The organism is Kribbella sp. NPDC048915, assembly GCF_040649595.1.
Classification (GTDB): Bacteria; Actinomycetota; Actinomycetes; order Propionibacteriales; family Kribbellaceae; genus Kribbella.
Map to the genome: position 1 here is coordinate 1 of NZ_JBEZFT010000047.1, position 52,888 is coordinate 52,888.

Sequence of the window (52,888 nt, forward strand, 5' to 3'; positions counted from 1 at the left end):
GGGCGTCACGGCGTACAAGGTCGGTGACGACTACGGCTCGATCGCGAACGCCGCGCGCCGGTTCCTCGAGCAGAGCGACGAGCAGGTGATGGGCACCATCCACGAACTGTTCGCCGGTCACCTGCGCGCGATCGTCGGCTCCACCACGGTCGAGGAGATGCTGCACGACCGGGAGACGCTGACCACGAACATCCGCGGGTCGCTGGCCGGCGACATGGAGAAGCTCGGTCTGGTCGTGGACTCGCTGCAGATTCAGGAGATCGACGACGAGTCCGGCTACATCAAGAACCTGGGCCGTCCGCAGGCCGCCGCGGTCGAGGCCGCGGCCCGGATCGCGCAGGCCGAGCGGGACCGCGAGGCGACCGAGCGCGAGCAAGCCGCCGCCGCGCAGAAGGCCGCGGCCGTTCGGGAGAGCTCGATCGCGCAGGCCGGGTACCAGGCGGAGGTCGACCAGGCGAAGTCGAAGGCGTCGCAGGCCGGTCCGCTGGCCGAGGCGCTGGCCCGCCAGGAGGTTGTGGTCGCCGAGACCGAGACCGCGAAGCTGAACGCGTCGCTGGCCGAGAAGCAACTGGAGTCGACGGTGCTGAAGCCGGCCGACGCCGAGGCGTACCGGCAGCGCACGCTGGCGCAGGCCAGCCGGGACGCGCAGATCGCGGCCGCCGAGGCGAACGCCCGTGAGGTGCAGTTGCGCGGTGAGGCGGAGGCGAAGGCCACCGAGCTGACCGGTAAGGCCGAGGCGTCCGCGGTGCAGGCCAAGGCGATGGCCGAGGCCGCCGGTATCAAGGCGCGGGCCGAGGCGCTGGCCACCAACACCGAAGCCGTTGTCGCGCAGCAGCTGGCCGAGGCGTACCCGCAGATCGTGTCCGCGGCGGCGGGCTCGTTCGAAAAGGTCGGCAACATGGTCGTACTGAACGGCGCCCAGGGCATCGAGGACACCTTGGTGAAGACCATCACCATGGGCGGCTCGGGCTTCGCGCTGGCCAAGCAGCTGATCGACTCACTGACCACCAAGAACGGCGAGACCCCGAAGCTGGAGCCGGTCGCCGACGAGCCGGCCTGAGCCGCGGCCGAGTCCGTCCCCGGCCGCGGTGAAGCCTCGACCGGGGCGGACAATTAACTACAGACGCAAACCGTTGAAGGTTGCTGCTTGACGGCTGACACTGAGCAGCATGCCGCCCAGAAGAATCCTCGCAGTACTCGCCGCGCTCCTGCTCGGCGCCGCCACCCTGGTGGCGGTGCCGACGCAAGCGCAGGCCGCGCCGAACTTCAAGGCCCCGTTCCCGTGTGGCCAACGCTGGACCTACAGCCATCACTCCGCCGAGGTCCGCCGCGCGCTCGACTTCGTCCGCGCCGACGGCGGGACCACGAACGGTACGCCGGTACTCGCTTCCGCTGGTGGTACGGCGTACCGCTTCTCGCAGCCGAGTGGCGCCGGCAACTACATAGCCATCGAGCACGGCGGTGGCTGGAAGACCTACTACTTCCACCTGTCCGCCTACTCCGTCGCCAACGGCCAGCAGGTCTCGCAAGGCCAGCAGATCGGGGTCACCGGCAGCACCGGCAACTCGTCCGGTCCGCACATCCACTACGAGCAGCTGCTCAACGGCGTGGGTCAGAACATCGTCATCAACGGGACCGGGCTGGCCTATCCGGGCTCGTACGGCTCCCACTTCCTCACCAGTGACAACGGCTGCTCCGGGCCGGGCAAGAACTACCTGACCTGGGGCACCGGCGTGCGAGTGCGGGCCGATGCGTACCTCAGCTCGCCGATCGTCACCACGCTGCCCGGGCCGACGTCGGTCTGGGTGCTCTGCCAGAAGCAGGGCGACACCGTGAACGCCGAGGGGTACACCAACAACTGGTGGTCGAAGCTCCGCGACCAGAACGGGTTCATCAGCAACATCTACATCCAGGACCCGAACGCCCAGCTACCCGGCGTACCACTCTGCTAGGTGCCTGTGCTAGGTGACTGTCCTAGGTGCATGTGCCGAACCGGTGTGGGATCCCCTTGCAGGGAGGGGGATCCCACACCTCCGCTATGCGGTGTGCAGTGTGAGGCCGTAGGCCTGCAGGATCTCGTTGACCGGCTGGAACCACGTCTCACCGCCGCTGCTGCAGTTGCCCCAGCCGCCGGACGTCACGCCCTGCGCCTGGTCGCCGGTGATGAACGAGCCGCCGGAGTCACCGCCCTCGGCGCACACGCTGGTCTTGGTGGCGCCGTAGAACAGCTGGCCGTTGCCGTAGTTCACGGTCTCGTTCTTGGCGAGGATCGTGCCGCAGTGCCAGTGCGTCGTCGACCCACTGCGGCAGACCGACGAACCGATCGGCGCCTCCCACGACCCGCGGACGAGCTGGTCACTCACCTGTCCCCAGCCGTACACCACGGGGACGGTCCACCAGCCGTAGCCGGTGGCGACCCAGCCGTAGTCGTTGCCCGGGAAGGACCAGCCACGGAACGAGCCCTGGTCGGAGCCGTCCCAGCCGCGCACGATGCCGTTGCGGCCGCAGTGGCCGGCTGTGACGTACCCGCCGTGGACGGAGAAGCCGATCGAGCAGCGGATGTTGCTGACGTAGTACGGGTCGCCGCCGACCGTACCGGCCGCGAAGGTGCGTGGCGCCTGCGCTGCGACCTCCTTGACCGTCACAGCACCCGCCTTGGAGACGCGGGCGACAAACGCGTCCACAGCCTTGGACCGCTTGCCTGACTGGACGTTGACGACCACGCTGCCCGTGCGGGGATCGGTGGCCCAGCCGCTGACCGCAGCCGGCACCGCCTTGCCCGCCAGCTTGTCGACGGCCGCCTTCCGCTGATCCAGCGCCTTGGCCGACACCGGTACGGCCGCCACGTCCGCACCGGTGGCGCGAACGGCCGCCGCCCGTGTGGACCCGACCACTCCCACCACCAGCTTTCGTGTGGCCGCGTCGTACCAGGCACCGCCGAAGGCGGCACCGGCCGCTTTCTGGGCCGCAGGCAACAACTTCGCCGCCGCGGTCTCCGCTGCCAGGCGGTCCCGCATCTGCTGCTCTGTCAGTCCGAAATCGCGTTGCATGGCAGCCGCTTGGCCGGCGACCGCGAGCGGTTCGGACGCTGCTGTTGCCTGCGTGGCTGCGCTCAAGGGCACGGTCAAGGAAGCCGCCGTGATTACGGCGGCCAATAGGACCTTCATGTGGAACTCTCCTCACCTAGGGGCGGTTCGGTGGATGAGAGCGCTCTCAGATCTTGAGAGTGGACTACGTTGTCAGGCGCGTCAAGGGTTCACAGGCCGAGGTACGCCAGAACGGCGAGGACGCGGCGGTGTCCGGAGTCGGTCGGCGGGAGGTCGAGCTTCTGAAAGACGTTGCCGACATGCTTGTGGACAGCGCCGTCGGAGATGACCAGCTTCTCCCCGATCGCGGTGTTGCCGAGGCCTTCGGCCATCAGGGCGAGGACTTCGCGTTCGCGCGGCGTCAGCCGGTCCAGCGGGCTGCTCCGCTTCACCATCAGTTGGCTGACCACTTCCGGGTCCAGCACGGTCCCGCCGGCCGCGACTCGCCGTACTGCCTCCAGGAATTCGTCGACGCGGGACACCCGGTCCTTCAGCAGGTAGCCGATGCCTTCACTGCCGGCTGCGAGCAGTTCGGCGGCGTAGACCTCCTCGACGTACTGCGAGAACACCAGCACCGGCAGCCCCGGCCGGACGCGACGTGCCTCGATCGCAGCCCGCAGGCCCTCGTCGGTGAAGGTCGGCGGCAACCGGACGTCGACCACCGCGATGTCGACCTGATGCTCGTCGATCGCCTTGGCGAACTCGTCGGCGTCGGTGGCGACCGCGGCGACCTCGAAGCCGGAGTTGCCGAGCAACAGACCGAGGCCCTCGGCAAGGATCGGATTGTCCTCGAGGATGATCACCCGCACGGGAGGCTCACCTCGACAGTCGTCGGCCCGCCGATCGGACTCCGCAGCTCCATCTGACCGTCGATCGCCTGCACCCGGTGCAGCATGCCATGCAGACCACTCCCCCGGCCCAGCAGGTCGGACTGCTCACTCACCTGCGCTCCACCGATGCCGTCGTCGGTAATCGTCAGGTACAGCTCAGCACCACGCCGCTCGAGCTGTAGGTCGACATGTCCCGCCGCACTGTGTTTCGTCACGTTGGTGAGGGACTCCGCCACGACAAAGTAGGCAGCGGCCTCTACCGGAGCTGGTACGTCGCCCAGCTCACCGATACGCAGCTCTACCGGCAGCGGACACCGGGCCGCTAGTGCGGAGACCGCCCCGGCGAGGCCGCGGTCAGCCAGGATCGGCGGGTACATGGTGCGGAGTACGCCGCGTAGCTCGGTCATAGCCTGCTCAGCGCCGTCGCGGGCGTCATCCAGCAGCTTGGCCGCCTTCTCCGGGTCCTCTGCCATCGTCTGCTTGGCGATACCGATCCGCATCGCCAGCGACACCAGCTGGGCCTGCGTGCCGTCGTGCAGGTCCCGCTCGATCCGGCGTAGCTCTGCGCCGTGCGAGTCGACAGCACCCGCCCTGCTCTTGGTGAGCTCCTCCACACGCCGCTCCAGCTTGGCCGTCTCCACCTGCTCAGGGCTCGGTGCGAGGAGGTTGAGCGCGGCCTTGGCGTGGCCGCGCGCCAGTGCAGGCGCGACGCGCCCCAGGAACCAGAGGCCGACGCCGATCTGCAGCGGGCCCAGAGTGAGCGCCTCGACCCAGTTGTCGACGTTGAGGCCCATCAGGCTGAAGTTGCCCGGCGAAAGCCACCACAGCGCGATGCTCACCACCGCCGACGGCACACCGGCCACCGCGATCACTGCGACAAGCAGTTCAGGAATCATCGCCAGTGGCATCAGCAGGACGCGCAGACTGCGTTTGAACGACTTGTCCCGGACCAACGTCGCCACGTCGCCGGGCCGGCGAGGCAGTGCGGGCGGCAGCTCGTCGTCCAGCGAGCGGCCGAGCTGCCACGCCGCCTGGCGCCGCTCGCCGTTGGCGAACCGCACCAGCTCAGCGGTGGCACTCGGGACGATCCAGCCGAACAGCACGGCCAGCGGCATCGCGACCAGCAGCAGGACCGCCCGCAGGTAGCGGAGGAACAGGTAGCCGACGGCCGGACCGCCCCGAGCGAGGATGTTGGTGAGCATGACTCCATCCTGCGGCAACCAGGCCGCCGCAGTCGGTACAGCAGGCTCTACCTTTCGCCCTCTAGCACTCTGGAACGCCAGGGAGCTTCGGGTTGGGATCGTCGATGTAGATGTTGGTCATGTAGCCGCCCTGGTCGCGCAGCTTGGACCACCAGTTGTTCGTGTACCCGCCGGCGGTCACCGTGTCGCCCTGGACCTGGCACTCGACGAAGACCTGGGTCGGGCCGGGCAGCGACGTCACGACCGACGCGGACAGCTTCGGCGCCGAGCGGACGTTCACACCGGAGCCCCAGGTGGTGAAGTTGTACTCCGGCGGGTTCGGGTCGCCGCCGTTCACCAACTGCATGTAGTAGTTCCAGTTCCAGTTCGGACCCGGGTCGGTGTGGTCGTTGCCGGGCATCTCGCTGTGGCCCTTGATGTGGTTGCGGTCCTTCGGGATGCCACGCCGGTCGGCGATGTTGCGGGTCAGTGCGGCCGACGAGCGGTACATCGCGTCGGTGAACCACGACGGCTGGTCGACCCAGCCTTCGTGCTCGATGCCGATCGAGTACGGGTTCGCGCTGCGCGCATGCCAGGCGGTGTCCTTCTCGGCCACCATCTGGGTGATCTGACCGTCGCTGGAACGCACCACGTAGTGCGCGCTGACCTGCGCCGACGGGTTCTTGAACCAGCTGATCGTGCCGGCGTACGAGCCCTGGGTCACGTGGATGACGATCGTGCTGATCGCTTCCGTGCGGCCGACCCGGTAGTTGCTGGTGCTGGCCGCGTTCCAGATCGCGCCGGGGTAGTCGACGGCGGTGGTGCCGAGCGGCGCGGCCTTCTCGTACGCACCGCGGTCCGGCGTCACCGGCTTCGGGGCGGTCGAGACGCCGGCGGTCCGCACTCCCCGCGCGATGATCCGGTACACCTCGTCGGTGTAGAGCCGCGCGGTCGGCGCGTCCGCGGAGTGCGAGTACTTCGCGATCACGCCGTACCACTTGCCCAGATCGTCGCGGTCCTTGAGGCCGGCTTGGTCGGCGTACGCGTCGAGCACGGCGGCGGCGCCGAGGATGTTCGACGGCTGGTCCTTGGACAGCTTCGCGACCGGGAGGCCGGTCAGTTTGCCGGCCTCGGCCAGCGTCTGGTTGACGTTGTTCTGGGCGAGGTGCATGACGCCGTACCCGTTCGCCTGGCTCGGCGTGCCGTTGTGGCCGTCAAGGTGCGTCTCGGCGAAGCCGACGCCGACCAGGACCTCACGCGGTACGTCGTACTGCGTGGACGCCGCGGCGAAGGCCGACGCGAGATCCGTCGTGGGTGGTGGTGCGGCCGCGTCACTCGGCAGCGCGGTCAGCGCGAGTGCGCCGACGGTCAGGACAGCGGGTATCAGGGCGGCGGTTTTACCCATGGGGCGGTTCCTTCCCGTATCCGGTCCGCCGAGGGGCGTCGGCGGTCCCGGAAGCCACGCTAAGGGAAGATCTTCCGTTCAATCCAGTGTTCGAGTGAATTTCTTCCCGTCACCGAGAGAAGACAACCCGTCCACGGAGTGCAATCAGCCGCGGGCGGCTCAGGACCGCCGGGTTGGCGCGCGGGTCCTCGTCGTACACGACCAGGTCGGCCGGATCACCGGGGCGGAGCTCGCTCGGCGCGCCGAGCCACTCCCGGGCGGCCCACGATCCCGCGGCGAGCGCCTGCTCCCCCGACAGACCGATCTCGGTCAGCGCCTGGATCTCCTGCGCCACCAGACCGTGCCCGAGGACGCCGCCCGCGTCGGTGCCCGCATAGATCGGTACGCCGGCCTCGAAGGCGTCGCGCAGACGCTGCAGGCGGCGCTCGTACAGGTCTCGCATGTGCGCCGAGTACACCGGGAACTTGGCCGCGGCCTGGTCGGCGTACTGCGGGAAGTTCTCCAGCTGGATCAGCGTCGGTACGACGGCCACCTGACGTTCCGCCAGCTCGCTGAGCAGATCGGGCTCGATGCCGGTGCCGTGCTCGAGGCAGTCGATGCCCGCGGCGAGCAGATCCAGCAGCGCGTGCTCGCCGAACACGTGTGCGGTCACGCGGGCACCGAGCTCGTGTGCGCGGGCGATCGCGGCGTTCAGCGCGTCGGCCGGCCAGCATGGGGTCAGATCGCCCGCGTCCCGGTCGATCCAGTCGCCGACCAGCTTCACCCAGCCGTCACCACGGCGGGCCTCCTGCTCGACGTACGCGACCAGCTCGTCGGGCTCGATCTCCCAGCCGTAGTTGCGCAGGTACCGCTTCGAGCGGGCCAGATGGCGACCGGCGCGGATGATCTTCGGCAGGTCCTCGCGGTCGTCGATCCAGCGGGTGTCGACCGGTGAACCGGCGTCCCGCACCAGCAGCGCACCGGCCTCGCGGTCGGCGATCGCCTGCTGCTCCTGCGTCTCCTCGTCGACACCACCGTGCTGGTCGAGGCCGATGTGGCAGTGCGCGTCGACCAGGCCGGGCACGATCCAGCCACCGGTGTGCACCGTGGTGACATCGGCAGCGGTGGGCCGGTCGACGACCAGCCCACCGCTGAGATGAAGCTCCTGTTGCTCACCGGCCGGCAACACGGTGCCCACGAGCCTGAGTACCGTCATAGGCCGACCGTATCCGGCGAACGGCTATCCGGGCGACCCGCTCGGTGTACAGGTCGGAGTGGTCGTCTCGTCACCGGCGCACGGCGTCGATGTCGGAGTCTCCGTCGGGGTCTCCGTGGGCGTCGAGGTCGGGGTCTCGCTCGGCGTCGTGGTCGGAGTCTTGGTGGGAGTCTTCGTCGGGGTCTTGGTCGGAGTCTTGGTGGGAGTCTTCGTCGGGGTCTTGGTCGGAGTCCTGGTCGGGGTGTCGGACGGCGTGTCGACCGGATCCGGGATCGACGGCGTGTCCTCCGTGACCGGCGGCACGGTCGGCACGGTCGTCGGAACCGCGGTCGGAGTCGGCGTCGGCGTCGCGGTGTCGTCCGGTACGTCCGGGACCTGGCGCGGATCCGTACGGCGCTCGGCGTTGCCGGTCGTCTTCGCGGAGCTGATGTTGCCCGTCGCGTTCGGCACGAGGACCGCGTTCTTGCTGTAGACGCGCATCCACTTCAGCACGGTGGCCACGAAGTCCTTGGAGTGCTGGTAGCGCAACAGTGCCGAGACCAGGTCGCGCGGCCGGCGCAGGTCGTCGCCCTCGGCGCAGAGGACGACGGCCACCGTGGTGACCGCGTCGTACACGTTGTTCGGGTTGCGGAAACCATCACCGTTTCCGTCGGCCCCGAACTCGTCCCAGACCTGCGGGATGATCTGCATCGGGCCGACAGCGCGGTCCCAGGTCTGGTCCGCGTCGAACTTGCCCTTGTCGGTGTCGGTGATCCGGCCGTTGCCGCGGCGGCCGTTCAGCACCGGGCCGAGGATCCGGCCGCGGGTCGTGCCGGCCACGTCGACGCGGCCGCCGCTGGCATGGTCGGACTCCACCTTGCCGATCCCGGCCAGCAGCGGCCAGGTCAGCCCACAGTTCGGCCGGACGACCGCGAGATTCGCGGTGGCCCGGCGATAGGCGGGGAACACCCCGCGCGGGATGCCGTTCACGGCTCCCGGCCGCCCCGGACGCACGACCGACCGGCCGTCGGTCGCCCCCTGCACGGGGACGTCGTCGCGGGCAGGCTTGTCGGATCCGAGCCGGCCGTCCACGCCGGGGCGCTGCGGCACGATCATCGTCAACTCGTCGAACTCACCGCTGTTCAGCCCGGCGCCGGGAGACGGCGCGACCGGACTCCCCGCCGCGAGCGGACCGGAGGCACCGGCTCCCCCCGAGGCGACAGTCACAATGGCCCCGACCATGAGCGGAGCCGTACACAGTGAAGCGATGATTATTTTGACCCGACGGTTACCACTACGGGTTAGGCGCATAGCCCCTTCAACGAACCAAGCGCCAGAAAGTTACATCAAGACGACGCAAAGTTACCCCGCCCAGAAACCCACGGAAAACCACCACCCAGGTAACGACCACCACTACCTGAACGTCACGACCTACTCAGCTTTCGCCCACTCCCGCACCGCCGCGAGAGCACCCACCGCCCCAACACACGACCCCGCCTTCGGGGCGAGGCGGGTCATCACGAGCGCCGGCGGATCACCTCGCTGACCGCGACGCGCCACGTCCGCGTTCTCCCGCCCACCACGTCGTACAGCCGGACGCCGTCCGCCGTGTAGTAGGGCATCCGCGTCGCGCAGCCTGGCACCACGACACCATGGGTTCACCCACCGTGTTGTGGGTTCCCCACCCTTCACCACGGTCCGGAACCCACAACAGCATGGGTTCACCCACGGTGTTGTGAGTGAACCAACGCACGGAAGTGAGCCGAGCGGCGTCCGGCACTCCCAGGGCGCCCCGACCACCGACGCACTGACCCACTCCCCCGCGTCGCGCTACCGACACCACCACACCGTGGGTTCACCCACCGTGTTGTGGGTTCCCCACCCTTCACCACGGTCCGGAACCCACAACACCATGGGTTCACCCACCGTGTTCTGAGTGAACCAACGCACGGAGGTGAGCCGAGCGGCGGCCCGGGCGGGTGCCGGGTGGGCGGCGTCGCGGCGAAGGAGCGGCGGGGGTCAGCCGGCGTTGGTGGAGCTGGGGACCTGGTCCGGGTTGGCCGAGGTGTCACCGTCCGGGTTGGGGGTGCAGGTCGGGTCCGGGGTCGGCGTCAAGGTCGGGCTGCTGGATGGCGCGGGCGTGGTCGTGGCGGTCGGCTCCGTGCAGTCCGGCTGCTGCGTCGGCTCGCCGGTCGGGTCCCCGGTCGGCGTCGTGCTCGGCGTCTCCGAGGGGGTTTCGGACGGCGTCTCGGAGGGTGTCTCCGAAGGCGTCTCGGACGGCGACTCCGACGGGCTTTGCGAAGGCGTCCCCGGCGAGTTCGTCGAGGTCGGGGTCGACGGCGGCGGGCTCAGCGGAGGCCGGGTGGGCTTGGTCGAGCTGGTCGGCTTGCTCGTGGCGCTCGGGGTCGGGCTGGTCGCCTGGGACGTCGGGACAGACGTCGGCGCGGAGGTCGGCGTGGTCGGCGGAGTGGTCGGCGGAGTGGTCGACGGCGTCGTGGGCGGCGTCGTGGGCGGTGTGGTCGGCGAGTCCGGGTCGTCAGCGTTGCCGCTGTCGTCAGGCGTCTCGATCGTGCCGGGCTTGTCGGGGATGGTGACGGTGTCGTTGCTGTACGTCTGCATCCACCGGAGCACCGTCGAGACGTACTCCATCGAGTGGTTGTAGCGCAGCACCGCCGCGACAAGACCCTCCGGGTCGGAGAGGTTCGCCCCGCCGGAGCACAGGTAGTCCCCCGCCGCCCGCGCCGCATCGAACACGTTGTGCGGGTCCTTCACCCCGTCACCGTTGCCGTCGGCACCGAAAACCTTCCAGGTACCGGGGATGAACTGCATCGGCCCGACGGCGCGGTCCCACGAGGTGTTCCCGTCGTACGCGCCCTGGTCGGTGTCGGCGATCGCCGCCATCCCGGGCCCGCCGTTCAGGACCGGGCCGAGGATCTTGCCGCGGGTGTCGCCGTTCGGGTCGACCTTGCCGCCGCTGGCGTGCGCGGACTCGACCTTGCCGATGCCGGCCAGCAGGGGCCAGGTGATGTGGCAGCCCGGCATCGACAGTGCGAGGTCGCGGGCGGCCTTCTGGTACGCCGCGAGCACCGTCCCCGGGATCCCCGAGGTGTCTCCGAACGCGCCCGGGATGGGCTTCACGGTGCCGTCCGTCGTACCGGTGATCGGCACCTGCACCGAGGACCGTTCCTGCGTCGGGAGGCTGCCGTCGACACCCGGCTGGTTCGGGACGTCGTCGGCCAGCTCGTCGAACACCGCGTCCTGACGCGGCGCGGCCAGCGCGTGCGCGTCCACGACGAACGTGTTCGAGGTGACGCCACCAATCACGAACACGGCGACCATCGCGGCCGGCGGGGCGAGGCACAGACAGGTGGCAGTCAGTTTCCCGCGCCACGTGTCCAAATCCTTGAACTGCTGCCTCATCCGAACCGTCCTCGACGCATTCCGCAGTTGGTGTGCTTCTGGGCGTAGGCACGATCTTAGTCGTCAGGGGGTCGGCGACAACCCGTCCCGGTGCGCCCCCACAGCTGCATCGCACCCACACCACAGCCGTACGGCGGCCTCGCCCGGGCGATGTTTCCGCACCCATCGGCGCCTACCCATCTACCACACACGACATCGCCCGCCCACCGCAACCGGTGGACGGGCGATCCTCGTGCCCTTTCGGGAAAACCTGCGCCGAACGGGGTCAGTTCCCGCCGAGCATCTTCTTCAGGTCGTCGGGCAGCTCGAAGTCGCCGCCGTTCTGGCCGCCGAACGCGGCCGGCAGCTCACCCGGCTGCGGCGCCTGCGGCTGCTGGCTGCCCTGCTGCGCGCGCTTGGCCGGGTTGCCGGAGCCGCGCTTCTTGCCCTTCTTCTGCTGCTTGGCCTTCCGGGCGCCGCCGCCCATCCCGCCCATGCCGGGCATGCCCGGCATCCCGGGCATGTTCGGCAGGCCCTTGCCGGACGCCATCGCGGCCATCATCTTGCGCGCCTCGAAGAACCGCTCGACCAGGCCGCTGACGGTGGACACCTCGGTCCCGGAACCCTTCGCGATCCGGGCCCGGCGGGAGCCGTCGATGATCCGCGGATCGGCCCGCTCGGCCGGCGTCATCGAGTGGATGACGGCCTCGATCCGGTCGATCTCGCGCTCGTCGAAGTTCTCCAGCTGGTCCTTGAACTGGTTCGCGCCGGGCAGCATGCCGAAGATCTTGGTCAGCGGACCCATCTTGCGCACCGACTGCATCTGGGCGAGGAAGTCGTCCAGCGTGAAGTCCTTGCCGCCCTTCTTCGCCAGCTTGGCCGCGGTCTTCGCGGCCGCCTCGGCGTCGAAGGTCTGCTCGGCCTTCTCGATCAGGCTGAGCACGTCGCCCATCCCGAGGATGCGGGACGCCATCCGGTCGGGGTGGAAGACGTCGAAGTCCTCGAGCTTCTCGCCGTTGCTGGCGAACATCACCTGCCGGCCGGTGACGTGGCTGATCGACAGCGCGGCACCACCGCGGGCGTCACCGTCGAGCTTGGACAGTACGACGCCGTCGAAGCCGACACCGTCCAGGAAGGCCTGCGCGGTGGTGACCGCGTCCTGACCGATCATGGCGTCGACGACGAACAGGATCTCATCGGGGTTGACCGCGTCGCGGATGTCCGCGGCCTGCTTCATCAGCTCCTCGTCGACACCCAGCCGGCCGGCGGTGTCGACGATGACCACGCTGTGCTGCTTGCTGCGCGCCTCGTCCATCGCCTTGCGGGCGACCTCGACCGGGTCGCCGACGCCGTTGCCGGGCTCAGGCGCGAACACCGGGACGCCGGCCCGCTCACCGACGACCTGCAGCTGAGTGACCGCGTTCGGCCGCTGGAGGTCGGCGGCGACCAGCATCGGGGTCTGGTGGCGGGTCTCCTTCAGCCACTTGGCGAGCTTGCCGGCCAGGGTGGTCTTACCGGCACCCTGCAGACCGGCGAGCATGATCACGGTCGGCGGGCGCTTCGCCATCCGCAGCTCGCGGGTCTCGCCGCCGAGGATGTTGATCAGTTCCTCGTTGACGATCTTGATGACCTGCTGCGCCGGGTTCAGGCCGCCGCGCACCTCGGCGCCGGCGGCGCGCTCCTTGATCGCCGCGATGAACTCCCGGACGACCGGCAGCGCGACATCGGCCTCCAGCAACGCGATCCGGATCTCCCGGGCGGTCGCGTCGATGTCGGCATCGGTCAGCTTGCCCTTGCCCCGCAGGTTCTTGAACGCGGTGGAGAGCCGATCGGAAAGCGTGTCGAACACGTGGAACAGTCCGTTTCGTCGAAGCGATGAACTCCCCGAGTCTACCGGCCCGTCAACCGTGCTCCGCAGCCGCGGGACCCGAGCGGTGAGCGTGACCGGCCGCGCGATCCGGCGGGACTGCGCCGGTCGCGGGATATCGTGCTGGTGGAGGTACGGAGCAGCGGAGGATGACGGATGGGTGACGGGCAGTCTCCGGAGATGATCGAGGCGTTGCGCGTGCTGGAGTCCGCCGACCTGGAGCGGGGTACCCGGGAGGAGCGACTGGCGGCCTTCGCGCGGGTGCGGAGGGAGATCTGGGCGATCGCGGACCGTGCCGGTTCCGACAGCATCGCGATCCGCGCCCTGACCCGGGGACTGGAGTCGTCGGAGCAACTGCTGGCCGAGGGCGCGCCCTGGGACGACCGGCCGGCAGCCGAGCACTGATCCGTGGCCGACAACGAGGGCATGGTCCTGGTCGATCGGTCGTCGCAGACGTACCAGGAGTTCGCTCGCCTCCATCGGATCGCCCAGGAGCTCCACCCCGGCGGGGGCGATCGCTGGAACGAGCACCTGTACGCCCGTACCGACGACGCTTGGGGCGGTCTGACCCGGGACGGCGCAACGAACTGGCGGACGTCGTTCCGCCCGATCCGGTGCACCAGCAGGCGGCCCGTGCGCACCTGATCAACCAGATGGCGGTTGAGGACCCGGGTCACTGTCGGTGCCGGGCAAGGCGACGCGCTCAGATTTCTGCAGGCTCAGGCGCCGGCCGCGCACGCGACACACCATCGCCCGGAACTCGGCGACGGGGCCCGCGGCGCCGGAACGCCGACAGACCGGGGCACACAACGCAGCACCACCGGCCGCACCACCAGCCCGACTGATCGCGGTCGCTGATCCCTGGGGTTTCGCGGTTGACATCTGTGCGGAACTTCCTCAAGCTAACCGGTAATTGAGTTTGTTCTGGTTAGGAGGCTGGGGTGCGGGTTGTGGTGGACGGGCCGTCGAACTTGGGGTTGCGGCCGCCTGTGCCGGGGGCGGTGCCGGGGTGTTACAAGTTGGCGGGGGCGGTGCGGGACCGGGGATTCCTGGAGCGGATCGGGGCGGTCGACGGTGGGTATGTCACGCCACCGCGGTACGACTGGGCCAGTTGGTCGCCGGGCGACGGTGTGTTCAACGCCGCGGCGATGGCGAAGTACTCGGTGCAACTCGCAGACCGTCTGACCGGTTTCATCGAGCGGGGTGACTTCGTCGTACTGCTCGGTGGCGAGTGCAGCAACCTGCTGGGGCCCGCTCTCGCGCTGAAGCGGCTCGGACGGTACGGCGTGGTGTACATCGACGGGCACTCCGACTTCCGGACCGTCGACAACTCGCCGTACGTCGGCGCGGCCGGTGGCGAGGCGCTGGCGCTGGTGACAGGACGCGGTCAGCCCGACCTGACAGATCTCGAAGGACGCGGACCGTACACGCTGGACAGCGACGCCGTACTGCTCGGCATCCGGGCGGACGACGACTACCTCGGCGACGTTGAGAAGGCGGGCATCCCGGTGTGGCCGGCTGCGAAGATCGCCGAGGACCCGGCTGGGGCCGCGGACGGCACGCTGGAGCACCTGGACCACCTGGACGGGTTCTGGGTGCACCTGGACGTGGACATCCTGGACGCCGCGATCATGCCGGCTGTGGACAGCCCGGATCCGGGCGGCATCGACCACGACCAGCTGCGTGCACTGCTGCGCCCACTGCTCGCCGCACCGAAGTGCGCCGGCATCAACATCGGCATCTTCGATCCCGACCTGGACCCGGACGGCCGCTACGCCACCGAGCTCACCGACACGCTCGTCGCAGCACTCAATTGACGTGCCACTGCAGATCCTGGCCGTGCGGCGCCGCAGCACCTAGTACTCGACGCGTGCCTCCCGGCCAGACCTGCAGGTCCACGCGGTACACGTAACCGTCCGAGCCGTGCTCGTGTGTCAGCACCCGGTGTGGCTCCAGGCTGAGGTGTGCGAGCGGCGACGACTCGGTCGCCTGCGCGCCCAGCTCCGTCAACCGGGCCTCGATCGCAGACCTGTCGACGCGGCGCAGGTACTGCCACATGATCGAGTGCCACACGACGGTGACGTGTCCGGGCGAGAGCTCGAGCCCACGCAGGAAGGAGACCGCGTCCTCCCGCCGTACGTCGGCAGGCACCTGGCGCGCGACCTCCAGCGCACCACGCAAGCGCGCCAGCCGGTCAGGCATATCGGGCCAGACGTACGACGTCAGTGTGAGCGCACCGTCTGGCGTCAGCGGGTCGACCGGCGCGATGTCACAGCCGACCCGCTCCGCGATCCGCAGGTCTACCGAAGGCACCTGGCCCGACCAGGCCGGATCGAAAACGACCGGACTGTCGGCGAGACCGTACGACCTGCCGTCGGCGACGTACCGGTACCGATCGGCCCGCAGATTCAGCCCACCGCTCGCCCCGATCTCGTAGACGCGCACCGGCAACGGCACTGCGGCGACCAGTTGCAGCAGACCGCCGTACAGCGCGGCCGAACGACCCACCTCGTTTGTCTGAGGCGGCTGCGTCAACAGCGACCGCACCTCCCCCAGCCGCGACCGTAGTACCTGCTCGAAGGCCTCCCAGCCGAGCACCGGATCCCACGTCCCACCGACACTCGGGTAGAACGCCGCGAGCTCCGGCGCCGCACCGGACAGCACCAGGCCGTGTACGGCGGCCAGCAATCGCAGCCCGATCGCGTCACCGAACGAACGGCCCTCGTACTCGGACAGCAGCTCGGCCGACGCGCCACCGACCTCGTAGTCGTCCACGAGCAGGCGCAGCAGCTCGGCGTACATCGGGGACCCCAGGTCCTCACAGGCGGTCGCTTGTCGCTGCAGTGCCTCTACGACGTCCACGAAGGGAGCCTAGAAGCTCAAGCGATCCAGTATCGACTTGGCCGTGGTCCGAGCGTCCTCGGGCTCCAACGGTGCACCGTGGCGATCAGTCAGGTAGAAGACGTCCACGCACTCGGCGCCGAGCGTGCTGACGTGAGCTGAGCGGATGTCTGCGCCGGTCGCGGCAATCGCCGCTGTGACGTCGTACAGCAGTCCAGGACGGTCATGCGCGCGTACCTGCACCACTGTGGCCGTTTCTGAGGCGTCCGGCAGCAGGTCCACGCGACTGGCCACACGAGACCGCGACGAATCACGTGCAGCCAGCCGTCGCACGACGTCGGTGGAGTCACGCAGCGCCACAGCGAGCCGGTCCCGCAACCGCACCGGGTCCGGAGGCGAGCCAGCCACGGTCCACTGCGAGATGCCGAGCCCGTCGACGGACGTGATCACAGCGGACCGGACGGCCAACCGCTCCACAGCGAGCACTGCGGCCACCGTCGACAGCGTCCCGACCTGGTCGGGTACGGCGACGTTGATGCGCAGGTCTCCGTGGTGATCGGTCACGGTGACGCCCAGCCGCCCCACACCGACCGCCTGGTGCAGCACCGGCACCGGAACGGGTGGCGTGTCGGCCCACATGCTTTCGCCACCGCCGGCCAGCTCACTGCGCACGCGCCGACACAGCTCACCGACCAGTCGCATGCGCCACGGCGACGACGCGGCCGGACCGGCTGCGCGCGCGTCGGCGTACGTCAGGGCCTCCAGCAGGTCCAGTGTCTCGGTGTCGCGCACAATGCCGGCCACCATCTCGACCGTCATCGGGTCCTCGAGATCACGTCGCGTCGCGACTTGGGACAGCATGAGGTGCTGCCGGACCAGCAGGGTGATGGTGTCGGCATCAGCCTCACCGAACCCGAGCCGCCTGGCGACGCGGGCAGCGATACCCGCACCGGTGACGCTGTGGTCGCCGTCGAGCGCCTTGCCCAGGTCGTGCAGTAGTGCGGCCACCAGCAGCAGGTCAGGACGCCGCACGTCGCGGACCATGCTGGAGGCCTCGACACACGTCTCCAGCAAGTGCCTGTCGACCGTGTATCGGTGGATCGCCGACTGCGGCGGACGGAACCGTACTGCGTCCCACTCGGGCAGGAGCCGCGAGATGTAGCCGGCCTGGTCCAGCGCCTCCCACACCTCCAGCAGCCCCTGGCCGGCGCCGAGCAGAGCGCACAGCAGACGCTGCGCCTCCCCTGGCCAAGGCTCCGGCAGGTCCGCGGCCGACGCTGCCAGCCGCGCACAGACAGCAGGAGACAGCACGAGCTCACGGTCCGCCGCGACCGCAGCTGCACGCAGACCGAGTACGGGGTCCCGCTCCGGGCGTGCGTCCGGCATCAGGACGACTTCACCCTCGTGCTGCCCCACACCCTCGTCCAGCGCGAGCAGCAACGGCCCGCCGCTACGGTGCCGACGGCGGGACCGCGGCGGCTTGGTCATCAGGCTCTCGACGCGCCGCCACGACACGTCGCACACGTGCGCCAGCGTCCGTCCTGTCGCGTACACATGTCGCAGCAGCTCGTCCCGGCCGGCCAGGCCGAGCCCGGCGGCCACCTCCCCGGCCAGGTCGGCGACCAGGCGGTCCGTCGCGCGACCGGCCACGTCATGCAGTACGTCGCGGATCTCGAGCAGATCGCGCCGCGCCCGCTCCACCACTGGATGCGGTACGTCGACGAGCCACGAGGCCACGAGCGCACGCAGTACGACGGCGTCGCGCAGACCGCCGTACGCCTCCTTGAGGTCGGGCTCTGCGAGGTGGGCGAGCTCTCCGACCGTGGACGCCCGTTCGCGGCACGCCTGCGCCAGTCCGGGCAGCCGGGACTTCGTAGTACGTCGCCAGTCGGCCATCAGCACCGAGCGCAGCTGCAGCGTCAGGTGCGTGTCCCCCGCGACGTGCCGTGCGTCCAGCAGGCCCAAGGCCACACGATCGTCGGCCGCGGCCGCCTCCCGCGCCTGGGCCAGTGTGCGGACGCTGTGGTCCAGCTTGGTCCTGGAGTCCCACAGCGGGTACCAGATCTGTGCGGCCAGCTCGTCGATGCGCGGATACCCCTCGGCGTGCACAAGCATCACGTCGAGGTCGCTGTACGGCGACAGCTCCTCCCGCCCGTAGCCGCCGACCGCGACCAGCGCGACGCCCTCGGTGGGCACACCGAGGGCGTCGCAGGCCTTTGCCAGCAGCAGCTGCAGCAGCGCGTCCGCCTCTTCGGCACGGGCGCGCCGCTGCTCTGCCCGATCCAGCATCTAGAGTGCGTCTCCGTCCAGTTCACCGGTCCGGACCCGGACGATCGTCTCCACCGGGGTGACCCAGACCTTGCCGTCACCGATCTTGCCGGTCTGCGCGGCCTTCACGATCACGTCGACCACGTCGGAGCTGTCACCGTCCTCGACGACCACCTCGAGCCGCACCTTCGGCACCAGGTCCACCTCGTACTCGGCGCCACGGTAGACCTCGGTGTGGCCCTTCTGCCGGCCGTAGCCGCTCGCCTCGGTGACCGTCATGCCGGTGACGCCGAACGTCTCCAGCGCGGCCCGGACGTCCTCCAGCTTGTGCGGCTTGACCACCGCGGTGATCAGCTTCATGCCTTGACACCTTCCTTCTCGGAAGCCTCGGTGGACCCATTGTCGGTGCCGGCACCGACGGTCGCGGCAGCAGGGGCCGGACGGCCCAGCGCACCGCGCAGACCGGCCGCACTGAGGTAGTCGTACGCCGTCTCGGCGTGCTCGACCTGATCGACACCGGCGACCTCGTCGTCCTCCTTGAGCCGGAAGCCGATGGTCTTGTCGATCACCTTGCCGAGGATGAACGCGATACCGAACGAGTAGATCGCGACGACCACGTTCGCCAGTGCCTGCTTGCCGAGCTGCGAGACACCGCCGCCGTAGAACAGACCGTCGACCGCGGACGGCGCGGCCGCCGAACCGAACAGACCGATCGCGAGCGAACCGAACAGACCGCCGACGAAGTGCACGCCGACGACGTCGAGCGAGTCGTCGTAGCCCAGCTTGTACTTCAGCGACACCGCGAAGGCGCAGATCGCACCGGCGAGCAGACCGACCGCGATCGCGCCGACCGGGGTGACCGCACCACAGGACGGGGTGATCGCGACCAGACCGGCGACGGCACCGGACGCCAGACCCAGCGTGGTGGCCTTGCCGTGCGTGAGCCGCTCCACGATCAGCCAGCCGATCACCGCGGCAGCAGTGGCGACCTGCGTGTTCACGAAGGTGATCGCGGCGGTGGTACCGGCGCTCAGGGCGGAGCCGGCGTTGAAGCCGAACCAGCCGAACCACAGCATGCCGGCGCCGAGCAGCACCAGCGGCAGGCTGTGCGGACGCATCGGGTCCTTCTTCCAGCCGATCCGCTTGCCCAGCACGATCGCCAGCGCCAGCGCCGCAGCACCGGCGTTCAGGTGCACCGCCGTACCGCCGGCGAAGTCGACCGCTCCGAGCTTGTCACCGATCCAGCCGCCGTTGCCCTCGTCCAGGAACCAGACCGAGTGCGCGACCGGGAAGTACACCAGCAGCGTCCAGCCGACCACGAACACGATCCAGCCGCGGAACGTCGCCCGGTCGGCGATCGCACCCGAGATCAGCGCCGGGGTGATGATCGCGAACATCATCTGGAACGCCACGAAGGCGAGCGTGGGCGTCGTACCGCTCACCGCCTCCGGCACCAGCAGACCCTTCAGGCCGACCTCGGAGAAGTTTCCGATCACGTGGCCGGTGTCGCCGCCGAAGGTCAGCGAGTAGCCGACCACCACCCAGAGGATGGTGACGACGGCGATGGTGATGAAACTCATCATCATCATGTTCAGCACGCTCTTCACGCGCACCATGCCGCCGTAGAAGAAAGCCAGGCCAGGGGTCATCAGCATCACCAGGGCGGCACTGGCAAGCACCCAGGCGGTATCGCCGGCGTTGATCTCCATCAACGTCATCCCTTCCATCGAACCGGGGGGTGGCCTGCGTCCTCAGTCGGGAGGTCTCCACAACGCCGGGGAGCCCGCCGCTCGGCCACACCGCACACGGTGTCGGCGCGCCGTTTCAGCCGATCGGTCCGTTTGTTTCAGGCATGTGACAAAGCACGTTCCCAGGTGACATCGAGGTGACATCGGCCACGGCGGGCCGGACCGGGGACGCTCGGATGCCCTCCGCAGCGGAGTGTGGCACTCTGGCCTGGACCACACGGGCCGCAGCCGCGCCACTGCCCCCGTCCGAGCTGGGGACGACGAAATGGAGCCGAACTACGGGGTGAGACCGCGCCGTGGCAGACCACGGGACCCGGAAGCGGAACCGAGAATCCGCAGGTACGCCGTGCAACTGCTGCTGGAGCGGGGATTCGACGGAATGACGGTGGACGACGTCGCGGAAGCCGCGGGAGTCGGCAAGGCAACGATCTACCGCCGGTGGGCCAGCAAGGAACTACTCGCCAACGACGCCATGGCGGAACTGTTCGATCTGGAGATCCCGGATCCGGACAACGGTTCGATCGCCGAGGACCTGCGCCAGGTCTATCGGGTCGGGCTGGCGTTCGCGAACAGTGACTACGGCCGGGCCATGATTCGCCTGGCGGTGTCGGAGGCGAACCGCGACGAACGCTCGGCGGCGATCTATCGCGGGGTGCTGGAACGCCGGATCGAGATGACCAGACGGGCTCTGGAGCGCGCCAGGGCCCGGGGCGAACCGATCAAGAGCACCGCGGACCCGGTGCTGATGGTCGAGTGGATGGCCGGGGTGTTCGTGATCCGGGCACTGACCGGGCAGCCGATGCCGCCGGCCGAAGACGCCGACCGGCTGGCCGAGTTCACCTTGCAGGCGATTCTCGAACCACCGCAGGAAGCGCAGTAAACGCAACAACCGCAGTGCAGAAGGTGGTCAGGGGCGCAGTCCGGGCCCCAGAGCAACCTGGTCGACGCGCAACTCGGTGACGCGCCGCACCCGGCCACTGTCGAGGTTCCAGGCCAAGACCCAGCCGTGGACCCGGAACAAGACGTTGCTGTCGTCGTACCAGCCAAGGACGACGCAGCAGCCGACCTCACGCACGAACGGCACATCCCCCGCGCCCTCCCGGGCCGGGGGATTGTCCTGTGGCTCGCCGAGCACCAACAGCCGGCTCGGCACCGTCCGCAGCGTGGCCATCGCCGCCAGCACCTGCGGCTGGGACACCCGGGTCGGTACCTGCGGCAGGTCCTCGGCGACGAAGATCCGGGCCGCACCGAACAGCGACGCGAACGTCTGCCCCTGCCACGACCGGATCGGCAGGGTGAGCGGGGTGTCCTCGATCCAGCGGCCGTTGAACTGGTACCGCATCACCGATCCGGTCTGCAGGCTGTACGGCGACGTGGCCTCGTTCGGATCGCCTGGCGCCGACACCTGGACCACCGCCCGCTCGTCCTGGTTCCCTTCACCGACGAGCACCTGGTACGCCGCGTTCGGTCCGCTGACCAGTACGCGCCGGCCGTCGGCCACCCAGGACACGCTGCTGTAATCCCCGTCGGGCAACGGGAAGCGTGAGACCTGGGCGCTCAACGTGTTGACCGTGACCACGCCGCCCCGCTGCGGGAACGCGACGACCCGGCCGTCGGGCGCGATCGATCCCGCGCTGAACGGCGCCGTACCGCCGACCGGGCCGAGTGCGACGTCGGCCCGGACCCAGGTGCCGTCCGAGTCGAGGATCAGTGGCGTGTAGCGCTCGCCGTCGCTCACCAGCGTCACGGCCGCGACGTTCTCGACCGGGTGCTCCTCCAGCCGGCGTACCTTCTCCGGCAGGTCGAGCCTGTCGCCCAGTGGAGTCCGGAGCCGGTCGAGGAACCGCTCGCTACCAGGCGGTGGCGCGACCCAGTAGTCGATCCCGTTGATCTTTCCCACCGGTTCGACATAGCCGGGCGGGTTGGTGGGCGGCGTGATGTTGTCGCCACCGGACGACGATCCCCACTCGATCAGCAGCGACGCCACGACGGCCAGGGCGAGTACGGCGACCACGCCGATCGCCACCGTACGACGCCGGCGCCGGCGGACGACCCGCCCAGCAGCCCAGGCCGCGTCGGCCAGCTCGGGCTCCGGTATTGGATCAGCTGCCTGGAGGAGCAGCGGCCGGACGTCCTCGCGTCTCATCGGGCATCACGCCACTGGCCGGCACCCAGTGCGGTACGGAACGCGCCGAACGCGCTCATGCCGTGGGTGTGTACGGCGGTCTGCGAAATGCCGAGCACGTCGGACACCTCGAACTCGGTCAGCTCCTCGAAGTGCAGCAACACGAACACAGTGCGCTGTGCGGGCGTCAGCTCGGCCAGAGCGTGCTTCACCGGGTCGTCCTCGTCCGCGAACGGTTTCGCCCGGCTCCATGGCCGCAACGCCGGCTGGAACAGCATGCGCTGGACGAAGGCGTCCGGATCGTCCACCCTCGGCCAGCGCACGGACAGGTGCGTGAAGGCGTGCAGAAGCAGCTGTTCCGCTCGGTGCACGTCGCCGTACACGAGGTACGCCGTACGGAGCCATCTGCCCTGCCGCGCATCGACGAACGAGGCGAAGTCCGGGTCGACCGTTTCGCGCATCCACCCTCCCGGCCTCTATTCAACTCCTCATCGGCTGCGGGCTGCTACCGCCAGACGTGTCTCTTCCTCGATCAGGTCGTAGTTGAGCGCCGCCCCGGCCATCAGACCGGCCGCCGCGGAGGGCATCACCTGCGCCATCGGATTGGTCACGTTGCCGGCGGCGAACACACCAGGGGCCTCCGTCGCACCTCTGGCGTCGACGTGGATTGCAGTCCCGACCTCAAGTCCGTTTGCCTCCACCAACGTGGCCTGCAGACCCAGGTCGGTCAGGAAGCCCGCACGGGCCCGCACCGTGGTCTGTACGGCGAGTGCCTGTCGTGGAACGACCTTGCCACCCTTCAGCCGCACTCCCCTGAGTTTGTCGTCGGTCACCTCGACCTGCTCGACTTTCCCTTGCACCACGGAGATACCGCGAGCAGCCAGCTCCTCCCACTGCTCCTCGGTCGGCTCCGGCGCAGTGTGCAGGAACAGCGTCACGTCGTCGCTCAGCTGCCGGAACAGCTGCACCTGGTGCAGTGCCATCGAACTCGTGGCCAGAACGCCGATGGCCTGGTCCCGCACCTCCCAGCCGTGGCAGTACGGGCAGTGCACCACGTCCTTGCCCCACCGGTCCGCCAGCCCTGGTACATCGGGCAGTACGTCGCTGAGCCCTGTCGCCACCAGCAATCGCCTGCTGCGGTACGTCGTACCGTCGGACACCTCTACGGTGAACCCGTCGTCGTCACGCCGGGCGGCTGTCACGGTGCCGTCGGCGAAGTCACCGCCGTACGCCCGGACCTCCCGGCGTCCGATCGCGTAGAGATCCTGTGGCGGTACGCCGTCGCGCGTCAGGAAGTTGTGGACACCGTCGGCCGGCGCGTTGCGCGGCGTACCGTCGTCGACGACCAGCACCGAGCGGCGGGACCGGACCAGCGCCTGCGCACCGCTCAGCCCGGCCGCACCGCCACCGATCACGATCACGTCGTACTTCGTCATCTCTGCACTCCTCGTTCCCACTGTCTGCCGTTCTTCCGGTCTGCGTCCAGCCTCCGTGGTGATTTTCATTTTCGACAAGTAATGTTGCCGGTATGGCAAACGACGACGATGTTCTCCAGTCCGTCGGCCCGCGGCTGCGAGCCCTCCGCAGCGAGCGCGGGACGACGCTGGCGCAGCTGTCCGAGACCACCGGCATTTCGGTCAGCACGCTGTCCCGGCTGGAGTCGGGGCAGCGCCGCCCGACGCTGGAGCTGCTGCTGCCGCTGGCCAGGGCGCACCAGGTCCAGCTGGACGAGCTGGTCGACGCGCCACCGACAGGTGACCCGCGGATCTACGCGAAGCCGATCAAGCGGCACGGCACCGTGCACATCCCGCTGAGCCGGCGGCCGGGTGGACTGCAGGCCTTCAAGCAGATCCTTCCGGAGGGCTATCCGGGCAACGACGTCGAGCAGAAGACCCACGAGGGCTACGACTGGTTCTATGTGCTGTCCGGCCGGATCCGGCTCAAACTCGGCGACCAGGACTTCGTGGTCAAGGAGGGCGAGACGGTCGAGTTCGACTGCCGAGTGCCGCATTGGTTCGCCAATCCGGGCCCTGGACCGGCCGAACTGCTATGTCTTTACGGCCCGCAAGGGGAGCGGATGCACGTCAGAGCGCGAACCCGATAGGAGACATGCAGTGAGCGTCGCGTTGTTCACGTTGGGCGGGACCATTTCGATGGCCGGTGCGCACCGGCTGACCGGTGACGACCTGACCGCCGCCGTACCCGGGCTGGCCGAGCTCGGCCACCCGGTGGAGATCCAGGACGTCGAGAAGATCCCCAGCGCCAACCTGACGGCCGCACAGCTGCTGGAGGTCGTCGACGCCGCCTCCAAGGCAGTCGCTGCCGGAGCTGCCGGCGTCGTGGTCACCCAGGGCACCGACACGCTGGAAGAGAGCGCCTTCCTCGCCGACCTGGTGTGGCCGCACCCGCAACCGCTGGTGTTCACCGGAGCGATGCGGAACCCCACGCTGGCTGGTCCGGACGGCCCGGCGAACCTGCTGGCCGCCCTGCGCGTCGCCTGCTCCCCCGCGGCCCGTGACCTCGGTGCACTGGTCGTGTTCAAGGAGGAGGTCCACGCGGCCCGGTGGGTACGCAAGACGCACAGCACGAGTACGGCGACGTTCGTGTCGCCGAACGCCGGTCCGATCGGCCACGTGGTCGAAGACCGCGTCCGGATCCTCACTCGTCCATTGCGGCTCGACGGCGTCCAGGGCAACGTCGAGCCGGCCGAGCTGGACAACGTGCGCGTCGCGCTCTACACGGTCACGCTGGACGACGACGGGCTGCTGCTGCAGGGACTCGCCGATACGCACCAGGGCCTGGTGGTCGCCGGCTTCGGCGTGGGGCATGTGCCCGCACACCTGGCCCCAGTGCTCGGTGAGCTGGCGCAGCGGATGCCTGTCGTGCTGACGTCGCGGACCGGTGCCGGGTCGATCGTTCGGAACACCTACAACTCCCCCGGCTCGGAAACCGACCTGCTGCAGCGCGGGCTGATCGACGGTGGTTTCCTCGACCCGTACAAGGCACGTGTCCTGCTGCGGCTGCTACTGGCCACGGACGAGGACCTGGCGACGTTCGCGCAGTACAGCTGACCTGCCGGTGGTACTGCGGGCCGTGTGCTGCCGCCTGTGCTGCTGGCTCGGTCGCCGGCTCGTCAGCGCAGGGAGGCGGCCTTGGTCATCAGGTAGTTGCGCTCCGGGAGACTCGTCGTCCCGCGTGCCGCCGAGCGGAAGTACTCGGCGGCACGTGACGTGTCGCCGCGCAGCTCGTAGAGGTGGCCGCGGGTCGCGTCCAGCCGGTAGTGGCCGGCCAGTTCGTCGTCCACGGCGTCCAGCAGCTTCAGGCCGGCGTCCGGGCCGTCCACCATGGCTGCCGCGATCGCGCGGTTGAGCTTCACCATCGGGTTGCCGGACAGGTCCTCGAGCAGACCGTAGAGCGCGAGGATCTGCGGCCAGTCGGTGTCCTCGGCGCGGTCGACCTCGTCGTGCAGCGCAGCGATCGCAGCCTGGATCTGGTACTCACCGAGCGGCGTCTGGAACGCCTCGACGGCCAGCCCTACGCCTTCGGCGATGTAGTCGTGGTCCCACAAGGACCGGTCCTGTTCGGCCAGCGGAACGAGCTCTCCGTTCGGCCCGGTGCGTGCTGCACGCCGCGCGTCGGTCAACAGCATCAACGCGAGCAGGCCGGTCACCTGGCGGTCGTCCGGGAGCTGCGACCGTACGGCGCGGGTCAGCCGAATCGCCTCACTGGACAGGTCGCTGCGGTGCAGCGCCGGCCCGCTGGTGCTGGTGTAGCCCTCGTTGAACATCAGGTACAGCACGTGGAGGACGTTGCGCAGCCGGTCCGGGTCCGCGTCCAGCTCGAAGCTGGCACCCTTCAGCTTCGACTTCGCCCGGCTGATCCGCTGCGCCATCGTCGCCTCGGGCACCAGGTACGCCGTGGCGATCTCGGCCGTGGTGAGGCCGCCGACCGCTCGGAGCGTCAAGGCGATCGCCGAGGCCGGAGTGAGGGACGGATGGCAACACAAGAACAGCAGCCGCAGCGTGTCGTCGTACTCCTCGACCTCACCGGGCGGTACTTCGCGTAGCGCTGCCCGTTCCTCACGACGCCGGCGGGCCTGCTGCTGACGTACCTCGTCGATCAGCCGTCTCGTTGCAGTCTGGATCAGCCAGCTCTTCGGGTTGTCCGGCCGGCCGTCACGCGGCCAGGTGGTCGCAGCAGCGAGCAGCGCCTCCTGAACGGCGTCCTCCGCCAGGGCGAAGTCACCTGACCAGCGCACGACGGCTCCGAGGACCTGCGGCGTCAGCTCCCGCAGCAGGTCCTCGAGGTGCTCGTGCGGGTCAGAAGTCGTGGAGTTCGGCATCCGACTCCATGACCCGGCGCACTTCGATCGGTTGCTCCAGCGGCACGCCGCCCGGGCCCGGCGCGGCCGACTGCTCCGCGGCGATCTCCAGTGCGCGTTCCTCGGACTCCACGTCGATCATCGTGTAGCCGGCCAGCACTTCCTTGGCCTCGGCGTACGGACCGTCCGTCAGCACCGGTGCGCTGACGGCCGACGCCCGGACCACCTTCGCGTGCTTCGGCCAGGTCAGCGCGTTCACCTCGACCAGCTCGCCGCTGCGCCGCAACCGCTCGACATGATCACCCAGGTACTGCAGGTGGGCCTTCATGTCGGCCTCGTCCCACTCCAGCATCGGGGTGTCGCAGTTACCGCCGTCCATGTTCATCAACAGCATGAACTTCGTCATGTCGTTCTCCTCCTCGATGGGTTCCTACCCGGGAGACGGAGCCGCGGTTCGGTTCTCTACATCGGTCCGGTCGATGTTTTGCGCTTTCGGTCCAGCTTGCCGGTGCGGTTCGTCCGCGTCAGTCCAGCAGGGCGTCGACGAACTGCTCCGCGTCGAACGGGGCCAGGTCGTCGGCACCTTCGCCCAGACCGACCAGCTTCACCGGTACGCCGAGTTCGCGCTGTACCGCGATCACGATGCCGCCCTTCGCCGTACCGTCCAGCTTGGTCAGCACCAGGCCGGTCACGTTGATGACCTCCGCGAACACGCGCGCCTGGGTGAGGCCGTTCTGGCCGGTGGTCGCGTCGATGACGAGCAGCACCTCGTCGACCTCGGCGGTCTTCTCGATGACGCGCTTCACCTTGCCGAGCTCGTCCATCAGGCCGGTCTTGGTGTGCAGGCGGCCGGCGGTGTCGACCAGGACGACGTCGGCCTCCTCCTCGATGCCCTGCTTCACCGCGTCGAACGCGATGCTGGCCGGGTCGCCGCCCTCCGGACCACGGACGGTCCGGACGCCGACGCGCTCACCCCAGGTCTGCAACTGGTCGGCCGCGGCAGCACGGAACGTGTCCGCAGCACCCAGAACGACCTGCTTGTCCTCCGCGACCAGGACACGGGCGAGCTTGCCGACCGTGGTGGTCTTGCCGGTGCCGTTCACGCCGACGACCAGCACCACCGCGGGCTGCGCCTCCTTGCGGGTGACGTTCAGCGACCGGTCGAGGCCCGGGTCGACCAGCTCGATGAGCTCCTCGCGGAGGATCTGCCGCGCCTCGTCGGCCCCGACGCCTTCGACGCGGATCCGGGTACGCAGCTTCTCGACCAGCTCCTGCGTCGGGGCCACGCCGACGTCGGCGGTGATCAGCGTGGTTTCGATGTCCTCCCACGCCTCTTCGTCCAGCTTGTCGCGCGACAGCAGCGCGAGCAAGCCCTTGCCGAGCGACCCCTGCGAGCGCGCCAGCCGGGCACGCAGCCGGACCAGACGGCCCTGCGCGGACTCCGGCTTCTCGACCGCCGTCTCGGGCTCCGGCTCCGGGAGCTCGGTGTCCTCCAGCGTGCGCGTCGGGGTGTCACGCGGCTCCTCGGCGTCCTCACCGACCGTCGGCTCGCCGGCCTCCACCGAAGGCTTCGGCGCGCTCGGCGGCAGCTCGGCGCGGCGCCGGCGCGCGACGACCAGGCCGGTGGTGCCGACGACCAGCACGACCGCGATCGCCACGACGATCGTGATCAGGGCCTGGTCGGTGAGCAGCGGCACCGACAGCGGGGCCGATGACAGGGCCGATGACAGGGCCGATGACGAGGACAGCATCAGGGAGAGCAGCGAGACGAGCAATGGGGTCACGATTCCCCATCTTGACAGACGCCCGGCCCGCCGCCCGCATTTGTCACGTCAGGCAAACCAGTTGTCGCGGTACGTGAGGGGGCACCAGCTCAGGCCGATGCGTGAGCAGCACCACGGTCCGGTCCCCCGCCGCCGCGAACAGGTCGGCGAGCAGTATCCGGCCGGTCTCCTCGTCCAGGTGCTCCGTCGGCTCGTCCAGCACCAGTACGTCGCGGTCCGCGAGCAACAGCCGTGCGAACGCGAGCCGCTGACGCTCACCGCCAGACAGCCGCGCACCGTGCTCGCCGACCATCGTGTCGAGCCCGTCGGGCAGCTTCTCGACGAACTGTCCGAGCCGGGCGCGGTAGAGCGCGTTCCAGAGTTGCAGGTCGCTGGCACCCGGCTTCGCGAGCAGCAGGTTTTCCCTGATGCTCGTGTCGAACACATGACTCTCCTGCGTCAGCAGCCCTACCACAGACCGCACCTGGTCGCCTTCCAGCTGCCGCACATCCACGCCACCCAGCAACACCTCCCCACCCCAAGGCTCCAAGAACCGCAACAACACCAACGCCAGCGTGCTCTTCCCAGCCCCGCTGGCCCCGGTAACCACCACCCGACTCCCTGCCGGCACGTCCACGCTCAAGCCCTTGAGCACGTCACCACGTCCAACGCCGCCGTACCCGGTGTTCTCGGAGCCGGTGTTGTGGGAGCCGGTGTTGTCGGAGCTGGCGTTGCGGAGGCTGGTGTTGTGGGGGCCGGTGTTGCTGTAGCCCGCGTGGAGGTGTCGGAGCTGGAGGTGCCGGCCGGTGGGGAGTGGTAGCGGGTTGGGTGGGTCAGTGACGGGTGCCGGGGTGTCCAGCAGTTCCTGGACTCTGGCGAGGGAGGCGCGGACGCGGATGGCCAGCTGGGCGGCTACGGGGATTCCGCCGAGTACGTCGGCCAGGGCGAGCGGGGTGAGGACCAGTACGGCGAAGACGGCTCCGGTGATGTCCGCAGTACTGCCGAGAACCAGTGCGGCGATGCTGGCGCCACCCACGCACAGTACGAGCAGCGCGCTGCCCAGACCGGCACTCCAGGCGGACCGGCGCTCTGCTGCTGCCAGTCGGGCGTCACGGCGGCTGAACTCGTCCAGGACTGCATCGATCGCGTTGTAGGCGACCACGTCCGCTGCTGTGAGCAGGGACTCGGTTGTGGTGGCTGCGACATCGCCGCGGGCGCCGGCGAGGCTTCGCTCGGCACGGGCCGCGGTGCGGGCCGTCAGCCACGGTACGACGGTGCAGGCGACCAGTACTGCCAGTGCGACCACTGCACCTGCTGTCGGGAGCAGTACCGCCAGCAGAGCAACTGTGGCCGCTGCGGTGACTGCGGCGACTGCAACGGGCAGTAGTACTCGCAACCAGAGATCGAGAACCGCGTCCACGTCCAGCACCAGCCGGGCGAGCAGGTCACCCTTGCGTTGCGAGGCCAGCGGGGCGGTCTTCTCCAACCGCGTCGTGATGCGCGCGCGGGTCTCCCCCAGCACCCGGTACGCCGCATCGTGCCCGACAAGCCGCTCGACGTACCGGAACACACCGCGCCCCACCCCAAACGCCCGTACCGCCACGATCGGCACCATCAACAACAACACCGGAGGCTGCGCCGAAGCCGCCGTGATCAACCAAGCCGAAGTAGCCAGCAACCCCACCGCAGACCCAGCCGCCGCAACCCCCAACGCCAGAGCCGCCACCAACCGCCACCCAACCCGCCGTTCCGGCCGAGCAAGCGCGTACAACCCCGCCACCTGGGCGCCGGGGTGGGCGGACTCGGTCGCTCGGCTGCCCAGGTCGGCAGACGCGCTCGCCTGTCCGCGGGCGTGGGCGGTTGGGTGGGCGCTGGGGTGGGCGGGCTCGGTCGCTCGGCTGCCCAGGTCGGCAGACGCGCTCGCCTGGGCGCGCGTCTGGTTGATGGTGGCCTGGCGCGTGGGCGGCGTGGGGTTCATGTGGGGACCAACTCTTGGGCGGTGACCGGGACAGCGCGGTCTGCGGCGGCTATGAGGGTGGGGCGGTGCGCGATCAGGAGGATGGTGCGGGCAGTGGTGCGGAGGGAGCGGATGACTTCGGCTTCGGTGTCGGGGTCGAGGCCTGCGGTGGGTTCGTCCAGAAGGAGGACGGGGGCGTTGGTGAGGAGGGCGCGGGCCAGTGCGACTCGGCGTTGTTGACCGCCGGAGAGCTGTTGGCCTTGTTCGCCCACGGGTTTGTCGAGGGGGAGGTCGGCAGCACCGGCCTGCAGGAGTGCGAGGCGGACCTCGTCGTCCGAGGCGTCCGGCCGGCCGAGCCGTACGTTGTCGGCGACCGTCCCGAGGCGCAGACCGGGCCGCTGCGGTACCCACGCGAATTGCCGCCGCCACACCACCGGATCGAACTCGTCGGCCGCGCTCCCGCCGGCGACAACGAACCCGCGCTCCGGCTCGACGAACCCCAGCAGCGCGGCCAGCACCGTCGACTTCCCAGCACCGCTCGGTCCCGTCAGAGCGACCACCTCGCCCGGCCGCAGCTCCAGGTCGAACCCGTCCAGCGCCGGCGCCTCACGACCGGGATAGGTCACCGTCACGTCGTACAGGTACAGCGGAGTCACCCGCAGATCCGGTACGTCGGTGCGCTCACCACGGACCGGCAGCGGTGTCTCCAGTACTCGGAAGACCTCCTCGCTCGCCGCGACACCGTCCGCGCTCGCGTGGAACTGCATGCCGACCTGACGCAACGGCAGGTACGCCTCCGGCGCCAGGATCAGCACCATCAGCGCTGTCTCGAGCCCCAACCTGCCGTCTACGACCCGGAGACCGACGCCCACCGCGACCAGGGCCACGGACAGGCTGGCCAGCAACTCCAACGCCAACGAGGACAGGAACGCGATCCGCAGGCTGCCCATCGACGCGGCCCGGTGCTTGTCGGTCACCCGCCGCACCGCCGCCTCCTGGCCCTTCGCCCGACCGAACAGCTTCAGCGTGGTGAGCCCACCGACCACATCTGCGAAGTGATGTGCGAGAACGGCCAAGGCACGCTGACGGCGCTGGCTGCGCGCTTGGGTCACCCACCCGATCAGCGCCATGAAGATCGGGATCAGCGGCAGCGTGATCAGTACGGTCCCGGCAGCGATCAGGTCGCCGGTCGCCATCCAGCCGATCACTCCAGCCGGCACCGTGGCAGCCAGCACCAGCTGGGGCAGATAGCGTGCGAAGTACGGGTCCAGGTCGTCCAGGCCCTTTGTCAGCAGCGTTGTGAGCGCACTGCTGCGTTCACTGCTCAGCCAGACCGGGCCGAGCTTCAGCGAGTGTTCCAGCACCTGGCGCCGCAGCGTCGACTTAACTGCCGCCGCAGCGCGCTGTGCGACCACCTCCTGTGCCCACACCAGCAGCGCCCGCCCCAGTACGACGGCAGCCAGCGCCAGAGCGACCGCAGCGACACCACTCCCGCGCAGCACGACACCCGCAATGCCGTGCGCCAGTAACACGGCCTGCACGATGATCAGTACGCCGCTGAGCACCCCGATGAGGACCGACGCCGCCAGGAACACCCGGGCTCCACGCGCGCTCCGCAGCAGCCGTGGATCGAGCGGCTTCATGCCGCCGCCACCAGCACACGCTTGCGGAACACCCAGTACGTCCACCCTTGGTACACCAACACCAGCGGGAAGAAGATCGCGGTGATGATCGTCATTGCCTTCAATGTGTACGGCGTTGACGCCGCATCAACTGTTGTCAATGTTGATGAGGGATCAAGTGTTGACGGCATCACGTCGGGGAACAGCGCGACGAACAACGACACCACAGTCAAGGCGATCGCCACCGTCGTCCCGGTGAACGCCCAGCCCTCACGGCGCATTGTGTTCGCAACCAGACCGCCGACGAAGGCAACAGCCGCACCGACCGCGAGACCCACCGAGACGGCGTCACCGCGCAACACCTGCGCCCAGGCGAGAAACGCCACCGCGAGCACCGCGGCAACCAGCCCCGTGCGCGTCGCGAGCCGGTTCGCGCGGACCCGCAACTCGTCGGTGGTGCGCAACGCCAGGAAGATCGCGCCGTGTGTGACGAACACCGCGACGAACGTCAGGCCACCGAGTAAGGCGAACGGATTCAGCAAGGTCCCGAAGCCGCCGACGTACTCGTGGTTGTTGTCCAACGGCACCCCGCGCACAATGTTGCCGAAAGCAACACCCCAGAGCAGCGCCGGCACCAACGACCCGACGACGATCATCGCGTCCATCCGCGCCCGCCACACCGGCTCGTCCCGCTTACCGCGGTACTCCAGCGCGACACCGCGCACGATCAACCCGATCAGGATGGCGAACAGCGGCAAGTAGAAGCCGCTGAACAGCGTCGCGTACCACTCCGGGAACGCGGCGAAGGTCGCCGCGCCGGCCATGATCAGCCACACCTCGTTGCCGTCCCAGACCGGGCCGATCGTTCCGATCGCGGCGCGGCGTTCCGGCTCGTTGCGGCCGATCACGCGATGCAGCATCCCGACCCCGAAGTCGAAGCCCTCCAGCACGAAGTAGCCGGTCCACAGCGTCGCGATCGCGACGAACCACACGGTCGTCAGTTCCATCCCAGTTCCCTCTCAGTGCCACTCAGGACCGCTCAGTACGCGAACGACAACGGCTTGCCGGACTCGTCCGGTCCGGTGCCGGGGTCCGTCTCGGGCGCCGGATCGTCCGTCCCGGCCAGGCCGGCCCGGATCGTGCGCAGCAGCAACTTGGTCTCGACCACCGCGAGGACGCCGTACAGCGCGGTGAAGCCGACGAGCGACGTGATCACCTCACCGCTGGTCGTCCCCGGTGACACCCCCGAGGCCGTCGGCAGCAGACCGAACACCAGCCAGGGTTGGCGTCCGGTCTCGGTGAAGATCCAGCCGAACGTGTTCGCGAAGAGCGGCAGCAGCGGCAGCGGCGCAGCCAGCCAGATCAGCCGGGCATTCGGGGCCCTGCCCCGGCGCGTGGTCCACAGCAACCACAACGCGACCGCCGCGGACGCCATCCCGACACCGATCATCAACCGGAAGGTCCAGTACGTCAGCGGGATGTTCGGCTTGTACGACCCCGGCCCGTACAGCGCCTCGTACGCCTCCTGCAGCGAGTTGATGCCTTGCACCTCGCCGTCGAAGTGGCCCGTGGCGAGGAACGACAGCAGGTACGGCACCTTGATCGAGAAGATCTCCTTCGACCCGTCGAGCGTGCCGATCGTGAACGCCGAGAACGACGCCGGCTTCTCGGTCTCGTACAGTGCCTCGGCGGCGGCCATCTTCATCGGCTGCACCTCGGTCATCACCTTGCCTTGCAGATCGCCGCTGATCGCGACACCGGCGCTGGCAACCAGAACGATCGACGCGCCGATCTTGAGCGCCGACCGGAACACGTCCTTGTCCACCGAGGGGCGCCGGATCAAATGCCACAGCGCAACCCCGGCGACGAACGCACCGCCGACCATGAAGGCCGCGAAGATCGTGTGCGGATACGTGACCAGCACAACCTTGTTCGTCAACACCGCCCAGAGATCGGTCAACTCTGCACGACCTCGTTCAGTGTTGACGCGGAATCCGACCGGGTTCTGCATCCACGAGTTCGCGGCGAGGATGAAGTACGCCGACAGTTGCGTGCCGAGCACCACCATCCAGATGCACCCGAGGTGCACCAGTCGCGGCAACCGGTCCCAGCCGAACATCCACAGCCCGATGAACGTCGACTCGAGGAAGAACGCGAGCAGCCCCTCGAGCGCCAGTGGCGCGCCGAACACGTCACCCACGAAGCGCGAGTAGTCGCTCCAGTTCATCCCGAACTGGAACTCCTGTACCAGCCCGGTGACCACACCCATCGCGATGTTGATCAGGAACAACTTCCCGTAGAACTTGGTCAGCCGCAGGTACTTCTCCTTGCCGGTGCGGTACCAGGCGGTCTGCAGCCCCGCGGTGATCGCGACCAGTGAGATCGTCACCGGCACGAAGAAGAAGTGGTACACAGTGGTGATCGCGAACTGCCAGCGGGCCAGATCCAGGGTGTCCACACGCCCTCCCCAGGGCATCTACGACATGACGTAGTAGATGCTAACGCACATCTACGACGATTCGTAGTAGATCCCGCCGCCGATCTACTACGACGTGTAGTTATACTGGTCACGTGGCGACAGAGGACGCGATCGGAGCGGTGCAGCGGGCCAGGCATGCGGCCCAGGGGTCCCGTCCCCTGGGCGAGCTGGAACGGCTCGTCATGGAGCAGCTCTGGGCCGCGGAGGGTGCGCTGACCGTGCGAGAGGTCCACGAGCAGCTGTCCGGCACCCGCGAGCTCGCCTACACCACGGTGATGACCGTGCTGGACCGCCTGGCCAAGAAGAAGCTGACCGAGCGCGAACGCGACGGCAAGGCCTGGCGGTACCGCGCAGCCGCGCCGCGTGAGGAAATGGCCGCCGACCTGATGCGGGACGCGCTCGACCAGGCGGGCGACCGCCGGGAGGCTCTGGTGCGCTTCGTGGGTCAGGTGTCCGACGAGGAGGCCGCATTGCTCCGTGAGGCCCTGGCCCAGCTGGACGGCAAGGGGTAGACCGGCGTGACAACACCGGTACTACTGGCCGCTCTGGCACTCGTCCTCACCGGCCCGGCGCCGGCCCTGCTGGCGCGCTCCGAGTGGCCGTACCGCGTCCCTCGCGCGGCGGTCATCCTGTGGCAGGCGATCGCGCTGGCCGCGGTCCTGTCCGCGCTCGGTGCGGGGATCGCGCTGTCGTACTCCATCGCCGGGCGTCCGGGCGAGCCGCGGTTCGATCCCTCGTCACCACGGGACCTGCTCGCCGCGGCGATCCTCGCAATGGTGGCGCTGGTCGTCGTACGGCTCCTGTGGGCGATCGGCCGCGTTGCCGTCGGTACACGCGCCAGGCGGCGCCGGCACCGCGATCTGGTCGACGTACTGGCGACGCCGGACGGGCTGATCCCCGGACTGCGGGTGCTGGCCGAGGAGACCCCCCTCGCGTACTGCCTGCCCGCGCTGCGTGGTGCGCGCGTCGTGGTGTCGGTCGGCGCGCTGGATCGGCTGGACGACAAGGAACTCCAGGCGGTGCTGGCGCATGAGCAGGCGCACCTGCGGGCGCGGCACGACCTGGTGCTCGAAGAGTTCACCGCACTGCATCACGCGTTCCCACGCTGGGTGCGGAGCGATGTCGCGCTGGAGCAGGCGCGCACACTGGTCGAGTTACTCGCCGACGACGACGCGCGCCGCCGTACCGGACCGCGTCCCCTCGCTCACGCCCTGGTAGCGCTGGCGGGCGCGCCGGCACCTGAGGCGGCACTGGCCGCGGCCAAGTCGTCCACCGTGCTCCGGGTGCAGCGGCTCGCCGGGCCGCCGGCCAACGAGCCGACACTGTCGGCCGTCACGTACGGCGCTGCCGCCGCGCTGCTGATCCTCCCGACGATCACCATCGCCGCCCCGATCGTGCACGCCATCGTCGACGCCGTCACCTGACCGACGCCGTCACCTGACCGACGCCGTCACCTGACCGACGCCGTCACCTGCCGGCACTCACCTGGCTGCCGGTTCGTACCGGACGAGTACGCCGCCCACGCCCCACGGGCGCGCCTCGATCAGCTCCAGTCCCACCGGCGACCCACCGGTCGGAAACGCGCTCCGCCCCGCCCCCAGCAGCACCGGCGCGATCCGCAGCTGCACCTCGTCGACCAGGCCGACCCGCAACAGCGACTGGAACAGCGTGATGCTGCCCCACAGGATGATGTCCTTCCCGGACTGCTCCGCCTTCAACGCACGCACCGCATCCAGGTCGCGCACCACCATCCCCGGCTCGTACGCACCCCATGGCGCGCTGTTCAGCGTGGTCGACACGACGACCAACCGCAGCGCGTTCAGCTTCTTGGCGATCGGCTCGTCGGCCGACGCCTCGGTCGGCCAGTACCCCGCGAACAAGCGGTACGTCTCGGCGCCGAGCAGCATCGTGTCGACGCTGTCGAGCAGCTCGAGGTTGTCGTCGTCAGGATGGGCGGCAATCGCGTCGAAGAACCCCAACCCGCCGTCCGGCCCGGCGGCGTACCCGTCGAGCGTGACGTACTCCTGGAAGACCAGTCGCCTCATGACCGAAGGCTACCCGAAATGCTTCCCCTCACCCCGGGCCACGGCCAGCAGCACCAGACCCGACAAAACCAGCAGAACGACCATCGTGACAACGAATGTCAGCACTTCTCTCCCCGAAATCCCCAACCCAACACAGAGCCTGACGCGCTCAGTGCGCCAGAAGTTCCCCGAACGCCTTGGCAATTTCGCCGACTTCCCACTCCAGCGTCCCCGGCGTTGTCACCAGCTCGACCCACGACCACCCAGGTACGTCGGCAGGCTGCCACGGACCGCACAGCACCTCGCGCGTCCGCTCCATCCGCTCGACCGCAGTCTGCTCGATCGACTCGGCCGCGCGCGGCGCGTACACCCGGAACGAGTTGGTGTGCGGCGGCTCTGGAAAGACCCGAAAACCCTCGCTCTGCAAGGCCATCGCGACCTCGACGGCGCGCTGGTACAGGTCATCCATCAGCGGGAGCACCGACCGCAGACCGTGGCGCGCGGACACGGCGTACGGGAACATCGAGTACAGGTTGCCGCCCAGCCGGCGCTGCCACCGGCGTACTTCGGCGACGACGTCTTCCGGCCCGGCCAGCGCAGCACCACTGATACCGCCCAGAACCTTGTAGAACGACACGTACACGGTCGACGCCAGCGCGGCGATGTCAGCCAGGCTGTGCTCGAGGTACGGCGTGCTCTCCCACAGGCGAGCGCCGTCCAGGTGCAGTGGTACGCCACGCTGCGCACAGGACTCGGCGAACACGACCAGTTCGTCCCATGTCGGCAGCACGAAGCCCGCATCGCGTAGCGGCAGCTCGAGCGTCACCGCAGCCAGCTTGCCCGGAATCGCAGCCAACTCGTCAGGACGCGGTTGGCGCGGCTCGGACGTCAGGCGCTCGATGCGCAGCCGATGGACCTCCTCGAGCGGGTTGAGCTCGTGGACGAGCAGATGAGCCAGCCCGTGCACCGCTACCCGGTCACTGCCCGCGCGGTCGGCGTACACACGCAGAACGCTCTGCTGCGCCAAGATGCCCGTCGGCAGGAACACGGCAGCAGGCTTGCCCAGCAGCTCGGCCACCTCCTGCTCCAGCTCGGCTAGCTCACCACCGTTGCCGTAGACATCGACCAGGTCGTGGGTAGCCACCTCGGCGAGCTGCCGTAACCGCTCCGGTACGGGAATGCGCCGCTGGGAGACCCAGCGGTCGCAGTCGTCCATCGCGTTCTTCCGGCGCTGGCGCAGGTCCTGGGAGGTAGTAGCCACACCTCCATCCTCTCGTGCCCCGCAACCGGGTTCAGCGGCACCTCAGAGGTTGGCGGTCACCACGTGTTGACCCTGGAGCGTTCTGATCTCCACCGAGCGCACCTGGTCCGGCGGGATCAGTACGCCACCGCCGAACACGCTCCCGTCCTTGGCGCCCTTTTCGGACACCAGCCAGCTACCCGCGATCCAGTACTTGCCCGCCTTGTCGGTGACGACCATCTCGCACTGGTCGCCGACGTTCAGACCGGTGACCTGCACGCGCACCCAGGTCCAGCCCTCACGAGGCTCCACCGTTGCGGCCATGGTGGCTCCCGTGGTCGCATCGGACGCCGTGACCTGCGTCGAGCCAGGCACAGGCTGTTGCTGGACAACCGTGTCCGGTGCGGTCGTCCGGCCGAGTACGACGCCTCCGCCGAGTGCACCGCCCACCACAACCACAGCAGCCGCGGCAAGCAACCAGCGTGAGCGCCGCGTCGCGCGCATAGCCGGTACGACGTCCGCACCGCTGACCGTCACCCGCTGAGGGACCTCTGGGACCGCACGCACCTCATGCAGCGTGCGCTGCAGCAACAGGTCGCCGTCGTCAGGTGGCCCGTCCAGAAACGCTTCCGGCGGCACCTCGCCCAGGAAGGCCTTGAGCTCGGTCAGCTCGGCCAGCTCCGCGCGGCACTCCGCACAGGTCGCCAGGTGCGCGTCGACCTCCGCCGCTTCGGCCGGCTCGAGTGCGCCGAGGGCGTAGGCGCCCAGCTGCGTACGGTCGTGCTCACTCATGGGACACCTCCGTTGCCTTCCCTGCCATCACCGCGCGCAGAGCTCGGAGGGCGTAGTACGTCCGCGACTTCACGGTGCCGGGCGGTATCCCCAGCTCCTTGGCGGCTTCCGCGACAGACCGGCCGCGGTAGTACAGCTGGACGAGTACGTCGCGGTGCTCGGGCGACACCTTGCCCAGCGCGTCCAGCACGACCATGGTGTTCACCACAGACTCGGAGTGGTCGCTTTCGATCGGTGGACTGTCGTTCACGTCCGCCACCTCGGCCGGACGCGCTGCACGCGCCCGTGCCCGGTCGGTGACCAGGTTGCGGACCACGGTCAGCAGCCAGCCGCGCACCGACCCTCTGCCGCTGGACAGGTCGTCCGCGTGCTTCCACGCGCGAAGCAGCGTCTCCTGGACCACATCTTCGGCAGCGGCCCTGTCTCCGGTGAGGCGGGTCGCATACGCGAGCAGGCTGCGGCCGTGCTCGGCGTACAGCGCACGGATCAGGGTTTCGGCGTCGGCCGGCCCCGGGTTGTCACCCACCGACCGCACGATACCGGTGCCGACCGGCGCCCACACGGTCGCATCGGCACTGAGCGAACCCGCCATCAGTTCAGTAGCCGTAACCGTCCCCCGATGCGCCCGGTTTCGTGGTGATCTTCCGACCATCCGCTCCGACGACCCACCAAACACCCCCGACTGCCTGTCCTTTCGCCTCACCAGGCTTGGTGTCGCTCACGAACAAGTAGAGCGGCAGCCCGTTGACTGCCAGCTGCATGGTGCCGTCGGACCGGGTGATCGTGCTGACCAGCGCCGCGTCGATGCCGTCGAGCTGCGGCTGTCCCGCACCCGCGGCCACCACGGGCCACTTGGCGAGGCAGTCGCCCGAGCAGTTCGACGTACCGGCGGTGTCCTTGTCGTACACGTACACCGTCCGTCCGTTGCCGTCGACAATGATCTTGCCGTAGTCGCCGACATCGGCGGTGGCCAGCTTGACCGCGGTCGCCGCGGCCGAGGGGGAAGCCGCGGGTTGCGCGGTGCCGCTGTCGTCGTCACTGCCGCAGGCGGTCAGCCCGGCCACGCCGAGCACGAGCGCCGCGATCACTCCGCCCAGTCGCCTCATCGGATCCTCCCTCGGTCGCACCGATCCGTCATCCCGGCACACGTACGGAGGAACGCCCCGGTTCAATCGCACCGAGCCGATCAACCGGTTCGATCAGCCCGGGTTCGAGCAGGGAGCGTTATCGTCGGCTGCATGAGCCAAGAGATTCCCGCAGCGGTCCAGCGCGCTCTGGACGCGATCGACGCGCTGGACAACGACGCGTTCGTGGCGGCGTTCGCCGCGGACGGCTACGTGAACGACTGGGGCCGCGAGTTCCGCGGCCACGACCGGATCCGGTTCTGGAGCGACAACGAGCTGATCGGCAAGCGCGCCACGTTCACCGGCACCCAGGTCACCGTGCCGGGCAACCCGCTCACCGTCCGCACCCAGGTCGGCGGCGACGGCTTCAACGGCCCGTCCCACTTCACCTTCGAAATCCAGAACGACGAACTCGCCTCGATGACCATCACAGCCTGAGGAGCTGGTCGGCAGAGAACTCGTCCGTGTCAGCACCCACTGCTGGGCGTCGACCCGCGGCAACCGGCGGTGCCTGGCGACGAGCTCCGCAGCCGTTCCGACGCTAGGCCGGTTCGGGTTCGCGGATGCGTTGGGAGATGACGGTGGACACGCCGTCGCCGCGCATGGTGACGCCGTACAGGGCGTCGGCGACCTCCATGGTGCGCTTCTGGTGGGTGATGACCAGGAGCTGGCTGTTCTCACGGAGTTCTTCGTAGATCTCCAGCAGACGGCCCAGGTTGGTGTCGTCGAGCGCGGCCTCGACCTCGTCGAGGATGTAGAACGGCGACGGGCGGGCCTTGAACAAGGCGACCAGGAACGCGACCGCGACCAGTGACCGCTCACCGCCGGACAGCAGCGACAGCCGCTTGACCTTCTTGCCCGGCGGGCGGGCCTCGACGTCGATACCGGTGGTCAGCATGTCGTCGGGGTCGGTCAGCACGAGCCGGCCCTCACCGCCCGGGAACAGCCTGCTGAAGACGTGCGCGAACGCCTCCTCGACGTCGCGGTACGCCTGGGTGAAGACCTGCTCGACCCGCTCGTCGACCTCCTTGACGATGTCCATCAGGTCGCGCCGGGACTTCTTCAGGTCCTCGAGCTGCTCGGACAGGAAGCGGTGCCGCTCCTCCATCGCCTCGAACTCCTCGAGCGCGAGCGGGTTGATCTTGCCGAGCTGGTTCAGCGCGCGCTCGGCCTGCTTGAGCCGCTTCTCGACCTTGCTGCGGTCGAACGGCTCACCCTCGAGCTCCAGCGTTTCGTCGTCGCCGGCCTTCGGCAGCGGCGGCACCAGCTGGTCCGGGCCGTATTCCGCGACCAGCGCGTCCACCTCGATGCCGAGCTCGCCCAGCGCCTTCTCGTACAGCGCCTCGAGCCGCATCTTCTGCTCGGCCCGCGCCAGCGCGTCCCGGTGCACGGTGTTCGTCAGCTGCTCCAGCTCGGAGCTCAGGTTCCGCGTCGCGGACCGTGCCTGCGCGAGCGCCTGTTCCCGGTCGGCCCGCTGCGCCTGGATTGCTGCCCGCTCCGACGCCGCGAGCTGCAGCGACTGCTCGAGCCGCGCCAGCACGTGACCGGCTGCCAGGTGGACGGCCTGCGCCGCCTCCGCCTGACGGGCGCGCCGCGCCGCGCGGGCGATCGCCCTGGCACGGGCCTCGCGCTCCTGCCGGGCCGCGCGCTCCAGCGAGTCTGCGCGACCGGACAGCGCCCGGGCCCGCTCCTCGGTGGTCCGCAGCGCCAGCCGCGCCTCCATCTCGGCCGCCCGCGCCGCCTTGGACTCCTCGGCCAGCCGGTCCCGCTCGGACGTGTCCGGCTCGTCGCCGTCCTCGTCCATGGCTTCCGCGTCCATCAGCCGCTCTTCGAGCTCGGCCAGGCCGGAGAGGTTCCGGTCGCGCTCCTCCTCGGCCGCCGCGATCGCCTCGGCCATCCGCTGCGCCTCGCCGCGGGACGCCTTCGCCAGCGACCCGAAGTGCGCCAACTGCTCGGCCACTGCGGCCATTGCCGCGTCGGACTCGTGCAGCCGGGCCAGCGTGATCTCGACGGACTCCTTCTGGCGGGCGCGCTCCTGCTCCAGCGCCTGCAGCTCGAACCGCAGCCGCTCGCTGCGCGCCGTCGCCTCGACCAGCTTCTCCGCCGCCTCGTCGACCGCGGACTGCACCTCGATCAGGCTCGGCGCGGCGTCCGACCCGCCGTACGCGAAGTGTGCCCCCAGTACGTCGCCCGCGCGCGTCGTACACGTGACGTCGGGCAGATCGCGGACCAGGGAACGCGCCGCGTTGACGTCGTCGACGACCGCGACCTTGCGCAGCAGCCGCCGCAGAGCGGGGCGCAGGTTCTGCGGGCAGTCCACGACGTCCACGGCGTACGACGCTCCGTACGGCAGGGCCGGCCACAGGTCGTAGTCGTCGGCAGGTGCATCGCCGAGGAGCAGCCCGGCGCGGCCGAGGTCGTGCTCCTTGAGGTGGCTCACGGCGTGCAGCGCCGCGTCGGCGTGGGTGACGGCGACCGCGTCGGCGGCCTCACCGAGCGCGGCGGCAATCGCCGTCTCGTAGCCGGAACGCACGCTCAGCAGCGCCGCGACCGACCCCATCAGGCCGTTGACCTGCTCGGAGGCGGCCAGCAGCGCGCCGGCGCCGTCCTTGCGGTTCAGGCCGAGCTCCAGGGCCTCCTTGCGGGCGGCCAGGCCGGTGCGCTCGCGCTCGGCGTCGCGCTCCTCGGCCCGCAGCTTCGCCAGCCGCTCGTCCAGTTCGTCGAGCACGGCCTGCGCGGCTTCGTACTCCTCGTCGAGGCCCCGCTCACCGGCGTCCAGCCCGGCGACCTGGGTCTCCAGCGCGGTGAAGTCGTGCTGGGCCTTGGCGGCGCGCGCCTCGGCCTCTCGCATGTTCGTGGTGAGCCGGCCGATCTCGGACTCGGCGGCGGCCGCGCGGCTCTTCAGCGCGTTCACCTGGCCGGTCAGCCGGGCCAGGCCTTCACGGCGGTCAGCGGCGGCCCGGATCAGCGCGGAGATCCGGCGCTCCTCCTCGGCCTCCTGCGCCTCGAGCTGCTGGCGCCGCTCGATCGCCTCGGAGAGGATCTCGGAGTGCGCCTCGACCTCGGCCTCGATCTGCGCCTCGGTCTCGCGGACCCGAGCGGCCTCCAGTTCGAGCTCCTCGGGGTCGCGCCCGTGCCGCGGCTCCTCGGCCTCGTCGTTCAGTGAGCGGATCCGGTCGGCCGCGATCCGCGCCGTACCCTTGATCTTTTCGCCGAAGGTGGACAGCTGGTACCAGGTGTCCTGCGCCGCCTGCAGCGCCGGCGCGTCCTCCCGGAGTGCGTCCTCCAGCTCCGCCTCCAGCTCGCGGGCCTCGCGGAGCTTGGCCTCGGTCTCGGAGCGCCGCTCGGTCAGCCGGGCCTCGTCCCGCAGCTCGGCCTCGAGCGCGGACTGCGCCTGGACGATGTCGTCGGCGAGCAGCCGGGCGCGGCCGTCGCGGACCTCCGCCTGGATCGTCACCGCCCGGCGCGCCACCTCCGCCTGGCGCCCGAGCGGCTTCAGTTGGCGGCGGATCTCGGTGATCAGGTCGCCGAGCCGGTGCAGGTTGCCCTCGGTGGCCTCCAGCTTCCGGATCGCCTTTTCCTTGCGCTTGCGGTGCTTCAGGACACCGGCGGCCTCCTCGACGAAACCGCGGCGGCCTTCCGGCGTGGCGCGCAGGATCGAGTCCAGCTGGCCCTGGCCGACGATGACGTGCATCTCGCGGCCGATACCGGAGTCGCTGAGCAGTTCCTGGACGTCGAGCAGCCGGCAGTTCTGGCCGTTGATCTGGTAGTCGGAGCCGCCGTTGCGGAACATCGTCCGGCTGATCGTCACCTCGGCGTACTCGATCGGCAGCGCGCCGTCGGAGTTGTCGATGGTGAGCACCACCTCGGCGCGGCCCAGCGGGGAGCGGCCGGAGGTGCCGGCGAAGATGACGTCCTCCATCTTGCCGCCGCGCAGCGACTTCGCGCCCTGCTCACCCATCACCCAGGCCAGCGCGTCCACCACGTTGGACTTGCCGGAGCCGTTCGGCCCGACGATGCAGGTGATGCCTGGTTCGAAGTTCATCGTCGTCGCGGACGCGAACGACTTGAAGCCTCGGAGCGTCATGCTCTTCAGGTACAAGGCGAAGGTCTCCAACCCGTGAAAGGACAGACGGTACCGAAGGAACCGCCGTAGCTGTTCGTCACGCTGCCGCTACCCGGGGGAAGGTGTTCCGCTTCGCAGTCTACAAAGCGATCCGCGGAATCCTGCGGAGGCCAGGCCGATCGACGACGGCCGGCAGAAGATCTGGGAGCACAACATTCGCTGAACATACAACCGGCGGTGGCCCGGACGGGGGCCGCCGCCGTACAGAGTGTAGTGACGGTAAGGATGTACCTCTTGCCGCGTCAGACCGAGGCGGGAGTGCGCAGAGCCTCGTCGACGGTGAGCAGCCGACCCTCGTGGATCTGAGCCACCAGGTGGTCGTTCTCAGCCTGCAAGCGCATCACGTGCGCCTCCAGGTCGGCGACGCGCCGATTGAGCAGACGAACCTGCTCGAGCATGCGCGGGTCAGTGCCTCCAAGATGCCCTAGAAGAGCCTTGGCCATTGTGCTGTCCTCCGGAAGGGTTCTGGCCGATGCGCTCCAGGTCCTGGTCCACGACGGAGCGCTGAAAAAGTTGTGCCGTCTTTCAGGGTGACACCGGCGACACCGAACGGTCAACCTGGGCCACAGTTATTAACGATACCTCGTTCACCAGCGAACATGGCGCGGGACCGGCTGGCATTTCGGGCACCGGTACGACGAACGGTTCATGAACGGTTCGCGACGGATCGGGCGGCCGTCCCGCGGGCACGGGGAACCCTCCTGACCGTAAACGTTCAGGCCGCGTTCGAAGTACCCCGATTCGCCGTTCACGTTGACGTACAGCGCGTCGAAGCTGGTGCCGCCAACGGTCAGCGCCTCGGCCATCACGTCGTGCGCATGACCGAGAATTCCCTTGATCTGCACGGGTTTCAGCGTCTCGGTGGCGCGTGCGTAGTGCAGCTTGGCGCGCCACAACGTTTCGTCGGCGTAGATGTTCCCGATCCCGCTGACCGCGGTCTGGTCGAGCAGGGCGCGCTTCAGTCCGGTCCGGCGACGGCGCAGTTTCGCGGTCACCTCGTCGGGATCGAACAGAGGATCGAACGGGTCGCGGGCGATGTGCGCGATCTCCGCGGGCAGCTCCGCGCCGCCCTCGGAGTAGGACAGACCACCGAACATCCGCTGGTCCACAAAACGGACCTCTCCGCCGTCGTCGGCGAACCGGAACCGGACCCGCAGGTGGGGTTCGTCGGGCGCGCCGACCGGCTGGACCCGGAACTGGCCACTCATCCCGAGGTGGGTGAGGACGGCGTCGCCGGAGGTCAGCGGCAGCCACAGGTACTTGCCGCGCCGCGCGGGCTCGGCGAACACCTGACCCTTGAGGCGGGAGACGAAATCCGCCGGACCGGCGGCATGCCTCCGCACCGGGCGCGGGTGCAGCACCTCGACGGACTCGATGGTCCGCCCGGTGCTGAAGGCGGCCAGACCGCGCCGTACGACCTCTACCTCAGGGAGCTCTGGCACCTCAGGTCGGTCAGGCCTGCGAGGGGTCGACGCTGTCGGGATGCGCGGCGCGCAGGGCCTTCCAGGCGGTTTCGGCGGCCTGCTGCTCGGCTTCCTTCTTGCTCCGGCCGATGCCGTGACCGTAGGTGTCGGAGCCGATCCGGACCCGAGCCTCGAACGTCTTCGCGTGGTCCGGCCCGGACTCCGCGATCACGTACTCGGGGACGCCGACACCGAGCTGGGCGACCAGCTCCTGCAGCGACGTCTTCCAGTCCAGGCCGGCGCCGAGCCGGGCCGACGACTCCATCAGGTCGTCGAACAGCCGGTGCACCACCCCGCCCGCGACCTCGAAGCCACGGTCCAGGTAGACGGCGCCGATCAGAGCCTCGACACAGTCGGCCAGGATCGACGACTTGTCGCGACCGCCGGTGGCCTCTTCGCCGCGGCCGAGCCGCAGGTACTTGCCGAGCTTGAGCTCGCGGGCGACACCCGCGAGCGCACGCATGTTGACCACCGCGGCCCGTAGCTTGGCCAGCCGGCCCTCGGACAGGTCCGGGTGGTTCCGGAACAACGACTCCGTGACGATGACGCCGAGCACGGAGTCCCCGAGGAACTCCAGCCGCTCGTTCGTCGGCAGCCCACCGTTCTCGTACGCGTACGAGCGGTGGGTGAAGGCGTGCTCCAGTAGTTCGTCAGCCAGCGATACGCCGAGCCGCTGGTTCAGCTCGGCGTAGAGCCCCGTTTCGTTGACCGAATTCACTGACTGGTGCCGTTTAGCTCTCGACGACCTGGCGACGCTCGCCCTTGGCGCCGTACTGGCCGCAGTTCGGGCAGACGGTGTGCGGCAGGTGCTTCGCGCGGCAGGCGGGGTTCACGCAGGTCACGAGCGTGGGGGCGCTGGTCTTCCACTGCGCCCGGCGGCTACGGGTGTTGCTGCGCGACATCTTCCGCTTCGGAACGGCCACGGTTATGACTCCTCGGTTCGGCCGGAGGCTGGTGGACCCGGCCGGCATCTGGGTTAGCTCGGTCTGACGTGTTCGGTACTGCTCGATAGTGCTCGATACTGCGGGTGGTGCGGTGGAGCTGTTCAGTTGTCCCGCTCGGTGGTGTCGAGCAGTCCGCCGAGGGCGGCCCAGCGGGGGTCGGTCCGCTCCGCGTGCGTGTGGCCGGGCTCGTCCGCCAGGCGCACCCCGCAGTCGGGGCACAGTCCCGGACAGTCGTCCGTACACAACGGCTGGAACGGCAGTGCGAGCACCACCTGGTCCCTCAGCACCGGCTCGAGGTCGATCAGATCGCCCTCCATCCGGCTGGCCTCGTCCGGCTCGGCGTCGCTCTCCGGGTAGACGTACAGCTCCTGGACGTCAGCGAGGAACTCGTCCTCGATATCGACCAGGCACCGCGCGCACTCCCCGACCAGACGGCCACGGGCCGTACCGGTGACGAGCACCCCTTCGACGACTGATTCCAGCCGAAGATCGAACTGGATCGGATCGTCTTGAGGTACGCCGATCACGTCGATCCCGAGATCTACCGGCGCCGGCGCCGTGAAGGTGACTTCGCGTTGGGACCCGGCGCGGCGTGTCAGCTCGTGCGTGTCGATCACGAGGGGGGACCGCGGGTCCAAGACGCTCAGAGCAAACCTTTCAGCGTGGGCAGGCATGAACTCGGTCTCGTCGAGACCGGTTGTCAAGACTACCAACTCCCCGGCGTACCGCCCAATTCGGGGCTGGTCGGCGAGCTGTCAGAGCGCGTTCAGTAGCCGGGTGTGCACGGCCGGTGTCACGAAGGTGCTGACGTCGCCGCCGAGGCGGGCGATCTCCTTGACCCAGCTGGAGGAGATGAAAGCGTTCTCCGGAGCCGTCGGCAGGAACACCGTGTCGACGCCGCTCATCCGCCGGTTCAGCTGCGCCATCTGCAGCTCGTAGTCGTAGTCCGCGGCCGAGCGCAGGCCCTTGACGATCACCCCGGCGCCCTCGGCGCGGCAGTAGTCGACCAGCAGTCCCTCGAAACTGCCGACGCGGACGTTCGGGAACGGCGCCACCAGTTCGGTGAGCATCTCGATCCGCTCCTGCGGGCCGAAGAGCCGGTTCTTCGACTGGTTCACGCCGGTGGCCACGATCAGCTCGTCGAAGGCGTCCGCCGCCCGGGTGACGATGTCGAGGTGCCCGACGGTGGGCGGATCGAAGGTCCCCGGGAAGACCGCTTTAGCCATGGCGGTGACCGTACCAAAGCCGCGCCTCGCCGTACTTGCGGTCCCGCAGCGCGGCGAACCCCGCGGGCCAGTCCCACGGCTCGCGCTTACCGCGTTCGACGACCACGACGGCGTCGTCGGCGAGCCAGCCGTGCGCGGCCAGCTCGGCGAGCACGTCCTGGAGCTCGGTGGTTTCCAGCTTGTACGGCGGGTCCGCGAAGACCAGATCGAACACCGCCGGCGGCGCGCCGGACGCCACCTTCTCGACCGGCCGGGTGAGCAGCTTCGCGCCGGGCAGGGCGACGGCCTTGATGTTGCCGGCGATCACGTCGGCGGCTTTGCGGTCGGACTCGACCAGGACGGCCGTCGCGGCCCCTCGGGACAGCGCCTCCAGCCCGATCGCGCCGGAACCGGCGTACAGGTCGAGAACCGCGAGCCCGTCGAAGCTGCCGAACTCCGACTCCAGCGACGAGAACAGCGCCTCCCGCACCCGATCCGCCGTCGGCCGCGTCCCACTCCCCGCCGGTACGTCGATCCGCCTGCCACCAGCGGCCCCGCCGATGATTCGGGTCAAGTCTTCTCCAGGTACTCGGTGGATTCGGACGCCAGCGCGTCGTGGACGGCTGCCCGCAGCGCCGGATACTCGGCCAGGTCGGCGTCGACGGAGACGATCGAGTGCGCCACGTGCCGGGCCGCGAGGATGACGTCCTCGTCGCGCAGCACGCTGAGCTGCTTCAGGCTGCTGCGCCGGCCGGACTGGGCGACACCGAGCACGTCGCCCTCGCGCCGGGTCTCGAGGTCGATCCGGGACAGTTCGAACCCGTCGGTCGTCGACGCGACCGCGTCCAGCCGCCCGTACGGCTTCGAACCGGTCCACAGGTCCGTGACCAGCAGGCAGAGCCCAGGCACCTTGCCGCGCCCGACCCGCCCGCGCAGCTGGTGCAGCTGCGAGATGCCGAACCGGTCGGCGTCCATGATCACCATCGTCGACGCGTTCGGTACGTCGACGCCGACCTCGATCACCGTGGTCGCGATCAGGACGTCGATGTCACCGGCCGCGAACCGGGACATGACCGCGTCCTTCTCGTCGGCGGGCAGCCTGCCGTGCAGCACCTCGACACGCAGATCCGGCAGGATCTGCGCGAGCGCCTCGGACACCTGCAGTACCGAGATCGGCGGCCGGGACGGCTTCTTGCCCTCCTCGTCGCCGGCCACCAGCTCGCCTTCCTCGTCGGCGGCGTTCTTGACCTCGTCGCCGATCCGCGGGCACACGACGTACACCTGGTGGCCCTTGCCGACCTCTTCACGGACCCGCGCCCAGGCCCGCTGCAGCCAGTCGGGCCGCTCCTTGGCCGGGACCACGGACGACTGGATCGGCGACCGGCCGGCCGGCAGCTGCGTCAGCGTGGAGACCGCCAGATCACCGAACACGGTCATCGCGACGGTCCGCGGGATCGGCGTTGCGGTCATCACCAGCACGTGCGGGGTGTTGTCGCCGGATTTCGCGCTCAGCGCCGCCCGCTGCTCGACACCGAAACGGTGCTGCTCGTCGACCACCACGAGCCCGAGGTCGGCGAACTGGACCTTGTCCTCGAGCAGCGCGTGCGTGCCGACCACGATCCCGGCGGCGCCGCTCGCGGCGTCGAGCATCGCCGTACGGCGGGACGCCGCGTTCAGCGAACCGGTGAGCAGGGCGACCTTCGTGGCGTTGTCCGCGCCACCGAGCATGCCCTGCTCGGCCAGGTCGCCGAGCAACTTGGTCAGCGTCTTGTGATGCTGAACCGCGAGCACCTCGGTCGGTGCGAGCAGCGCTGCCTGACCGCCGTTGTCGACGACGGACAGCATCGCCCGCAGCGCGACCACAGTCTTGCCGGAGCCGACTTCGCCCTGCAGCAGCCGGTGCATCGGGTGCGGCCGGGCCAGATCGGCGAAGATCTCCTCGCCCACCTCGGTCTGCCCTTCGGTCAGCGCGAACGGCAGCCGCTCGTCGAACGCGTCCAGCAGACCGCCCGGAACGCGTGGCCGCGGCACGGCCTTCAGCGAGTCGGTGACCGCTCGACGCTGGGCGAGGATCGTCTGCATCACCAGCGCCTCCTCGAACCGGAACCGCTGCTGCGCGTCGTGGATGTCCTTCTCGGTGTCCGGGAGATGTACCTTCTGCAGGGCTGCACGCAGACCGAGCAGCTTCTCGTTGCGCAGCACCAGGTCCGGGATCGGGTCGTCGACCCGATCGTCGAGGCTGTCCAGGACGATCTTCACCGCCCGCTCGATCGTTGACGTCGGCAACTTCGCGGCCGCCGGGTAGATCGGGCGGAACGGCCGGGCCCGGCGTTCGATCTCGGCCTCGGTGAGGTTCTCGTCCTCGAGCACCTCGGTCCCCGGGTTCTTCAGCTGCATGGTGGTGCGGAACATCGTCACCTCGCCCCAGAACAGGGCGGCGGTGCCGGGGGTCAGCTTGGTCACCAGCCAGGGCTGGTTGAAGAACGCGAGCTCGATGTCGTTGCGGCCGTCGGTGACCACGACCTTGGTGATGGTCCGCTGCTTGCGGAACTTGTGGGCGTCCTCGGGCGCGATGTCGCGCTTGGTGTCCAGCGTCCGCGCGGACACCCTTTTGACCCGGCCGCTGATCGTGGCCAGCTCGCCGACCTCGAGCTCGTCGAACGGCGTCAGCTCGCCTTTCTTCAGGTACCGCCGGGGATAGTGCCGCAGCAACGCGCCGACGGTCTCGATCCCGAAGGCCTCGGCGAGGCTCTTGGCCGCCTTCGCCCCGACGAAGTCGCGGAGCTTGCGGTCCATGTCGGACTTCATCTCACCACCGTTTGTTCCACACCGTTATTCCACCCCGATGAGCAGCGGGTACCTGTCCTGCCCTCCGTCGTACACCATGACGTCGACATCTTTGCGGTGCCGGCGGACGTGTCGCTCGACCGCCCCGGCCAGCGCGGGGTCGGCGTCGCGGCCGGTGACGATCGTGAGCAGCTCGCCACCGCCGCCGAGCAGCCGGTCGACGACGGCGACAGCGGCGGATTCGAGGTCCTCGGTGATCAGCGCGAAGTCGCCGTCGACCACGCCGAGCGCGTCGCCGATCCGGCAGCGGCCGGCCATCGTCCAGGCGTCCTTGACCGCGATGGTGACGGCGCCGTGCCGGGTCTGACCGGCCGCCGCGGAGAGGTGCACGACGTCGTCGTCGAAGCTGCGCCCGGGGTCGTGGACGGCGATCGCGGCCAGGCCCTGCACCTGCGCGCGGGTCGGGATCACCGCGACCCGGACGCCGTCCTGGCGGGCCGCGGTCGCAGCGGCCTCGGCGACCGCGATCGAATCGCTGTCGTTGGGCAGGATCACGATCTCGGGCGCCTGCGACTGCTCGATCGCCTGCAACAGTTCGCCGGTCGAGCAGCGCCGGCCGGGGCCGCCGCGGATGATCCGGGCACCGGCCTCGGTGAACAGCTCGGCCAGCCCGTCCCCGGCGACGACCGCGATCACCGCGCGACCAGGCGCCGGTTCGTGGTGATGCAACTGGTCGTCGAAATGCGTCACCCGGATCCGGTGCGGGCGGCCGATGTCGATGCCGTGCTCGATCGCCGTACCCACGTCGTCGGTGTGCACATGGACGTTCCACAACCCGTCGCCGCCGACCACGACGACCGAGTCGCCGAGACCGGCCAGCGCCTGGCGGAAGTCGGCGATCTTGTCGTCGGGCGCGTCGAGCAGATACATCACCTCGTACGCCGGCCCCTCCTGACTCTCAGCGCCGTCCCCCTGCGGTTCGACCCGCGCCGGTACGTCGACGCGCACGTGCCGCCCGGTGAGTACGGACTCCATCGCGCCGAGGATGACCACCAGGCCCGCTCCCCCGGCGTCGACGACGCCCGCGCGACGCAGTACGTCGAGCTGCTCGGTCGTCCGGCTCAGGGCCTGGCGGGCGGACGCGACGGCAGCCAGGCAGACGTCCGCGAGGCTCTTGCCGTCGTTCGCCGCGGTCATCGCGCCGGTCGCGGCCGCGCGGGCGACGGTCAGCATGGTGCCCTCGACCGGTTGCGCGACTGCGCCGTACGCGGCGTCGGCGGCGTACTTGAGCGCGTCGGCGAAGGCGGCCGCCTCACTCATCCGGAGATCGGTGAGAACGCCCGGGGTCTTCGCGTCGTGGGGCAGGTTCTCGTCGAGCCGGAGGCCGCAGGCGCGGATCAGCTGCGAGGTGATCACCCCGGAGTTCCCGCGGGCGCCGAGCAGCGCGCCGCGGCCGAACGCCTGGATCGCCTCGGTGAAGGTCAGCTCGCCCTTGGGCAGCGCGTCGCAGGCGGCTTCCCAGGTCAGGTAGAGGTTGGTACCGGTGTCGCCGTCGGGAACCGGGTACACGTTCAGCTCGTCGATCTCGGTCCGCGCCCGCGCGAGATCGGCCAGGGCGGTCCGGGCCCAGGCCCGCAGCACGTCGACGCTCAGTTCCTCCACGCCCGGAAGGCTAACGCGTAGGGTTCCCGGGTGAGCGGTGGCAGGAGTGTGTTGTTCTCGGCGGCGTCCGACAGCTACGAGTTGGCCGTCCGGGAGATCCGGGGCGAATTCGGGCGCGACGTACGGATCCAGCGGGTCGGCGCGGAGCTCGGGCGGATGGACGGGCCGTCGGTACGGGAGGTCGCCGCAGCGTGCGACACGGGGCGGATCATGTTCGTCCGGCACCTGACCGTGGAGATCGCGAGCTTCGAGGAACTGCCGCCGGAACACGAACTGGCCGCGCTCGTCCTGGGCGAGCTGCCCGAGTACCCGAAGGCGCTGGCCGTCCAGGCCTGGACCGACGGCGCGGGCACCGGCGGGTCGTCGTACCACCGGCTGGAGGAGGCGCTGACCGGTCGCGGGGTGACCGTGACGCGGGCCGGTCAGGAGTACGTCGTCTCGTGTGTCGGCACGCGGAAGGCGGTGCTGCTCGGGCTGAACCGGCGCGAGGACAGCCTGTCGGACTGGCCGGGTGGGCGGATGCGGTTGGCTCGAGGTGAGGAGCGGGTGTCGCGGTCGGAGTTCAAGCTGGAGGAGGCGATCGCGACCTTCGGGCTCGAACTGCCGGCGCACGGGAAGGCCGTCGATCTGGGCGCCTCGCCGGGTGGATGGACGCGGATCCTGCGTCGGCACGGTCAGGAGGTGTGGTCGGTCGATCCCGGCTCGCTCGACCCGCGGCTTCGTGGGGACCGCCGGATCCATCACGAGGCGACGACAGCCGGCCGGTTCTTCGCGGCGAACACCGTCCGCTTCGACGTGGTCGTGAACGACATGCGGATGGACCAGGTGACGAGCGCGCGGATGATGCTCGACGCGGCCGATCACCTGCGCCGCGGCGGCCTCGCGATCGTCACGCTGAAGGGCGGCGGTCGCAACCCGCTGGACGGCGCCCGTCGCGGCCTCCAGGTCCTCGGCGAGCGGTACGACGTACTGCACGCCCGCCAACTGCACCACAACCGCAACGAGATCACCGTCATCGCCCACCGCCGCTAGCCACCGGCCGCCACCTACTCAACCGCCAGCCACCCGCCGTCACCAGCGACATACCGCCGCGACCGCCACCACCAGCTACGCGCCGCCACCACCACCAGTTACGCGCTGCCACGAACCACCACCACCAGTTACGCGCTGCCACGAACCGCCACCACCAGCCACTCGCCGCCGCGAACCGGTCGCCGCCGCGAACCGCCGGCCGACGCAGGGCGCGCTCAGCCACCACACCCTCCGTCACACACGAGCGGATATCCACTCCTCTTAGGGTTATCCGTTCGTATACCAGCGAAGAACCCCGGCGGCAGCGGATAACCGGGTCCGCTGACTAATGCGTGGGTTGGCTTCTGCACGAGGGGAGATGGTCGCGGGTCGACGGGGTGAGGGATGGCCGGGGCGAGGGGGTGGCGTGCGGGTGATCGGGGT

49 protein-coding genes are annotated in these 52,888 nt (G+C 69.4%); 12 read left to right on the top strand and 37 right to left on the bottom strand.

The genetic code is table 11. The features are described from left to right. Both AB0B82_RS22555 and AB0B82_RS22560 read left to right on the top strand, forming a co-directional pair. On the top strand, window positions 1-1,060 hold a 1,060-nt coding region (locus AB0B82_RS22555; RefSeq protein ID WP_360171714.1), incomplete at its 5' end, for a flotillin domain-containing protein. Between the two features lie 109 nt (window positions 1,061-1,169). After that, window positions 1,170-1,952 (top strand): M23 family metallopeptidase, encoded by a 783-nt coding sequence (locus AB0B82_RS22560; protein WP_360171717.1) that lies wholly within the window; start codon window positions 1,170-1,172, stop codon window positions 1,950-1,952. Window positions 1,953-2,036: 84 nt separating this feature from the next. Here AB0B82_RS22560 and AB0B82_RS22565 read toward each other — a convergent pair whose 3' ends face one another. From AB0B82_RS22565 to ffh, 8 genes are all read right to left on the bottom strand, one after another. Further along, entirely contained in the window at window positions 2,037-3,017 is a 981-nt protein-coding gene (locus AB0B82_RS22565; RefSeq protein WP_360171720.1) for a S1 family peptidase, read from the bottom strand. A gap of 239 nt (window positions 3,018-3,256) precedes the next feature. After that, window positions 3,257-3,895, bottom strand: a complete 639-nt coding sequence (locus AB0B82_RS22570; protein WP_360171723.1) for a response regulator transcription factor — start codon at window positions 3,893-3,895, stop codon at window positions 3,257-3,259. Next, the gene (locus AB0B82_RS22575; protein WP_360171726.1) at window positions 3,886-5,118 is read right to left on the bottom strand and encodes a histidine kinase; all 1,233 of its coding nucleotides are present in this window, start codon (window positions 5,116-5,118) and stop codon (window positions 3,886-3,888) included. Before AB0B82_RS22575 ends, AB0B82_RS22570 begins: the two co-directional genes overlap by 10 nt. Window positions 5,119-5,179: 61 nt before the next feature. Further along, window positions 5,180-6,502 (bottom strand): N-acetylmuramoyl-L-alanine amidase, encoded by a 1,323-nt coding sequence (locus AB0B82_RS22580; protein WP_360171729.1) that lies wholly within the window; start codon window positions 6,500-6,502, stop codon window positions 5,180-5,182. A gap of 109 nt (window positions 6,503-6,611) precedes the next feature. Continuing rightward, window positions 6,612-7,697, bottom strand: a complete 1,086-nt coding sequence (locus AB0B82_RS22585) for an amidohydrolase family protein (protein ID WP_360171732.1) — start codon at window positions 7,695-7,697, stop codon at window positions 6,612-6,614. A gap of 24 nt (window positions 7,698-7,721) precedes the next feature. After that, complete coding sequence (locus tag AB0B82_RS22590) at window positions 7,722-8,903, bottom strand: lytic transglycosylase domain-containing protein (protein WP_360171735.1); 1,182 nt, start codon at window positions 8,901-8,903, stop codon at window positions 7,722-7,724. Window positions 8,904-9,695: 792 nt separating this feature from the next. Next, window positions 9,696-11,096: a lytic murein transglycosylase gene (locus AB0B82_RS22595; RefSeq protein ID WP_360171738.1), complete on the bottom strand. Its 1,401-nt coding sequence runs from the start codon at window positions 11,094-11,096 to the stop codon at window positions 9,696-9,698. A gap of 265 nt (window positions 11,097-11,361) precedes the next feature. Further along, window positions 11,362-12,924, bottom strand: a complete 1,563-nt coding sequence (ffh, locus tag AB0B82_RS22600; protein WP_360171741.1) for a signal recognition particle protein — start codon at window positions 12,922-12,924, stop codon at window positions 11,362-11,364. A gap of 174 nt (window positions 12,925-13,098) precedes the next feature. Here ffh and AB0B82_RS22605 point away from each other — a divergent pair, with 174 nt between their 5' ends. From AB0B82_RS22605 to AB0B82_RS22615, 3 genes are all read left to right on the top strand, one after another. Further along, the gene (locus AB0B82_RS22605; RefSeq protein WP_360171744.1) at window positions 13,099-13,347 is read left to right on the top strand and encodes a hypothetical protein; all 249 of its coding nucleotides are present in this window, start codon (window positions 13,099-13,101) and stop codon (window positions 13,345-13,347) included. 3 nt (window positions 13,348-13,350) lie between these two features. Further along, window positions 13,351-13,587 carry a hypothetical protein gene (locus AB0B82_RS22610; protein WP_360171747.1) on the top strand — a complete coding sequence of 79 codons (237 nt, stop codon included), beginning with the start codon at window positions 13,351-13,353 and terminating at the stop codon, window positions 13,585-13,587. Window positions 13,588-13,973: 386 nt separating this feature from the next. Next, window positions 13,974-14,759, top strand: coding sequence for an arginase family protein (locus tag AB0B82_RS22615; RefSeq protein ID WP_360171750.1), 786 nt, complete (start codon window positions 13,974-13,976; stop codon window positions 14,757-14,759). On the opposite strand, the gene AB0B82_RS22620 is transcribed toward AB0B82_RS22615, so the two are convergent. Genes AB0B82_RS22620 through AB0B82_RS22635 form a run of 4 tightly spaced genes read right to left on the bottom strand, consistent with a single transcriptional unit; the run spans window position 14,752 to window position 19,769 of the window. Next, entirely contained in the window at window positions 14,752-15,804 is a 1,053-nt protein-coding gene (locus AB0B82_RS22620; RefSeq protein WP_360171753.1) for a DUF2332 domain-containing protein, read from the bottom strand. The genes AB0B82_RS22615 and AB0B82_RS22620 overlap by 8 nt on opposite strands. 9 nt (window positions 15,805-15,813) lie before the next feature. Then, window positions 15,814-18,072 (bottom strand): [protein-PII] uridylyltransferase, encoded by a 2,259-nt coding sequence (locus tag AB0B82_RS22625; RefSeq protein ID WP_360171756.1) that lies wholly within the window; start codon window positions 18,070-18,072, stop codon window positions 15,814-15,816. Next, window positions 18,073-18,411 carry a P-II family nitrogen regulator gene (locus tag AB0B82_RS22630; RefSeq protein ID WP_131355085.1) on the bottom strand — a complete coding sequence of 113 codons (339 nt, stop codon included), beginning with the start codon at window positions 18,409-18,411 and terminating at the stop codon, window positions 18,073-18,075. Continuing rightward, window positions 18,408-19,769: an ammonium transporter gene (locus AB0B82_RS22635; RefSeq protein WP_360171759.1), complete on the bottom strand. Its 1,362-nt coding sequence runs from the start codon at window positions 19,767-19,769 to the stop codon at window positions 18,408-18,410. The genes AB0B82_RS22630 and AB0B82_RS22635 overlap by 4 nt, the downstream gene beginning before the upstream one ends. A gap of 376 nt (window positions 19,770-20,145) precedes the next feature. Between AB0B82_RS22635 and AB0B82_RS22640 the strand changes: the two genes are divergently transcribed. Continuing rightward, a complete protein-coding gene (locus AB0B82_RS22640; protein WP_360171762.1) occupies window positions 20,146-20,679 on the top strand; it encodes a TetR/AcrR family transcriptional regulator in 534 nt (177 codons plus the stop codon). Window positions 20,680-20,706: 27 nt separating this feature from the next. On the opposite strand, the gene AB0B82_RS22645 is transcribed toward AB0B82_RS22640, so the two are convergent. The 3 genes from AB0B82_RS22645 to AB0B82_RS22655 are packed head-to-tail and all read right to left on the bottom strand — an operon-like array spanning window position 20,707 to window position 23,360. Beyond that, complete coding sequence (locus tag AB0B82_RS22645; protein ID WP_360171765.1) at window positions 20,707-21,945, bottom strand: hypothetical protein; 1,239 nt, start codon at window positions 21,943-21,945, stop codon at window positions 20,707-20,709. After that, a complete protein-coding gene (locus AB0B82_RS22650) occupies window positions 21,942-22,385 on the bottom strand; it encodes a sigma factor-like helix-turn-helix DNA-binding protein (protein WP_360171768.1) in 444 nt (147 codons plus the stop codon). Before AB0B82_RS22650 ends, AB0B82_RS22645 begins: the two co-directional genes overlap by 4 nt. A 27-nt stretch (window positions 22,386-22,412) precedes the next feature. Beyond that, on the bottom strand, window positions 22,413-23,360 hold the full coding sequence (locus tag AB0B82_RS22655) for an NAD(P)/FAD-dependent oxidoreductase (protein ID WP_360171771.1): 948 nt from the start codon (window positions 23,358-23,360) through the stop codon (window positions 22,413-22,415). Between the two features lie 92 nt (window positions 23,361-23,452). On the opposite strand from AB0B82_RS22655, the gene AB0B82_RS22660 reads away from it, so the two are divergent. Both AB0B82_RS22660 and AB0B82_RS22665 read left to right on the top strand, forming a co-directional pair. After that, window positions 23,453-24,028, top strand: a complete 576-nt coding sequence (locus AB0B82_RS22660) for a helix-turn-helix transcriptional regulator (protein WP_360171774.1) — start codon at window positions 23,453-23,455, stop codon at window positions 24,026-24,028. 10 nt (window positions 24,029-24,038) lie between these two features. Next, window positions 24,039-24,995, top strand: coding sequence for an asparaginase (locus AB0B82_RS22665; RefSeq protein WP_360171777.1), 957 nt, complete (start codon window positions 24,039-24,041; stop codon window positions 24,993-24,995). Between the two features lie 62 nt (window positions 24,996-25,057). Here AB0B82_RS22665 and AB0B82_RS22670 read toward each other — a convergent pair whose 3' ends face one another. From AB0B82_RS22670 to AB0B82_RS22700, 7 genes are all read right to left on the bottom strand, one after another. Then, window positions 25,058-26,266, bottom strand: coding sequence for a sigma-70 family RNA polymerase sigma factor (locus tag AB0B82_RS22670; RefSeq protein ID WP_360171780.1), 1,209 nt, complete (start codon window positions 26,264-26,266; stop codon window positions 25,058-25,060). Further along, entirely contained in the window at window positions 26,244-26,651 is a 408-nt protein-coding gene (locus AB0B82_RS22675) for a YciI family protein (RefSeq protein WP_360171783.1), read from the bottom strand. The genes AB0B82_RS22670 and AB0B82_RS22675 overlap by 23 nt, the downstream gene beginning before the upstream one ends. Before the next feature lie 118 nt (window positions 26,652-26,769). After that, a complete protein-coding gene (gene ftsY, locus AB0B82_RS22680; protein ID WP_360171842.1) occupies window positions 26,770-27,996 on the bottom strand; it encodes a signal recognition particle-docking protein FtsY in 1,227 nt (408 codons plus the stop codon). 76 nt (window positions 27,997-28,072) lie between these two features. Further along, window positions 28,073-29,788 carry a thiol reductant ABC exporter subunit CydC gene (locus AB0B82_RS22685; RefSeq protein ID WP_360171845.1) on the bottom strand — a complete coding sequence of 572 codons (1,716 nt, stop codon included), beginning with the start codon at window positions 29,786-29,788 and terminating at the stop codon, window positions 28,073-28,075. Between the two features lie 194 nt (window positions 29,789-29,982). Further along, a complete protein-coding gene (gene cydD / locus AB0B82_RS22690; RefSeq protein WP_360171785.1) occupies window positions 29,983-31,608 on the bottom strand; it encodes a thiol reductant ABC exporter subunit CydD in 1,626 nt (541 codons plus the stop codon). Next, window positions 31,605-32,594 carry a cytochrome d ubiquinol oxidase subunit II gene (gene cydB / locus AB0B82_RS22695; protein WP_360171788.1) on the bottom strand — a complete coding sequence of 330 codons (990 nt, stop codon included), beginning with the start codon at window positions 32,592-32,594 and terminating at the stop codon, window positions 31,605-31,607. The genes cydD and cydB overlap by 4 nt, the downstream gene beginning before the upstream one ends. Window positions 32,595-32,626: 32 nt before the next feature. Next, on the bottom strand, window positions 32,627-34,045 hold the full coding sequence (locus tag AB0B82_RS22700) for a cytochrome ubiquinol oxidase subunit I (RefSeq protein WP_360171791.1): 1,419 nt from the start codon (window positions 34,043-34,045) through the stop codon (window positions 32,627-32,629). A 113-nt stretch (window positions 34,046-34,158) separates the two neighbouring features. Here AB0B82_RS22700 and AB0B82_RS22705 point away from each other — a divergent pair, with 113 nt between their 5' ends. Together AB0B82_RS22705 and AB0B82_RS22710 are read left to right on the top strand one after the other, a co-directional pair. Beyond that, window positions 34,159-34,578, top strand: coding sequence for a BlaI/MecI/CopY family transcriptional regulator (locus AB0B82_RS22705; protein WP_360171794.1), 420 nt, complete (start codon window positions 34,159-34,161; stop codon window positions 34,576-34,578). A gap of 6 nt (window positions 34,579-34,584) precedes the next feature. Then, window positions 34,585-35,490 (top strand): M48 family metalloprotease, encoded by a 906-nt coding sequence (locus tag AB0B82_RS22710; protein WP_360171797.1) that lies wholly within the window; start codon window positions 34,585-34,587, stop codon window positions 35,488-35,490. Between the two features lie 57 nt (window positions 35,491-35,547). Here the strand turns inward: AB0B82_RS22710 and AB0B82_RS22715 are convergent, their stop codons facing one another. The 5 genes from AB0B82_RS22715 to AB0B82_RS22735 form a co-directional block, all read right to left on the bottom strand. Next, entirely contained in the window at window positions 35,548-36,111 is a 564-nt protein-coding gene (locus tag AB0B82_RS22715; RefSeq protein ID WP_360171800.1) for a dihydrofolate reductase family protein, read from the bottom strand. Window positions 36,112-36,259: 148 nt separating this feature from the next. Further along, entirely contained in the window at window positions 36,260-37,351 is a 1,092-nt protein-coding gene (locus AB0B82_RS22720; RefSeq protein WP_360171803.1) for a beta-eliminating lyase-related protein, read from the bottom strand. Window positions 37,352-37,393: 42 nt separating this feature from the next. Next, on the bottom strand, window positions 37,394-38,122 hold the full coding sequence (locus AB0B82_RS22725; protein WP_360171806.1) for a zf-HC2 domain-containing protein: 729 nt from the start codon (window positions 38,120-38,122) through the stop codon (window positions 37,394-37,396). Further along, on the bottom strand, window positions 38,115-38,648 hold the full coding sequence (locus tag AB0B82_RS22730) for a sigma-70 family RNA polymerase sigma factor (RefSeq protein ID WP_360171809.1): 534 nt from the start codon (window positions 38,646-38,648) through the stop codon (window positions 38,115-38,117). The genes AB0B82_RS22725 and AB0B82_RS22730 overlap by 8 nt, the downstream gene beginning before the upstream one ends. A gap of 70 nt (window positions 38,649-38,718) precedes the next feature. Next, complete coding sequence (locus AB0B82_RS22735; RefSeq protein ID WP_360171812.1) at window positions 38,719-39,228, bottom strand: hypothetical protein; 510 nt, start codon at window positions 39,226-39,228, stop codon at window positions 38,719-38,721. Between the two features lie 132 nt (window positions 39,229-39,360). Between AB0B82_RS22735 and AB0B82_RS22740 the strand changes: the two genes are divergently transcribed. After that, window positions 39,361-39,684: a nuclear transport factor 2 family protein gene (locus AB0B82_RS22740; RefSeq protein WP_360171815.1), complete on the top strand. Its 324-nt coding sequence runs from the start codon at window positions 39,361-39,363 to the stop codon at window positions 39,682-39,684. 103 nt (window positions 39,685-39,787) lie between these two features. On the opposite strand, the gene smc is transcribed toward AB0B82_RS22740, so the two are convergent. From smc to AB0B82_RS22790, 10 genes are all read right to left on the bottom strand, one after another. Next, window positions 39,788-43,348 carry a chromosome segregation protein SMC gene (gene smc / locus AB0B82_RS22745; RefSeq protein ID WP_360171848.1) on the bottom strand — a complete coding sequence of 1,187 codons (3,561 nt, stop codon included), beginning with the start codon at window positions 43,346-43,348 and terminating at the stop codon, window positions 39,788-39,790. 266 nt (window positions 43,349-43,614) lie between these two features. Next, window positions 43,615-43,770 (bottom strand): hypothetical protein, encoded by a 156-nt coding sequence (locus AB0B82_RS22750; protein ID WP_238151152.1) that lies wholly within the window; start codon window positions 43,768-43,770, stop codon window positions 43,615-43,617. 189 nt (window positions 43,771-43,959) lie between these two features. Beyond that, complete coding sequence (gene mutM, locus AB0B82_RS22755; protein ID WP_360171818.1) at window positions 43,960-44,814, bottom strand: bifunctional DNA-formamidopyrimidine glycosylase/DNA-(apurinic or apyrimidinic site) lyase; 855 nt, start codon at window positions 44,812-44,814, stop codon at window positions 43,960-43,962. Between the two features lie 10 nt (window positions 44,815-44,824). Beyond that, on the bottom strand, window positions 44,825-45,553 hold the full coding sequence (gene rnc, locus AB0B82_RS22760; RefSeq protein ID WP_360171821.1) for a ribonuclease III: 729 nt from the start codon (window positions 45,551-45,553) through the stop codon (window positions 44,825-44,827). A gap of 13 nt (window positions 45,554-45,566) precedes the next feature. Further along, window positions 45,567-45,758: a 50S ribosomal protein L32 gene (gene rpmF, locus AB0B82_RS22765; RefSeq protein WP_360171824.1), complete on the bottom strand. Its 192-nt coding sequence runs from the start codon at window positions 45,756-45,758 to the stop codon at window positions 45,567-45,569. Between the two features lie 122 nt (window positions 45,759-45,880). Then, a complete protein-coding gene (locus tag AB0B82_RS22770; protein WP_360171852.1) occupies window positions 45,881-46,453 on the bottom strand; it encodes a DUF177 domain-containing protein in 573 nt (190 codons plus the stop codon). Between the two features lie 81 nt (window positions 46,454-46,534). Beyond that, entirely contained in the window at window positions 46,535-47,005 is a 471-nt protein-coding gene (gene coaD / locus AB0B82_RS22775) for a pantetheine-phosphate adenylyltransferase (protein ID WP_360171827.1), read from the bottom strand. Continuing rightward, window positions 46,998-47,558 (bottom strand): 16S rRNA (guanine(966)-N(2))-methyltransferase RsmD, encoded by a 561-nt coding sequence (rsmD, locus tag AB0B82_RS22780; protein WP_360171830.1) that lies wholly within the window; start codon window positions 47,556-47,558, stop codon window positions 46,998-47,000. The genes coaD and rsmD overlap by 8 nt, the downstream gene beginning before the upstream one ends. Next, entirely contained in the window at window positions 47,555-49,792 is a 2,238-nt protein-coding gene (gene recG / locus AB0B82_RS22785; protein ID WP_360171833.1) for an ATP-dependent DNA helicase RecG, read from the bottom strand. Before recG ends, rsmD begins: the two co-directional genes overlap by 4 nt. A 24-nt stretch (window positions 49,793-49,816) precedes the next feature. Beyond that, window positions 49,817-51,433, bottom strand: coding sequence for a DAK2 domain-containing protein (locus tag AB0B82_RS22790; RefSeq protein WP_360171836.1), 1,617 nt, complete (start codon window positions 51,431-51,433; stop codon window positions 49,817-49,819). Between the two features lie 30 nt (window positions 51,434-51,463). Here AB0B82_RS22790 and AB0B82_RS22795 point away from each other — a divergent pair, with 30 nt between their 5' ends. Next, complete coding sequence (locus AB0B82_RS22795; protein WP_360171839.1) at window positions 51,464-52,465, top strand: SAM-dependent methyltransferase; 1,002 nt, start codon at window positions 51,464-51,466, stop codon at window positions 52,463-52,465. Window positions 52,466-52,888 lie beyond the last annotated feature (423 nt).

Excerpts from the sequence above, each read along its gene's own strand:
- recG (WP_360171833.1), bottom strand. The coding sequence starts at position 49,792 with ATGAAGTCCGACATGGACCGCAAGCTCCGCGACTTCGTCGGGGCGAAG.
- AB0B82_RS22735 (WP_360171812.1), bottom strand. The coding sequence starts at position 39,228 with ATGAGGCGACTGGGCGGAGTGATCGCGGCGCTCGTGCTCGGCGTGGCC.
- AB0B82_RS22750 (WP_238151152.1), bottom strand. The coding sequence starts at position 43,770 with ATGCTCGAGCAGGTTCGTCTGCTCAATCGGCGCGTCGCCGACCTGGAG.
- coaD (WP_360171827.1), bottom strand. The coding sequence starts at position 47,005 with ATGGCTAAAGCGGTCTTCCCGGGGACCTTCGATCCGCCCACCGTCGGG.
- AB0B82_RS22625 (WP_360171756.1), bottom strand. The coding sequence starts at position 18,072 with ATGCTGGATCGGGCAGAGCAGCGGCGCGCCCGTGCCGAAGAGGCGGAC.
- cydD (WP_360171785.1), bottom strand. The coding sequence starts at position 31,608 with ATGAAGCCGCTCGATCCACGGCTGCTGCGGAGCGCGCGTGGAGCCCGG.
- AB0B82_RS22560 (WP_360171717.1), top strand. The coding sequence starts at position 1,170 with ATGCCGCCCAGAAGAATCCTCGCAGTACTCGCCGCGCTCCTGCTCGGC.
- AB0B82_RS22645 (WP_360171765.1), bottom strand. The coding sequence starts at position 21,945 with ATGAGACGCGAGGACGTCCGGCCGCTGCTCCTCCAGGCAGCTGATCCA.
- AB0B82_RS22675 (WP_360171783.1), bottom strand. The coding sequence starts at position 26,651 with ATGACGAAGTTCATGCTGTTGATGAACATGGACGGCGGTAACTGCGAC.
- AB0B82_RS22740 (WP_360171815.1), top strand. The coding sequence starts at position 39,361 with ATGAGCCAAGAGATTCCCGCAGCGGTCCAGCGCGCTCTGGACGCGATC.
- AB0B82_RS22715 (WP_360171800.1), bottom strand. The coding sequence starts at position 36,111 with ATGAGGCGACTGGTCTTCCAGGAGTACGTCACGCTCGACGGGTACGCC.
- AB0B82_RS22630 (WP_131355085.1), bottom strand. The coding sequence starts at position 18,411 with ATGAAGCTGATCACCGCGGTGGTCAAGCCGCACAAGCTGGAGGACGTC.
- AB0B82_RS22580 (WP_360171729.1), bottom strand. The coding sequence starts at position 6,502 with ATGGGTAAAACCGCCGCCCTGATACCCGCTGTCCTGACCGTCGGCGCA.
- AB0B82_RS22605 (WP_360171744.1), top strand. The coding sequence starts at position 13,099 with ATGGGTGACGGGCAGTCTCCGGAGATGATCGAGGCGTTGCGCGTGCTG.
- AB0B82_RS22595 (WP_360171738.1), bottom strand. The coding sequence starts at position 11,096 with ATGAGGCAGCAGTTCAAGGATTTGGACACGTGGCGCGGGAAACTGACT.
- AB0B82_RS22585 (WP_360171732.1), bottom strand. The coding sequence starts at position 7,697 with ATGACGGTACTCAGGCTCGTGGGCACCGTGTTGCCGGCCGGTGAGCAA.
- AB0B82_RS22725 (WP_360171806.1), bottom strand. The coding sequence starts at position 38,122 with ATGAGTGAGCACGACCGTACGCAGCTGGGCGCCTACGCCCTCGGCGCA.
- AB0B82_RS22575 (WP_360171726.1), bottom strand. The coding sequence starts at position 5,118 with ATGCTCACCAACATCCTCGCTCGGGGCGGTCCGGCCGTCGGCTACCTG.
- AB0B82_RS22565 (WP_360171720.1), bottom strand. The coding sequence starts at position 3,017 with ATGCGGGACCGCCTGGCAGCGGAGACCGCGGCGGCGAAGTTGTTGCCT.
- AB0B82_RS22660 (WP_360171774.1), top strand. The coding sequence starts at position 23,453 with ATGGCAAACGACGACGATGTTCTCCAGTCCGTCGGCCCGCGGCTGCGA.
- AB0B82_RS22650 (WP_360171768.1), bottom strand. The coding sequence starts at position 22,385 with ATGCGCGAAACGGTCGACCCGGACTTCGCCTCGTTCGTCGATGCGCGG.
- ftsY (WP_360171842.1), bottom strand. The coding sequence starts at position 27,996 with ATGCTGTCCTCGTCATCGGCCCTGTCATCGGCCCTGTCATCGGCCCCG.
- AB0B82_RS22770 (WP_360171852.1), bottom strand. The coding sequence starts at position 46,453 with ATGCCTGCCCACGCTGAAAGGTTTGCTCTGAGCGTCTTGGACCCGCGG.
- AB0B82_RS22635 (WP_360171759.1), bottom strand. The coding sequence starts at position 19,769 with ATGACGTTGATGGAGATCAACGCCGGCGATACCGCCTGGGTGCTTGCC.
- cydB (WP_360171788.1), bottom strand. The coding sequence starts at position 32,594 with ATGGAACTGACGACCGTGTGGTTCGTCGCGATCGCGACGCTGTGGACC.
- AB0B82_RS22670 (WP_360171780.1), bottom strand. The coding sequence starts at position 26,266 with ATGCCGAACTCCACGACTTCTGACCCGCACGAGCACCTCGAGGACCTG.
- AB0B82_RS22655 (WP_360171771.1), bottom strand. The coding sequence starts at position 23,360 with ATGACGAAGTACGACGTGATCGTGATCGGTGGCGGTGCGGCCGGGCTG.